General features: G+C 66.3%; 49 protein-coding genes (1 of these 49 running past the window's edge). 18 read left to right on the forward strand and 31 right to left on the reverse strand.

The features are described 5' to 3' along the window. The first annotated feature begins 198 nt into the window (after positions 1-198). From HY699_17775 to HY699_17785, 3 genes are all read left to right on the forward strand, one after another. Entirely contained in the window at positions 199-654 is a 456-nt protein-coding gene (locus HY699_17775; GenBank protein MBI4517658.1) for a nitroreductase family deazaflavin-dependent oxidoreductase, read from the forward strand. Positions 655-796: 142 nt separating this feature from the next. Continuing rightward, positions 797-2,728, forward strand: a complete 1,932-nt coding sequence (locus tag HY699_17780) for an FAD-dependent oxidoreductase (GenBank protein ID MBI4517659.1) — start codon at positions 797-799, stop codon at positions 2,726-2,728. Between the two features lie 416 nt (positions 2,729-3,144). After that, complete coding sequence (locus tag HY699_17785; GenBank protein MBI4517660.1) at positions 3,145-3,846, forward strand: OmpA family protein; 702 nt, start codon at positions 3,145-3,147, stop codon at positions 3,844-3,846. Positions 3,847-3,980: 134 nt separating this feature from the next. On the opposite strand, the gene HY699_17790 is transcribed toward HY699_17785, so the two are convergent. Further along, positions 3,981-4,412, reverse strand: coding sequence for a DUF3617 family protein (locus HY699_17790; protein ID MBI4517661.1), 432 nt, complete (start codon positions 4,410-4,412; stop codon positions 3,981-3,983). A gap of 210 nt (positions 4,413-4,622) precedes the next feature. On the opposite strand from HY699_17790, the gene HY699_17795 reads away from it, so the two are divergent. Beyond that, positions 4,623-5,900 carry an OmpA family protein gene (locus HY699_17795; protein MBI4517662.1) on the forward strand — a complete coding sequence of 426 codons (1,278 nt, stop codon included), beginning with the start codon at positions 4,623-4,625 and terminating at the stop codon, positions 5,898-5,900. A gap of 544 nt (positions 5,901-6,444) precedes the next feature. Then, positions 6,445-7,587, forward strand: a complete 1,143-nt coding sequence (locus HY699_17800; GenBank protein MBI4517663.1) for a hypothetical protein — start codon at positions 6,445-6,447, stop codon at positions 7,585-7,587. 452 nt (positions 7,588-8,039) lie between these two features. Here HY699_17800 and uvrB read toward each other — a convergent pair whose 3' ends face one another. Then, positions 8,040-10,097, reverse strand: a complete 2,058-nt coding sequence (gene uvrB / locus HY699_17805) for an excinuclease ABC subunit UvrB (GenBank protein ID MBI4517664.1) — start codon at positions 10,095-10,097, stop codon at positions 8,040-8,042. 167 nt (positions 10,098-10,264) lie between these two features. Between uvrB and HY699_17810 the strand changes: the two genes are divergently transcribed. Further along, positions 10,265-10,624 (forward strand): cupredoxin domain-containing protein, encoded by a 360-nt coding sequence (locus tag HY699_17810; protein MBI4517665.1) that lies wholly within the window; start codon positions 10,265-10,267, stop codon positions 10,622-10,624. A gap of 102 nt (positions 10,625-10,726) precedes the next feature. Here the strand turns inward: HY699_17810 and HY699_17815 are convergent, their stop codons facing one another. Beyond that, complete coding sequence (locus HY699_17815) at positions 10,727-11,776, reverse strand: hypothetical protein (GenBank protein MBI4517666.1); 1,050 nt, start codon at positions 11,774-11,776, stop codon at positions 10,727-10,729. 386 nt (positions 11,777-12,162) lie between these two features. On the opposite strand from HY699_17815, the gene HY699_17820 reads away from it, so the two are divergent. From HY699_17820 to HY699_17840, 5 genes are all read left to right on the forward strand, one after another. After that, complete coding sequence (locus HY699_17820; GenBank protein MBI4517667.1) at positions 12,163-12,525, forward strand: acyltransferase; 363 nt, start codon at positions 12,163-12,165, stop codon at positions 12,523-12,525. A gap of 94 nt (positions 12,526-12,619) precedes the next feature. Next, the gene (locus HY699_17825; protein ID MBI4517668.1) at positions 12,620-13,402 is read left to right on the forward strand and encodes a nitroreductase family protein; all 783 of its coding nucleotides are present in this window, start codon (positions 12,620-12,622) and stop codon (positions 13,400-13,402) included. Positions 13,403-13,425: 23 nt separating this feature from the next. Next, positions 13,426-13,776: a hypothetical protein gene (locus HY699_17830; protein MBI4517669.1), complete on the forward strand. Its 351-nt coding sequence runs from the start codon at positions 13,426-13,428 to the stop codon at positions 13,774-13,776. A 26-nt stretch (positions 13,777-13,802) separates the two neighbouring features. Further along, positions 13,803-14,879, forward strand: a complete 1,077-nt coding sequence (coaD, locus tag HY699_17835) for a pantetheine-phosphate adenylyltransferase (GenBank protein ID MBI4517670.1) — start codon at positions 13,803-13,805, stop codon at positions 14,877-14,879. A 65-nt stretch (positions 14,880-14,944) separates the two neighbouring features. After that, a complete protein-coding gene (locus tag HY699_17840) occupies positions 14,945-16,141 on the forward strand; it encodes a pyridoxal phosphate-dependent aminotransferase (protein MBI4517671.1) in 1,197 nt (398 codons plus the stop codon). Positions 16,142-16,208: 67 nt separating this feature from the next. Here the strand turns inward: HY699_17840 and HY699_17845 are convergent, their stop codons facing one another. Then, positions 16,209-17,747, reverse strand: a complete 1,539-nt coding sequence (locus tag HY699_17845; protein ID MBI4517672.1) for a hypothetical protein — start codon at positions 17,745-17,747, stop codon at positions 16,209-16,211. A 171-nt stretch (positions 17,748-17,918) separates the two neighbouring features. Between HY699_17845 and HY699_17850 the strand changes: the two genes are divergently transcribed. The 4 genes from HY699_17850 (at position 17,919) to HY699_17865 (ending at position 23,131) form a co-directional block, all read left to right on the forward strand. Beyond that, complete coding sequence (locus tag HY699_17850; GenBank protein ID MBI4517673.1) at positions 17,919-18,821, forward strand: hypothetical protein; 903 nt, start codon at positions 17,919-17,921, stop codon at positions 18,819-18,821. A gap of 82 nt (positions 18,822-18,903) precedes the next feature. Next, on the forward strand, positions 18,904-20,046 hold the full coding sequence (locus HY699_17855) for a DGQHR domain-containing protein (protein MBI4517674.1): 1,143 nt from the start codon (positions 18,904-18,906) through the stop codon (positions 20,044-20,046). 68 nt (positions 20,047-20,114) lie between these two features. Further along, positions 20,115-21,980, forward strand: a complete 1,866-nt coding sequence (locus HY699_17860) for a carboxylesterase family protein (GenBank protein MBI4517675.1) — start codon at positions 20,115-20,117, stop codon at positions 21,978-21,980. Positions 21,981-22,162: 182 nt separating this feature from the next. Next, a complete protein-coding gene (locus tag HY699_17865) occupies positions 22,163-23,131 on the forward strand; it encodes a hypothetical protein (GenBank protein MBI4517676.1) in 969 nt (322 codons plus the stop codon). Positions 23,132-23,162: 31 nt separating this feature from the next. Here HY699_17865 and HY699_17870 read toward each other — a convergent pair whose 3' ends face one another. Then, positions 23,163-23,864, reverse strand: a complete 702-nt coding sequence (locus HY699_17870; GenBank protein ID MBI4517677.1) for a hypothetical protein — start codon at positions 23,862-23,864, stop codon at positions 23,163-23,165. A 112-nt stretch (positions 23,865-23,976) separates the two neighbouring features. Continuing rightward, entirely contained in the window at positions 23,977-26,319 is a 2,343-nt protein-coding gene (locus HY699_17875) for a HAMP domain-containing protein (protein ID MBI4517678.1), read from the reverse strand. Between the two features lie 45 nt (positions 26,320-26,364). Between HY699_17875 and lnt the strand changes: the two genes are divergently transcribed. Further along, positions 26,365-27,774, forward strand: coding sequence for an apolipoprotein N-acyltransferase (gene lnt / locus HY699_17880; GenBank protein MBI4517679.1), 1,410 nt, complete (start codon positions 26,365-26,367; stop codon positions 27,772-27,774). Here lnt and HY699_17885 read toward each other — a convergent pair. Beyond that, positions 27,717-28,877: a hypothetical protein gene (locus HY699_17885; GenBank protein MBI4517680.1), complete on the reverse strand. Its 1,161-nt coding sequence runs from the start codon at positions 28,875-28,877 to the stop codon at positions 27,717-27,719. The two genes, lnt and HY699_17885, sit on opposite strands and share 58 nt — an antisense overlap. Positions 28,878-28,996: 119 nt before the next feature. Between HY699_17885 and HY699_17890 the strand changes: the two genes are divergently transcribed. Continuing rightward, positions 28,997-29,632 carry a response regulator transcription factor gene (locus HY699_17890; protein MBI4517681.1) on the forward strand — a complete coding sequence of 212 codons (636 nt, stop codon included), beginning with the start codon at positions 28,997-28,999 and terminating at the stop codon, positions 29,630-29,632. An 11-nt stretch (positions 29,633-29,643) separates the two neighbouring features. Here the strand turns inward: HY699_17890 and HY699_17895 are convergent, their stop codons facing one another. From HY699_17895 to HY699_17980, 18 genes are all read right to left on the reverse strand, one after another. Beyond that, positions 29,644-29,925 (reverse strand): hypothetical protein, encoded by a 282-nt coding sequence (locus HY699_17895; GenBank protein MBI4517682.1) that lies wholly within the window; start codon positions 29,923-29,925, stop codon positions 29,644-29,646. 2 nt (positions 29,926-29,927) lie between these two features. Continuing rightward, the gene (locus tag HY699_17900) at positions 29,928-31,121 is read right to left on the reverse strand and encodes a hypothetical protein (GenBank protein MBI4517683.1); all 1,194 of its coding nucleotides are present in this window, start codon (positions 31,119-31,121) and stop codon (positions 29,928-29,930) included. Positions 31,122-31,124: 3 nt separating this feature from the next. Further along, entirely contained in the window at positions 31,125-31,790 is a 666-nt protein-coding gene (locus HY699_17905) for a prepilin-type N-terminal cleavage/methylation domain-containing protein (GenBank protein MBI4517684.1), read from the reverse strand. Next, on the reverse strand, positions 31,781-32,206 hold the full coding sequence (locus tag HY699_17910; GenBank protein ID MBI4517685.1) for a prepilin-type N-terminal cleavage/methylation domain-containing protein: 426 nt from the start codon (positions 32,204-32,206) through the stop codon (positions 31,781-31,783). The genes HY699_17905 and HY699_17910 overlap by 10 nt, the downstream gene beginning before the upstream one ends. Then, complete coding sequence (locus tag HY699_17915) at positions 32,203-32,607, reverse strand: hypothetical protein (GenBank protein MBI4517686.1); 405 nt, start codon at positions 32,605-32,607, stop codon at positions 32,203-32,205. Before HY699_17915 ends, HY699_17910 begins: the two co-directional genes overlap by 4 nt. Positions 32,608-33,061: 454 nt before the next feature. Then, the gene (locus tag HY699_17920; protein ID MBI4517687.1) at positions 33,062-34,309 is read right to left on the reverse strand and encodes an ABC transporter permease; all 1,248 of its coding nucleotides are present in this window, start codon (positions 34,307-34,309) and stop codon (positions 33,062-33,064) included. 4 nt (positions 34,310-34,313) lie between these two features. Continuing rightward, positions 34,314-35,540: an ABC transporter permease gene (locus HY699_17925; GenBank protein MBI4517688.1), complete on the reverse strand. Its 1,227-nt coding sequence runs from the start codon at positions 35,538-35,540 to the stop codon at positions 34,314-34,316. An 18-nt stretch (positions 35,541-35,558) separates the two neighbouring features. Beyond that, complete coding sequence (locus HY699_17930; GenBank protein MBI4517689.1) at positions 35,559-36,254, reverse strand: ABC transporter ATP-binding protein; 696 nt, start codon at positions 36,252-36,254, stop codon at positions 35,559-35,561. Then, the gene (locus tag HY699_17935) at positions 36,251-37,300 is read right to left on the reverse strand and encodes an efflux RND transporter periplasmic adaptor subunit (GenBank protein MBI4517690.1); all 1,050 of its coding nucleotides are present in this window, start codon (positions 37,298-37,300) and stop codon (positions 36,251-36,253) included. Before HY699_17935 ends, HY699_17930 begins: the two co-directional genes overlap by 4 nt. Positions 37,301-37,499: 199 nt before the next feature. Continuing rightward, the gene (locus tag HY699_17940; protein ID MBI4517691.1) at positions 37,500-42,023 is read right to left on the reverse strand and encodes a protein kinase; all 4,524 of its coding nucleotides are present in this window, start codon (positions 42,021-42,023) and stop codon (positions 37,500-37,502) included. Between the two features lie 41 nt (positions 42,024-42,064). Continuing rightward, on the reverse strand, positions 42,065-42,304 hold the full coding sequence (locus HY699_17945) for a hypothetical protein (protein MBI4517692.1): 240 nt from the start codon (positions 42,302-42,304) through the stop codon (positions 42,065-42,067). Next, positions 42,305-43,525 carry an amidohydrolase family protein gene (locus HY699_17950; GenBank protein MBI4517693.1) on the reverse strand — a complete coding sequence of 407 codons (1,221 nt, stop codon included), beginning with the start codon at positions 43,523-43,525 and terminating at the stop codon, positions 42,305-42,307. Between the two features lie 33 nt (positions 43,526-43,558). Next, the gene (locus HY699_17955; GenBank protein MBI4517694.1) at positions 43,559-44,833 is read right to left on the reverse strand and encodes an FAD-dependent oxidoreductase; all 1,275 of its coding nucleotides are present in this window, start codon (positions 44,831-44,833) and stop codon (positions 43,559-43,561) included. Then, the gene (locus HY699_17960) at positions 44,830-45,996 is read right to left on the reverse strand and encodes an LLM class flavin-dependent oxidoreductase (GenBank protein ID MBI4517695.1); all 1,167 of its coding nucleotides are present in this window, start codon (positions 45,994-45,996) and stop codon (positions 44,830-44,832) included. The genes HY699_17955 and HY699_17960 overlap by 4 nt, the downstream gene beginning before the upstream one ends. Before the next feature lie 22 nt (positions 45,997-46,018). Beyond that, positions 46,019-46,795, reverse strand: coding sequence for an alpha/beta hydrolase (locus tag HY699_17965; GenBank protein MBI4517696.1), 777 nt, complete (start codon positions 46,793-46,795; stop codon positions 46,019-46,021). Between the two features lie 141 nt (positions 46,796-46,936). Beyond that, positions 46,937-47,491 carry an isoprenylcysteine carboxylmethyltransferase family protein gene (locus HY699_17970; GenBank protein MBI4517697.1) on the reverse strand — a complete coding sequence of 185 codons (555 nt, stop codon included), beginning with the start codon at positions 47,489-47,491 and terminating at the stop codon, positions 46,937-46,939. Beyond that, complete coding sequence (locus HY699_17975) at positions 47,491-48,528, reverse strand: flippase-like domain-containing protein (GenBank protein ID MBI4517698.1); 1,038 nt, start codon at positions 48,526-48,528, stop codon at positions 47,491-47,493. The genes HY699_17970 and HY699_17975 overlap by 1 nt, the downstream gene beginning before the upstream one ends. After that, positions 48,525-49,364 carry a polysaccharide deacetylase family protein gene (locus HY699_17980; protein MBI4517699.1) on the reverse strand — a complete coding sequence of 280 codons (840 nt, stop codon included), beginning with the start codon at positions 49,362-49,364 and terminating at the stop codon, positions 48,525-48,527. The genes HY699_17975 and HY699_17980 overlap by 4 nt, the downstream gene beginning before the upstream one ends. Before the next feature lie 135 nt (positions 49,365-49,499). Here HY699_17980 and HY699_17985 point away from each other — a divergent pair, with 135 nt between their 5' ends. After that, complete coding sequence (locus tag HY699_17985) at positions 49,500-50,654, forward strand: hypothetical protein (protein ID MBI4517700.1); 1,155 nt, start codon at positions 49,500-49,502, stop codon at positions 50,652-50,654. A gap of 12 nt (positions 50,655-50,666) precedes the next feature. On the opposite strand, the gene HY699_17990 is transcribed toward HY699_17985, so the two are convergent. The 6 genes in view from HY699_17990 to HY699_18015 are tightly spaced (at most 10 nt apart) and all read right to left on the reverse strand, a layout consistent with a single transcriptional unit that may run on beyond the window. Then, a complete protein-coding gene (locus tag HY699_17990) occupies positions 50,667-51,932 on the reverse strand; it encodes a hypothetical protein (GenBank protein ID MBI4517701.1) in 1,266 nt (421 codons plus the stop codon). Then, entirely contained in the window at positions 51,922-53,160 is a 1,239-nt protein-coding gene (locus tag HY699_17995) for a beta-ketoacyl-[acyl-carrier-protein] synthase family protein (GenBank protein ID MBI4517702.1), read from the reverse strand. The genes HY699_17990 and HY699_17995 overlap by 11 nt, the downstream gene beginning before the upstream one ends. Further along, positions 53,157-53,915: a 3-oxoacyl-ACP reductase FabG gene (locus HY699_18000; GenBank protein ID MBI4517703.1), complete on the reverse strand. Its 759-nt coding sequence runs from the start codon at positions 53,913-53,915 to the stop codon at positions 53,157-53,159. Before HY699_18000 ends, HY699_17995 begins: the two co-directional genes overlap by 4 nt. Further along, positions 53,912-55,300, reverse strand: a complete 1,389-nt coding sequence (locus HY699_18005) for a cobalamin B12-binding domain-containing protein (protein ID MBI4517704.1) — start codon at positions 55,298-55,300, stop codon at positions 53,912-53,914. The genes HY699_18000 and HY699_18005 overlap by 4 nt, the downstream gene beginning before the upstream one ends. Then, positions 55,297-56,454 (reverse strand): hypothetical protein, encoded by a 1,158-nt coding sequence (locus tag HY699_18010; GenBank protein MBI4517705.1) that lies wholly within the window; start codon positions 56,452-56,454, stop codon positions 55,297-55,299. The genes HY699_18005 and HY699_18010 overlap by 4 nt, the downstream gene beginning before the upstream one ends. 10 nt (positions 56,455-56,464) lie before the next feature. Next, positions 56,465-57,671, reverse strand: partial view of a beta-ketoacyl-[acyl-carrier-protein] synthase family protein gene (locus HY699_18015; GenBank protein ID MBI4517706.1) — the 3' portion only. Its footprint extends 17 nt past the window's final position; 1,207 of the gene's 1,224 nt are visible here — the last part of the coding sequence; its start codon lies off the right edge, out of view; it ends in the stop codon at positions 56,465-56,467.

Here is a 57,671-nt window from a genome sequence, read left to right on the forward strand (position 1 = left end):
GTCTGACAGTACTGTGTACTGTCAGGCCGAGGCCCATGGCCGAAAGGGACGAAATTTGTAATTCCAGCGAAAGCGGGAATGACGGCCATAACACCGAACAGGATCAGGGTCGGCACCACGTTACCCACAAATTTGTCGCGCACCCGGACCGGTTCGCCATCCTTGATTTCTGCCGGCCGGGGAGTAGCCTGCACGGCCATGCACCTGCCTCGCTTCATGCGGCGCGTAAACCGTATCTTCACCAACCCGCTCATGGGCAGCTTCGCCTGGCTGGTGCCGCCGCTGGCGATGGTGCACCACCTCGGGCGCAAGAGCGGGCGCGAGTACCGTACACCGGTGGTGGCTTTTCCCAGCGCTACCGGCTTCGTGATCCCCATGACTTATGGCCGTGACGTTGACTGGGCGCGCAACATCGTCAGCGCACATGGATGCGAAGTCATGCAAATGGGCCGGAGCACCAGCCTGTGCAACCCGCGCATCGTGGGTTTCAAGGCGGCCGAGCCCCACCTGCCCGCGTTCGTGCGCCCAGCCCTGCGCGCCGCCGATTTCCCTGGCTACGTGTTGCTGGATCTCGCCAACGAGCACGCGCGCCGTGCCGCCAAGCACCCGCCCGCCGCCAAGCGCCGCCCGGGCGGCAGCAGCAAGAGGCTCTAGCGCGTCGCTAACCGCACCACCTTTGCCTTGTCGATCGCACGGTGGCGGGCGATCTGGCTGAGGCTGCGGCAGCTTGCAACGGGCAAGGGCGCGTGGAAATAGGCCCCGGGGCGCGCGCCCCGGCGATCAAGGAGCCACACACATGACATTATTCGAACGAACAAGAATCGGCACCATGGAGGTCAAGAATCGCGTCGCCATGGCGCCGATGGGGACAGCCGGGCTGGCCGACAGCGATCTCGGCTATTCGCGCCGGCTGATCGAGTTCTATGCGGCGCGTGCCCAGGGCGCCACCGGCATGATCATCACCGGCGCCGCCATCGCCAACACCCGGCTCGAAGGCGGCCTCGCGCACTTCTTGCCCCGCCTCGATAGCCCCAAGTACGTCTCGCGCTTGAGCGAGCTGTGTGATGCCGTCCACCACTACGATGCCAAGCTGGTGTTGCAACTGAGCGCCGGCTTCGGCCGCGTCAATTACTTGCTCGGCAATACCATCCTGCCGCCGATCTCGGCCTCGGAGGTGCCCTGCTTCCATGACCCCAGCGTCACCACCCGTGCACTAACGGTCGAGGAGATCGGCGAGCTCATGATGTCCTTCGCCATGGCAGCAGCCATGGCCAAGATGGCCGGCGTCGATGCCATCGAGATCCAGGGCTACGGCGGCTATCTCATCGATCAGTTCCAGAGCGCACTGTGGAACCGCCGCACCGACCACTACGGCGGCGATCTCGATGGCCGGCTGCGCTTCTCGCTCGAACTCATCGGCGCTACCCGCAGCCTGGTAGGGCCGGATTTCCCGATCATCTACAAGTTCACTCCCGATCATTACATACCGGGCGGACGCCAACTCGACGAGGGCCTGGAAATCGCCCGCCGGCTCGAACGCGCCGGGGTCGACGCCCTGCACGTCGACGGCGGTTGCTACGAAGTGTGGCACCGCGTCATCCCCAGTATGTACGAGGCCCAGGCCTGCCAGATCCCGCTGGCACAAGCCGTAAAACAGGTAGTGAAGCTGCCGGTCATTGCCCACGGCAAGCTCGGCAACCCGGCGGTGGCGAAACAAGTCATCGAGGACGGCCAGGCGGATTTCGTCGCCCTGGGCCGGCCGCTGCTCGCCGATCCGGCGTGGGCCAAGAAGGTGAAGCAAGGGCGCATCGGCGACATCCGGCCGTGCATTGCCTGCAACGAAACCTGCCTGGGTAAGAAGTTCTACGTCAGCTGCACGGTCAACCCGCAGACCGGCATGGAACGCGACTACGCGCTGGTGCCGGTCGGGCGTAAGCGCAAGGTGCTGGTCATCGGCGGCGGTCCGGGCGGCCTGGAAGCGGCGCGGGCCGCCGCCGCTCGCGGTTGTGAGGTCACGCTGTGGGAGCAGACCGCTCGCCTGGGCGGCAAGATGCACGTCGCCGCGGTGCCGGAGTTCAAGCGCGACATTCGGCCGCTCATTCGCTTTCTCTCTACCGAGGTCGAGAAGGCCGGCGTCAAGGTGGAGTTGCAGAAGGCCGCCACGCCCACGCTGGTGCAGCAACACCGGCCCGACGTGGTGATTGTCGCCACCGGCTCGCAATTCAAGCTGCCGGCGGTGCCCGGGGTGGAGAGCCGGCACGTGCTCAATACCGTCGAGTTGTACCAGCGGCCCGAGTCGCTGGGAGAGCGGGTGCTGGTGGTCGGCGGCGGCCTGTGCGGCTGCGAGGCGGCCGTCTACCTGGCGCAGCAAGGCCGGCGGGTGACCATCGTCGAGATGATGCCGGAGATGGTGCCGCAAGGCAGTAAGACCATCAACACCATCCTGGCAATCAAGGCCCTGCTGGCGCAAGCTCAGGTGACCGTGATGACCAGCACCAAGCTGGTCGAGATCACCCCCCGCGGCGCGATGGTCGAGCGCAACGGCGGCCGCGAGGAACTGGCAGCGGACAGCGTCGTCATCGCCACCGGCTTCACCCCCGATCTCACACTACGTGATGCGCTGGAGCAGCTGGGGACGGAGGCGGTCGCCGTCGGCGACTGCAACCGGCCGCGCACCATCCAGGAGGCGATTTGGGAAGGCTATCACGCCGCCCGCGTGATCAGCTGACCGTGACCGCGGCCCGGGCGCAGCCAGCGGCCTGCCGCAGCGCGCGGGCCGCATACACCCGCGTTAGGTGAGCGCGCTATTCGGCCGAGGCAAACAGATCCGAGAGCACCGTGACGCCCTGTGCCACTTGCTGCGTTGCGGCTGTATAGCAACGGCGGTTCGGGCCTTTGGTTCACCAGCGCCGCCGCCGGTCTCCTACAACGGATTGAACGGATTAAAGGGATCGAGCGGAACTGGACGCCGACCTTTGCCCCAGGCTACACCAGGCGCGGGATCGCATCTTCTTGGTTCTTGGCCTAATTCGCGCACCTTCGGGCGCGCTGCGCGCTCTTGCTCTTGAGACGTCGGCTGTTGCTTTGGTGCATCAGCCAGCATAAACTTCATCCGCAAATGATGAGATGTCTATGGAGGTAACGATGCTGACGAGAAGGAACCTGGCACTTGGGGTCATAGCCGTCCTAGTGGTCTCCTCTTTGTCCGGCTGCGCGGCCTGGCAGAACACGTCGCGGACCACCAAGGGCGCAGTGCTCGGAACAGCGGGGGGCGCAGGAGCCGGAGCCGCAATCGGCGCGATCGTCGGCGGTGGCAAGGGTGCCGGCAAGGGCGCTGCCATCGGCGCGGTGGTCGGCGGCCTCGCCGGTACGGGCATCGGCTACTACATGGAACAGCAGGCAAAGGAGATGGAGGCGGTTCTCGCCGAACAGGACCGCCTGCGCCGCCGCCAAGATCAACTCGACATCGAGCTTTCGAGCGACGTGCTCTTCGAGTCCGGCAAAGCGTACCTTCAACCCGGCGCGCGCGACAAGCTCGCCCGCTTCGCCGGCGTGCTCAATCGCTACCCGGAGAGCCGCGTCGCGGTTGTCGGGCACACCGACAACCGCGGCAGCGACGAGCTGAACTACAGCCTATCCAAACAGCGCGCCGACGCGGTGGCGTCCGTTTTCTCGGCGAGCGGCGTATCGCCAAGCCGCATGACTACACTCGGCGAGGGGAAGTCGCGCCCCGTGGCCACCAACGAGACTCCGGAGGGTCGCGCGCAGAACCGGCGCGTCGATGTGCACGTGATGCCCGCCGATCAGGCCGGCTCGCCAGCGGGTGCTGGGTCGGAGCCTTACTGATACGTTCGGGAAGACTCCGATCCGCCAATCGCCGAGGTGGCGGCCGGTACAGCGGTGCACGCTGCCGTACCGGGATCTAGACGTATGGTCGCCCGGATCGCGTCCATCCTTTGATGCCAGCGAAACCCGGCGACTCAGTCACAGTTGCCCAGGCGTTTGCCCTTCCACTTCGTCTCCATCGTCATCGCCTGCGGGCCCATCTGCATGTTCACCGTCATGCCCCCTTCGACGCTATCGCCGTGCCCGGTCAGCGTCGCGCGCCCCTTCATCTCGGGACCCTTCGCACCTTTGCAGGTGACCTCGAAGGTGTGCGTATTCCCGGAGACCTCGCGTCCGCTCAGCGTGCAGTGGCCATCCTTGGTCAATCCCTTCATCGCGTTGTCGGGATCGGTATCCTTCTCCGTGAGGCACTTCGTCTGAGTCTTGGTCTGCGGCTGCGGCATTACCGACATGACCGAAGTGGTCTCGAACTGCCACTTCCCGGCCCTCATCTCGAAGGCGGCGAAGACCGCAGCGGGCGCGAGAGTAACGGCAGCGGTGACAAGCGTAACACGAATGCCAAACATGGATCCCTCCCCGATCGGTTCCGGGCACCTTACCAGTTGAGCGGCCTAGTGCAACCGATTACTTTTGGACCGGAAGGTCGGCGGGCCGTCCCTTGACAGCGGGTTCAAGCGCGTTCTAAGGGGTGGTGTGTCCAAGCGCACTAAGGTAGACGCCTCATTTGTCATCGTGCAATCGGCGGAGTCGTCCATGAATGAGAGGAACGACAAGGCGTGAGACCAGCCTGGTTCGCGGCCAGCATCTATTCGATCGCGTTGTTCGTCGCGGTCGACCTCGCCGCATCCTCTGACGGCAGGGCCGAGCCGCCCGCGGGTTCAGAGAAACTCGTGCTGGCGGCGGAGGTGGCGGAACGTATTGACTACCTGACGTTCGCACAGGGGGCGGTACCGATCCGGGTTGGCGGCGCGGGGGCAAAGCAGGGCGCCAACTTCGAGCATGCCGTCCGTGTCATCGACGGCGACGCCACGAGCTTCTCGATCGTCAGCAAGGCAACGGCCGGGACCGACACCGAATTTGTCTATATGTTGCCGGCGCCCACGACGTTCGATCGGTTTGCGGTACCGGGCATCCTGGAGACGCCAAGCCCATCCACGACGTTCACTCGCCTGGTCGAGGTGCACGGATCCGCGACGGGTCCTGACGAGGGATTTACGCTTCTTTCGTCCGCGACGCTGCATACGCATCGAAAACGCGGCCAGGTAACGGAGCTCACAGTCGCATGGAAGCGTCCGGTGCGCTGGGTCAAAGTACGATTGGTGGGCGGCATCGAGATGCTACGGCCCGAGATGTCGTTGGAATTCAGCGAGATCATCGGTAACGGCACACAGGAATCGCCGCCGCTAGCCGAGTATTTCACCGGCGCCTGGCGCGGTGCGGGGGTGAAGCTCGAGATGAAACAAGCGGGCCCTCTCGTGTCCGGTTGTTACGACAACAGCGGAGACCTCAAGGGGACCGTGAGCGGCAACATCCTGCAGGCCACTGGAGTCGACCGCTCCGACGGTGTACAGAGCACTTTCATACTGTCCGTGGTTGACGATGGAACGATCCGCGGAGTCCGCTCGACGAACAAGGGACCCTTCCGACTCTACACCGGGCCGACCGCAGCTTCCGGTGCGGCTTCCATCTGCAAAGATCCCCCGGCGCCGAGACTCGGTTGCGGTTCCATCATTCACGGGATTCGTTTCGCGTTCGATTCCGCCGAGATCCAACCAGCCTCCGAGCCGGTCCTCGCCGAGCTGTTCAAGGGACTCAAGTCCGACCCCAGCGGCGCAATCATCATCGAAGGTCACACCTCGAGCGAGGGCTCGGACAGCTACAACCAGGAGCTCTCGGAGCGGCGAGCCCGCGCGGTCGTGGAGGATCTTGTGCGGCGCGGAGTGGCCGCGAATAGAATTAGTGCCGCCGGGCTAGGGGAACGCCGTCCAATTGCCGGCAACAACGACGAGAGCGGCCGCTCGCTGAATCGCCGAGTCGAGGTCCGTTGCCGATGAAGACAATCCGGCGCAGCTCTTTGAATTCATTACGATCGACGGTCTGAGAACGCTCTCAACTCGACCGGAGGTGGACGGAGGTGGATACTGCCTCTCGATTTTCGAGACGACGACGCCGTATCTGGAGAACGCGCATCGCCAGCGTTTTGATCTTGGCCTCATCGGTCTTCTCCGGGTGCGGGTACGGCAAGGCCGGTGAGCCCTGCCAACGCACGGGCGACGGTTTCCTGGCGCATCACAACTGCGAGACGTTTTGTTTGTCTTTCCCCATTTCTTGTCCCGACGGGTCCAGTGGCACACCGAACCTCTGCGCCGGGAAAGAGAGCTGCGTGGAGGGGGAATGCCCCGTGGGCCAGGTGTGTATCCGGGTAAACGTCGACCGCTCGTTCTGTGTTCCCGACACGATCTGCCCAACGTGGCGCCAGATCGGCGTTCCGAATCCCGTGCTTACGCCCGATGCAGAGATCAAGCGTCAGATGAGCGCACCTCGCCGCAACCTCAAACCCGTCGATACGCCGTGAGCGCAGAACTCGAACGGAGATGCATGGCAGCGGAAAGGCTCGCGGCCCGCACGCACACGCCCCTGCGCTTTCTGGTCGCAAGCTTACTCGCGCTTCTGCTCGCGCGTCCGACTCTGGCGTGTCGATGCGTACCTCAAACACTCGATCACTACTTCGAACGCGCCGATCTGGTCATGGTGGCGCGCACTGTATCGACCCGCATCGTCAAGGGATCGCCGGACTTTCGAACGGCTGAGTTCGCGCCAGTCCAGGAACCTTACAAGGGCGACCCGAAGTCGATCGTTGCCTTTGCCACGCATCTTTCGTCGGCCAGTTGCGGAGTACCGGTCGAGGCGGGACAAATGTTTCTGATCTTCGCCGCGCGCGACGAACCCGGCGGGACCACAGCCTGGTTCGACTCCTGCAATGGAACCCGTCCCTTCGGCCCCGATGTGAAGGTCGTCGACTTCGTCGACACGCCGGCGGAGAAGATCCTTCTCCGCCTCGAGGGGTTGCGCACCGCCAATGCGGTTCGCGATCCGAGCGCGAATCCCGGCGGACCACGCCTCCCGAAGCCCGGCCATCCGCACGCCGAGTTGATCGGATTGCTCGAGCTTGTGACGGTGTTGAATCTCGACGAACCTGGCGCCTCATCACCACCACCGCGCCTGCCCTCTGCGGTGATCGAGGTGATGGCTTCGCCGGAGTCCGGGGCCGCAGTGGTCGCCCAGATTCGTCTTCCGACCGATATCATCACGCGAGAATTGGACTACGAGAGGAAGGCGGCCGTCGTGCTAGAGCAGCGAGCCGCTTGGTATCGGATCGCGCTGCCCCACGATCGTAGCGGATGGCTGAGCGCGCGCCTCGCTGGTCCTTTCCACCCGTTCGCGGAGCTCATCGTAAATCGCCTGTCCTACTTGACGGCCCATTGGGATGGCTGGATATGGCCCGATCCAGGCGCCGGCAACCCAGTGAATGCGAACGTGAAGCAGAGCGAGGGACGTCACGAGTACCCGGTAAACGTGCGCGGCACTCAGGACCTCGCTGGCACGCTCTGGCTCCAAGTCGAAATATTGAGTGCGAGCCCGTGCGAAGGTGGATCGCCGAAGACAGTAATAAGCGGTTGGGTGCCTGCCTATTCACCTGAAGGAAAGCTTACCGCCTGGTTCTATTCGCGTGGATGCTGATCCAGGTGGTTGTCGGGACACCGACTGGCCGGTGTCCCCTTCACCGATCCGGACGTGATCCAGGTCTCCGAGGCGGACAGCCCGCATAAAGGCCTAATTTGACTCATCCGCGAGCGCCGCACTGAACCCGTCCGACGCCCGCGACGGCGCGCCCAGATCGTGCGACACCGGTAACTGCAGGCTTCCAATTCGAGCTCACGAGCGGGTCTGAAGTGCGATAGAGGTGGATTCGACGGAACCTGGATCTCCTTGGGTTCACGTTTCGCTACGATCGCGACCTCCACGGAGGCATCGATATCTGAACGTGCAGCCCTCGAAGAAATCGGTGGCACGAAGGCGAGAGGCGCTGCGGGGCATCGCTCTCCTGCGGCCACGGGCATTCGCGCCATATGCCGCGGCCCTGCAAAGGTCAATCGCCGGCGCCCGCCGCACTCGACTGCGGCGGCGCGGCTTCACTTACGCTTACGTCGCGGAGGTGGAGAATTCGGCGGCGGGACATCGCCGGCGTCGCGAAGCGCGAGCTCCCGCTGTTGCAGGTGTTGGATCTCGTCCCGCAGTTCGGCGGCGCGCTCGAACTCCAAGTCCGCCGCCGCCTGACGCATCTGTCTTTCGAGCGCGGCGATGCGTTTGGGAATGTCCACCAGCGCCACATACTCCTCGCCCTCCTCCGCCACGATCGGCACCTCGACGTAATCGGCTTCGGCGACTTCGACCAGCCGGGCATCTATGGCCTTATGAATCGTTTGCGGCGTGATGCCGTGTTCGCGATTGAACGCCTCCTGCTTGGAACGGCGGCGGTTGGTCTCGTCGATGGCGCGGCGCATCGACTCGGTGACCCGGTCGGCGTACATCAGCACCGTCCCGTTGACGTTGCGGGCGGCGCGGCCGATGGTTTGAATCAACGAGCGCGTCGAGCGCAGGTAGCCTTCCTTGTCGGCATCCAAGATCGCCACCAGCGACACTTCGGGCAGATCGAGGCCTTCACGCAGCAGGTTGATACCCACCAAGACATCGAAGACGCCCTTGCGCAGATCGCGAATGATATCGACGCGCTCGATGGTCTCGATGTCGGAGTGCAGATAGCGCACGCGCACGCCCAGCCCCTGGTAATAGTCGGTGAGATCCTCGGCCATTTTCTTGGTCAGCGTCGTCACCAGCACACGCTCTCCGCGTCCTACCCGTTCATTGATATTCTCCAGCAAGTCGTCCACCTGCCGGCGCGCCGGCCGCACGATGATCGCCGGATCGGTCAGACCGGTGGGGCGAATCAGCTGTTCCACTACCACCCCGCCGGTTTGCGTCAGCTCGTAATCACCCGGGGTCGCCGACACGTACACCACCTGGCGCACGAGCTGCTCGAACTCCTGGAAGTTGAGCGGCCGGTTATCGAGCGCCGACGGCAGGCGGAAGCCGTATTCCACCAGCGTCTCCTTACGCGAGCGGTCACCGCGATACATGCCGCCGACCTGCGGCACAGTGACGTGGCTCTCGTCGATGAACAGCAGCCAGTCGTCGGGAAAGTAGTTCAGCAGCGTCGGCGGCGGCTCGCCGGTTTGCCGGCCGGTGAGGTGACGCGAGTAGTTCTCGATGCCGGGGCAGAAGCCCATCTCGGCCAGCAACTCCAAATCGTAAAGCGTGCGCTGCTCGATGCGCTGGGCTTCGAGCAGCTTGTTGTCCGCCCGCAGCTCGGCAATGCGCGTCTTCAATTCCGTGCGGATAGCGGCGACCGCTTTCTCCATGCGATCAGGCGAGGTGACGTAGTGGCTGGCGGGATAAATCGCGACCTTGTCGAGCCGCCGCAACACCTGCCCGCGCAGGGGATCGATCTCGGCTATGACCTCGACGGTGTCGCCGAACAGTTCGATGCGGAGGGCGCGCGCTTCTTCGTAGGCGGGAAACACCTCGACGACGTCGCCCCGCACGCGGAACGTGCCGCGATGGAAGTCATAATCGTTGCGCTGGTACTGGATATCGACCAGCTTGCGCAGCAGCCAGTCGCGATCCACCTGGCTGTCGCGCTCGAGGAAGATGAGCATCTCGAAGTACGCCTCGGGCGAGCCCAGGCCGTAGATGCACGAAACGCTGGCGACGATCAGCACGTCGTTGCGCTCGAGCAGGGCTTTGGTCGCCGAGTGGCGCATCTTGTCGATCTCGTCGTTGATCGCGGAGTCCTTCTCGATGTAGGTGTCCGTGCTCGGCACGTAGGCTTCCGGCTGGTAGTAGTCGTAGTAGCTGACGAAGTACCGCACGGCGTTCTCAGGAAACAGGGTCTTGAACTCGTTATAGAGCTGCGCCGCCAGCGTTTTGTTCGGCGCGATCACCAGCGCCGGTTTGTTCACCCGCGCCACCACGTTGGCCATGGTGAAGGTCTTGCCGGAACCGGTGACACCGAGCAGCACCTGCGCCCGGCGGCCTTGCTCGATGCCGTCGCGGAGCTGCGCGATGGCCTCGGGCTGGTCCCCCTGCGGCACGAAGTCGGCGACCAGGCGGAAGGCGCCCTCGCCTCTCATGCGACATAACCTCCAGCCACCGCCGGCGTGCCGCCGCACTCCAGTCGCCGGCGCCGCTGCCATATGTGCACGCTCATGGCGCTGGCTTATAGCAGAGCACGGCCTGGATTGAATTGAGGTTGTTCTTGTGGCCAGATGCGGTCACATTTGGATGCGGGAGGTCCTTCATGCGAACACTGAGTGGGGTTGTCGCGATCGCGGCGTTGTTGCTGGCAGCGGTGGTAGCCCGAGCCGAGTCGCTAATGCAGTTCACCGTGGTGAACATCGAGTACGAGGGCAGCAAGATCTGGACGCCGGCGACGCTGGTGGTCGAAAAAGGGGACAAGGTGAAGCTGACGCTGATCAACAACGTGAAGTCCGAGCCGAGTCAGCACGGCTTCGCCATTGCGGCTTACAACATCGCTGAGCTCGTCGCCCGGGGCGAGCCTAAGACGGTGGAGTTCACCGCCGACAAGGCCGGCATCTTCCCGATCAACTGCCAGTTACATCCGACTCACGTAGGCGGCCAGCTCGTCGTGCTGCGGTAACCCGAGCCTGCTCACCGGCGAGCCGGCTCCTCAACCTGACGGATGCCGGCTTGCCGCCCGCGGGCATGGCCGAGGCCGCCCGGTTGCTCACTTGGCCGGCTTTCATTCTCTGAATTCCGCGCAGCCGTTGGGCACTACCTCGAGCGGCGGATCGCGAACTTGTGGCGCGAGTCGCAGCACGCGAAATTCGGGTACCGGAATGCGATCGAGCATGACGTAGGCCTTGCCAAAACGGTCCCCGCGTACGACCACGTCACCGGAGAAGAGCCCGGCATAGGGATCGACGCTGACGCTCTTGGGGTGGACCGCGTAGAGCGTGATGCCGCCGCCGTCATCGGAGAGGAACATGCCGTACTCCTGGAGCGCCCGGGCGATGATTCGCTCGGTTGGCGTGAGGCCGAGCCTGTCGAGATCCAACGCCGGATTGAGTTGAATGCGTGCGCCTTCCGGAATCGCGCCGGCACGCACCGAATCACCGTCGCTTTCAGTCGCAGGCGGGACTGGTCCTCCGGCTTTCGTGTTCGAGTAGCTGAAGCTCAAGGCGTGCGAAATCCTGCCTGCCCGCAGTTCGTCCGGCCAGATCATGCCCGCCAGCAAGCCGAAACCCGACCCACGCGCTGAAACACCCTTCGGAAACACGCCATCACTATCGGTGTTGAGAGCGTTACCCCACGCTGCCGTCCATCGTCCGAGCGCCTTGCGGGCGCGCCAGAAATCATACTCGCAGCCCGAGGTGAGATCGATAATAGCCATGTGCCGATCGCTCATCGCGTCGGGCGTGGCAAATGACGGAATCGGCACACCCTTCATCGTTCGATACGGTGCCCACGACGCCGTCAGGCGGACGTCGTAGCGCTTTGTGTTTGCGCTCGCGTAGTAGACCGGAACCGTCCACTCTTTGACCGTCATCAGGAATCCCTGCTTCCTGGCTTCCTCGATCAGGCTGCCCACCATCGCGGCCGAGCCCGGATCGACGGCGGGATTGGGAGGGATCATACGGTTGAATGGGCTTTCAGGGCTGTAAAGGGGAGGATGGAGGAGTGCCGCTGGTTTGCTCTCGGCAGCAGCCAACTGCGGTTGCGCCGGCGCGTACAAGGCCGCAGCAACCAGCACAGCCGCGGATACCACTACGAGACGTTTGCGGTTGAACATAGGTGCCTCCCCTGTTCGCGATTGCCGCAGTGGCGGCGGCGTCACCCCAGCCAAGTTGCCATTGCCGCGCCTACGGTGGACATACGCGGCACGCCTGTCAAACCCCCGGCCAGGCCCTTCTCCTCCAGGGTTCCGGGCGCGCGTGGCGTTGACCGACCCGAGCGAGACGGCGTAGTAAAGCACACTATGCCGGGAACGCTCGCAGGCAGCGCTGGAGATGATCCGCACGGAACTAGTGTGAGCGGCCGAGGCTGGGAGCAGTTGAACCACTCACCCCGATCCTCTCCCCGCGGCAAGGACAGCGGAGACGAGCGGTGCGTGTGGTCTTGAAGAAGTTGCTGAAGTGGGCGGCGCGCTGGTTGCCCGGCTTCCGGCTGCGGGTAGGGTTGCTGCGGGCCTGCGGCCATCGCATTGGCCGCGACGTCTACGTCGGCGAAGAGCTGCTCGTGATCGAAGAGCTATCGGACTTTTCCGAGAAGCTGGTCGTCGGCGACCGCGTTGCGATCGCCCCACGGGTTACGCTGGTGACCTCATCCGACGCCAATTTCTCGCGGCTGATGGAACGGATTCAGCCCATTCGCGGCCGCATCGTGATCGAGGACGATGCCTGGATCGGCACCGGCGTGATCATCTTGCCCAACGTCACCATCGGCCGCCGCGCCATTGTTGCGGCCGGCGCAGTGGTGACGCGCGACGTGCCTGATGACGCGGTGGTGATGGGGGTGCCGGCACGTGTGCGCGGCACGTGAGCGGATCGCCGTTGCCAGGGGGCAGCCGTTTCATTATTGTCCGCGCCACGCAGAGGGGCGGCGAGCCCCAGCCCCGTGACGGAAAGGAGCCACCATGGAGTTCAAAGAGGTCCTCGGCCGGCGGCGCTCCATTCGCTACTTCCAAGCCTGGCGGCCGGTCGAGCGCGAGAAAGTGCAGGTCATCCTCGAAGCCGCCCGCATCGCCTCGTGCGCCGTCAATGCCAGCTACCTGCGCGGCATCGTGGTCGAGCGCGATAAGCTCGATCCGGCGCTGTTCGAGTCGATCAAGACGCCGGTGTCCGGCCTGGTTATGGAGATGGCCCCGCTGCACATCTATTTCTACGGCGATCTCGACGCCTACAAACGCGGGCGCACTTCGCTCAAGGAGCTGGTGGACGCCGGTGCGCTCAACGCCAGCCACGGCTGGAGCCACAAGTTCGTCGACGACTTCGTCTGGCCGATGATCCTCGAACCCATCGGCAAGGACCGCGAGAACCTGATCCGCGCGGTGTCGGTGGACAGCGGCACGGCAATTTGCCAGGCACTGCTGGCGGCCTTCGATGAGGGGCTCGGCGCCTGTCTCACCGCCTTCGTCGATCCGCCCATTCGCCAGGCCCTCAAGGTGCCCGATCACTGGTTGCCGATGTGGGTGATGCTGGTCGGCTATCCGGCCGAGTCGTGGGAGGCCGGCGGGCAGCGGCCGCGCTTGCCGCTGGAGCAGTTGTTCTTCGAAAGCCAGTACGGCAACGGCTTCAAGCGCGACCCCAAAGTGGTTGAGCGCCTCAAAGCCGAGAAGATGCTGCAAGACCCTGCGCCGCTGCCGTGGCGCAAGGACGAGGTGCGCGCCCTGGCGCGCATGTTCGGCTTGCCGGAGTAGCCGGCGATAGCGCCGCACGCAGGATGGAGAACGACTTTCACGCCTACCGCACGGTACAAACCTGGTACGCCGGGCTACGCCGGCAATCGAACGTTGACCCTGATGCCGACCCCAAACGGTTGGCGACGCTGCGAGCGTTTTGCGAGTTTGTCGGCAAGGAGCCCGACGACATCATCCAGGAATGCCTGCGCGAGAGCGGCGAGCAGCTGAAGATCAGCCTCAAAGGGCGGCGGCTCTACGGCGCGAAGATCCAGGAGTTCGAGCAGCAGGCCAGCGGTGGGAGCCCCGGCGAGCGCGCACGCATCGGCAGCACGCTGCGCGGCTTTCTCATCCACAACGGCATCTTCATCCAAGCGCCGTCGCTGTTGCGCTGAGCGTTCGCCATCCCCCTGAGGCAGCCATGAGGGTGATCGCCGGGAGTGCCAAAGGCCGGCGCTTGAAAACTACCGCCGGGCGCGCCACTCGCCCGACTGCCGATCGGGTGAAGGAGGCGATGTTCAGCATCGTTTGCAGCCGCTTCGAGCTGGCGGAGACGGCGGTGCTGGATCTCTTCGCCGGCAGCGGAGCTTTGGGAATCGAGGCCCTCAGCCGCGGCGCCCGCCGCGCCGTCTTCGTCGAGGCGGGGCATGCGGCGGCGCGGGCGCTGCGCGCCAACCTCGAGGCCTGCGGATTCGGTGATCGCTCGCGCTTGCTGCCGCTTTCCGCCCCCGCCGCCCTGCGGCGCCTGGCGCGTGAAGGAGCCCGCTTCGAGGGCGCCCTGCTCGATCCGCCTTACTCCAAGGGGCTGGTGGCGGCGACATTGGCTCAGCTCGCCTCCGCCGCCATCGTCCGGCCCGGTGGTTGGGTGCTGGTCGAGCACCACTGTGATGAGCCGCCCCCGGCCGAGCCCTGGCCGTATTTGACGCCAACCCATCGCTATGGGAAGACGGGCGTGAGCATACTGCGCGTGCCCGAGGAGCCGAGCGATCACATCATGCCGCGAATAGCCGTATACCCTGGTTCATTTGATCCCATTACCAATGGCCACCTCGACATTGTGCGCCGCACGCTGCAGGTGTTCGACAAGGTCGTAGTCGCGGTGGCCTACAACCCTCACAAGGATGTCGCCTTGTTCTCTGCCGCCGAGCGCGTGGATATGATCCGCGAGGCGCTCACCGACCTCGCCGAGCGCGTGATTGCCGATAGCTTCCATGGGCTGCTGGTGGATTACTGCGACCGCGTCGGCGCCACCGTTGTGATCCGCGGCTTGCGGGCGGTCTCTGACTTCGAGACCGAATTCCAGATGGCGCTGATGAATCGCCACCTCAACGGCCGCGTCGAAACGTTTTTCATGACCGCCAGCGAAGCCTACTTTTACACCGCCTCGCGCCTGGTTAAGGAAGTGGCGGCGCTCGGCGGCGATGTCCGTGCGCTGGTGCCGCCGGTGGTGTTCCGGCGGTTGCAGGCCAGGAACCAGGAACAGCAGCCGAAGCGGTAGCCGCCGCACGCTCGTCGAAACGCGGCACTGGTGGTGCGGCGGCGATATGATCTAGGAGTGCTCTGATGAATCTGAGCGAGCGCGTGCGCGCGATCAAGCCCTCGGCAACGCTGGCGGTGACTGAACAGGCCACCGCCCTGCGGGCGAAGGGGATCGAAGTGATCGACTTCGGCGCCGGGGAGCCCGACTTCGATACCCCGGAAAACATCAAGCAGGCGGCGGTGCGAGCGGTGCAGGCCGGCCAGACCAAGTACACCGCCGTCGGCGGCACCGCGGCACTCAAGCAGGCGATCGTCACCAAGCTCAAGCGCGACAACGCCCTCACTTACGACGTCAGCGAAGTCATCGCCAGCTGCGGCGGCAAGCACGCGCTCTACGTCGCCTTCCAGGCGCTCTTCGGACCCGGCGACGAAGTCATCGTGCCGGCGCCGTACTGGGTGAGCTACCCCGACATGCTGGCGCTGGCGGGCGCGCGCGCGCGCATCGTGGCGACGAAGATGGCCGCTGGATTCAAGCTGACTGCCGCCGAACTCGAGGCCGCCGTCACTCCGGCCACTCGCGCGGTGATTCTCAATAGCCCGAGCAACCCGGCCGGGGTGGCTTATGGCGACGCCGAATTGCAAGACCTGACTGATGTGATCGCGCAGCACAACCTGTTCGTCATCAGCGACGACGTCTACGAGATGATGGTCTACGGCGGCTTCCGCTGCGGTCAGGTCCTGCGCGTGCGGCCGGCGCTGCGCGAGCGCACGTTGATCGTCAACTCGGTGTCCAAGACCTACGCCATGACCGGCTGGCGCGTCGGCTACAGCGCCGGGCCGAGCGCGTTGATCAAAGCCATGGCCACCTTGCAGGGGCAGATGACCTCGAACCCGTCGTCGATTGCCCAGGCCGCTGCCGCCGAGGCTCTGGCCGGGCCGCAGGAATCGGTGCCGCTAATGATGCGCGAGTTCGAGCAACGGCGCCAGTTCGTGGTCAGCGGCCTCAATGTCATCCCGGGCGTGCACTGCCCGCTACCGCAAGGCGCCTTTTACGTCTTTCCCAACGTCGCGGCGTATCTTGCGCCCGCCGGCGACGGGCCGAAAAGCGGCGACGACTTGGCCGCCTACCTGCTCAAGGCCGCCCGCGTCGCGGTCGTCGGCGGCACCGACTTCGGTTACCCGGAACACATCCGGATCTCTTACGCCACCTCGTTGGAGAACCTGCGCACCGGCCTCGAGCGCATGACCGAGGCGCTGGCGAAACTGAAGGCGCGAATCTGAGGCGCAAGCGCCCCTGACCTGAAGCTCGCCGGAGCTGACCCCCGGTGAAACGCTGCGGTGGTGCGGCTCAGAACGAGTACCGTAGGCGCACGAAGCCTTCGTCGTTGCGGCGGTACTGGCCGCCGACCGAACTGCGGCGGCCGGCGATGAAAAGGTAGCCGAGGCGAACATCGAGCGCGTCGGTGAGTCTATAAGTCAGCCGCGGCAGTACCACGCTGTAGTCGCTGCTGGCTCCGTACACGGCTATCAGCTGCGCCTGCAAGTCGTCGTTGAAGAAGTTCTTGCGCACATTGGCCAACAGCCGGGTCTCGACGTCCTTGATCAGCAGCGCCGCGTCGTTGTGCAGCACATCGGTCTGGTTCAGCTGCAACAGCAAGAGGTAGCCGTTGGACGAGTAGTCGGCGCCCATACCCCATTCGACGGCATCACGAGTGACGAACGATGCCCCGAGATCGATCGGAACGCGGGTGGCGCCGTTGAGGAAGGCGGCCAAGCCTTGCTCAATCTGTGGCCCGAGCACGCGGGGATCAGTGATGAGAAGGCGCAGGTCACGATTGAACGGACGGCCGCTGATGTAAGCGCCTTCGGCGCGGATAGTGAAGGGACCGATCGGGTAGGCGGCATCGGCGCCCCAGGAATCAATCTGGCGAAACGCCGGCGTCAAAGTTGTGGTGGCGGTGATATCGAACCCGAGCGGATTGCGGGGGTCGGCCGGAGGATGAGCGAACGCCTCCGCACTCAAGCCGAAGCAGGGCTGCACGTCGAAACCGTGGTAGTAGTAAAGGGCGACATCGGCCTCGCCGGCAATACCCGCCAGCCGTACGCCCCAGTCGCCGTTGTCGAAACGCAACGCCGGAGTGCGGCTGTTGGCGGCGCGAAAACTCACCGGCACCCGGATCGGTACCGGTAGCGGCTGTCCGCCCGGCAACGTCACTAGCCCAGCGGGAATGAAGAACTCTTGCGTGGTGGTCAGAGTCGGCGGAAACCAACGTTCGCCGACTTCGGGAAAGCGGAACGGCACATAGAACGGAGCCCACACCGCGGTGAAGCGCATCTCCTGCGGCAGCCAGTCGGCCGCCGGCAGGTAGTACGACGCCTGCACCGCCGGCACACCGATCTTGCGTTCGTCCTCCTCCTGTAAGAACGGGTCGGCGAAACGCTCGGGGTTGATCAAATCGTTCGGCTGCGTGCGATCGAGCTTGCCCCAAGCCACCTTCTGCTTGCCCAAGCGCAGGTCAAAGCGATCGAGGCGGGCATCGAGATAGGCCTCCTCGAACTCGACGGCGGGCGAGACGTCCTGAAAGACATCGTCGAGGTTGAAGGTGCCCGCCTTGGTCGCCTTGAAAGTCGGGCCCCCGTTGCTTCCCACCGTGGTGGCGTCGAGGCGCAGCCAGCTGGTGACTTCGGCGGCGGCGCGCAGTCGCAACGTTTGCTGCGTGCGGTCGTGGGAGGTGGCGCGGTTTTCCTCGAACACCTCGCGCCCCTCGACATAACCATCGAGTTCGAGAGCACGCCCTGCCAGCGTGGTCTTGAGTCCCCAGGCCTGTGCTGGGAGCCACAGCGCCCCGATCACCGTGGTCACCCGCAGTAGCTGCCACCTGCCCATGTCCCCTCCCGCGCGCAACGTCGCGGCTACTTAGCGCGGCGCTGTTGCCGGATGCAAGCGAATCAGCCGGCGGCTGCTGCTGGTATTCGCATTCGACTTCCAGGCTGCGAGCGTGTAGGACTCGGCAGCACAGACTTGCGTTCTTGGGGGTTCGAGATGGGTGCGTTACGAATGGACAAGCAGAGGGTCTTGCAGGCGGTGGTGGCGGCGTTGGTGGTGTTGCTGGCACGACGGCCGGTGCTCGGCGTAACCATCGAGGTCGGTTCGGCGTCGTTGGAGCCCGGATCGAGCGTCGAGATCATGGTCAGCATGGGGCTCGGCGCCGGCGAGCACGTTGCCGGCTTTCAAGCCGATATCCAATTTGATCCGGCGCTGGTGATGGTCAGCGGCTGCCGCATCAATCCGGATATCGGTCCGGGATCGCTGGCTGACAAGACGCTCAGCACCTCGCCGGCGCGGGGCCAGCCGTTTGTGCGCAACATCATCTTCTCCGCCAACAACGTCGCCGCAATTCCCGCCGGTGTGCTCTACGCCTGCACCTTCAGCATCTCGCCAGATGCCGCGGGCTCGATAGTCCTGCAACCGACACGGATCATTGCCTCCGATCCCAAGGGCGGGCGGCTGCCGGTATCGGGGACCGCCGGCACCATCTTCGTTAGCGGCGCTACGGGTGAGGCGGGCGGCCGCGGCCCGCGTCCGCTCGCGCCGGTACAGCCGCGTGCAGTTGCGCCCGCACCGGGTGCCGCGCCTGCTCCCGGGCTTGGCGCGGCGCCAATGCCACCAGCCGAATCCGCGCCGCCGGCAGCCGGCCGCGAGTTGGCCGAGCCGGTAGAGGAAACCACCCCGGAGCCCGAGCCGACCATTGCTGCAACTGCGCTGGCGAGCAAGACCGGGGCGAAGGGCTCGGCAACCCCCGGCACCCCGACGCTCAAAGCAACCGCGGCCACCACCACGACCCCGATGGCTAGCGGGACGCCGGGCACGGCAACAGCGGCACCGGGCACGCCCGCGCCAACCATGGCCACGCCAAAGGCATCGCCGAAGGCTGCTAAGAAGACGCCCGCGCAGCGATGAGATACGCGGGCGAGTCGAGGGCTGTTGACCGGCGCCGCAGGCTTCCACTAGAGGGTCCCCCGGATTTGCGACGGAGGCAGAGATGATCACCGTACCCGCTATGCGGCTGCACCAGTTCGGCGTCGAGTTCTACCAGGCGATCTTGGGCGTGAGCGACGTGCAAAAGCTGGTGCGCTTCGAGGTGCTCAGCTACAGCGGCGACGGCCGCACGGCCGGTAAGCGGCCGGTCAAGACCGGCCGAGCCGGAAAGATCAACTGGGATGTGCTGGAGCAGAAGATCGCCCACAGCGAAGAGGCCTACCAGCGGCCGCTGATCCAGAAGAAGATCGCCGAGCTGATGGATTACTTCGTCCAGTGCTCGGAGACCGGGAACTTGCCGGCGGTGCCGGGAGCGGTGCTGCTCACCTCCGATCGCCGGCTCGACTTCGTGCCGGTCAGCTCGCATCGCATCCTCGGCGTCCTGCAGCTGCCGCCGGTGGAAGGTGCGTTGCGTGCCCTCGACGGGCAACACCGCTTGCTCGCCATTCACCAGCTCGCCGAGCAACGGCCGTTGGAGAACGTGCAGGTGCCGGCGGTGATTTTCGATCGACTCGCCCCCGACCAGGTTGTCGAGTTGTTCGTGACCATCAACGCCAAGCACACCAAGCTCAACCCATCGCACCTGATCAGTCTTTCAGGCCGCCGCCTCTATCCCGATAAAGCGCTGGCCGCCAGCCACGACATCATTCGTGCCCTGGCCGAGAGCAAGGAGTCGCCACTGCACGGCGAGATCAAGCTCTTCGGTGTGGGCGCCGGCCGGGTGGCGCAGGCGCCGCTGGCGGACGAGCTGAAGGGCGTCTTCGCCGCACTCGACGCCTTCGGGGGCCGCCCGGCGGAGCAATTCCGCGATAACGCTCCCAAGTTCTTCCTCAGCTACTTCAAGCAGATCGCCCGAGTGTTCGAGAAGGCGTGGCACAGCAAGCGTTACAGCATCAAGACCGCCACTGCGTTGCGGGCCTTCTTGCGCGTGGTGCCCGACGTTCTCGGCGCCGTGCGCCAGGCCGGCGCTGATCCTTTCGAGGCGGCCGCGATTCATGCGGCGATAGCCCCGTGGGCCGATTACCTCGGCGATGCGCGCTTCGAGACCGAAGGCGAGTGGCGTATCAAGTTGGCCGGCGGCACCCGCGGCAGCGTCGATGTACTCGCACGCGAACTACGTTCCGCGCTGCGCACGGTGTCGGGCTGAGACGCCCTGCGAACCGCCCACGTGCGAGGCGAACGCTCTGGCAGCACGTCGCAACAAGTGGAGGAGTTATGCCGGCAAAGCGCCCCGTGGCTGTAAGTTTGTTGCTTAGCTGTGCGCTCGCCCTGGGCGCGTGCAAGCGCGGCGATACCGAAACCCGGCCGCCCGACCCGGCGACGCGCCGGCTCACACGCTCGGGCGAAGTGATCGGGTTCCAAGGACAGTACGGCAGCCACGTCTGGCTGGGGTTGCCGTTTGCGCAGCCGCCGGTGGGCGAGCGGCGCTGGCGGGCGCCGGCACCGCCGCAGTCGTGGACCGGTAGCCGCGAGGCCGTGCAGTACGGCTCGTCGTGCCCGCAATTTGCCAGCACCTTCGGCGGCGTCAGCGGTGCCCGCCCGGGCACACCGGTGGGCAGCGAGGACTGTCTCTACCTCAACGTCTACGCCCCCCGCTTCAGTGCCAGCGCGCTGCCCGCCGGGGCGCAGCGGTTGCCGGTGATGGTTTGGATCCACGGCGGCGGCAATACCATCGGCGAGGGCGCCTTCTACAACGGCGGCAACCTCGCCGTAACTCACAATGTCATCGTCATCACTGTTAATTATCGCCTGGGCCCATTTGGCTGGTTTCGCCACCCCGCCCTTCGCGGCCAAGGCACGAGCGACGATGAACGCTCCGGCAACTTCGGTACACTCGATCTGATTCGCGCGCTCGAATGGGTGCGGGAAAATGCCGAAGCCTTCGGCGGTGATCCCGGCAACGTCACCATCTTCGGCGAATCGGCCGGCGGTGTGAACGTGTACAGCCTGCTCTTGTCCCCCAGGGCACGCGGATTGTTCCACCGTGCCGTGGTTCAAAGCGGCGGGCTGCATCTGCGCCAGGTCGCCGAGGCCGAGCACTTCAGTGACGACGCCGCGCCGGGGGACCCGAACAGCTCCAACGAGATGCTCTTGCGTCTGCTGCTTGCAGAAAAGCGGGCGCCGGATCGTGCTGCCGCGAAGTCACAGCTGGCGGCGATGAGCAAAGCTGAGGTCGAGGCTTATCTGCGGGGCAAAACCCAGCGGGCAATCCTCACGGCCTACACACCCATGCCGGGCGTCGGCATGATCAGCATGCCGCTGGTGTTCCGTGACGGGGCGGTCTTGCCGCAGGAAGAGCCTTTACCGCAGCTCGGGCGCAGCGGCGGCTACAACCCGGTGCCGGTAATGATCGGCACCAACCGCGACGAGAACAAGCTGTTTCTGTTTCCCGATCGCACCCGGGTGCGACGCTGGTTGTGGCTCTTCTACCGCTTGCGCGACGAGCGCTGGTACAACCTCAGCGCCGAGTACCTGTCGAAGATGTGGAAGGCCACCGGCGCCGACGAGCCGGCAGCGGCGTTGGCGGCGTTGCCGGGGCAAAGCGTGTTCGTCTACCGCTTCGACTGGGACGAAGAGCCGGCGCTCTTCGGGGCTGATCTCTCCACCATGCTGGGCGCGGCCCACGGCTTCGAGATCCCGTTCGTGTTTGGTCACTTCGACCTCGGCCGGGCGGCCAACATGATTTTCTCCGAAGACAACGAACCCGGCCGCCGTGCCCTCAGCTCGCAGATGATGTCGTACTGGGCGCAGTTCGCTTACACTGGCGCACCCGGTAGGGGCCGTGACGGCGAGTTGCCGGAATGGCCGGCGTGGGGGGCATCGAACCCCACTACTCCCAAGTTCATCGTCTTCGACACGCCTGCCGGCGGCGGCTTGCGCATGTCCTCCGATACCGTGACGCGCGCCAGCGTGCTGGCAGCGGTGGACGGCGATTCCCGCTTGTCGACCCCGCGCCAGCGCTGCATGATCTTCCGCGAGCTGGCCAACTGGTCTCGCGGCTTGTCCAAGAACGATTACCCCAACGCCGGCCGCAGCGGCTGCGCCGAGTATCCCTTCGACACTTATCCGTGGCCCGAGTGATGGCTCCCTCTGAGAAGCCCCAGCGGCGAATGCGCCGGCTGGGCGCGGCCATGAACCCCGCCTGGTTCGAGGAGGCCGTACGGCGGACCTCTCGATGCCGGCTTCACGGGTAGCTGATCGACTCGGGCTGAAATGCTGTTCCCGCGCGGACCACTGCCTGTCTACACCTGAGGCCTGGCCGGATGGCGAAGCGGCGCGCGCTTGAAGACACGCTCGCAGAGCTGCACGCCCTGCGTCAGGCCCCGCTCACGACCGCGGCATTGTCCGCGCTTCGCCAAGGGCTGAACAGCAAGATCTCGTACGTTGTAGCCAAGGCAGCTGAGATCACCGGGGAAGCCGAAATCGGCCAACTCACCCCCGAATTGGTGGCGGCTTTCGGGCGTCTCATGCTCGAGCCGGCAAAGAGTGATCCGGGCTGTCAGGCCAAGGCGCAGATTGCCGATGCGCTCTACCGCATCGGTTACGAGGAGGCTGACTTGTTCCTGCGCGGCATTCACCACGTGCAGCTGGAGCCGGTATACGGCGGCCGAGTGGATACCGCGGCCGGCTTGCGGAGCGCCTGCGCTTTGGGGCTGGTGAGAATGAACTACCCCGATGTCCTCAGTGAGTTGGCCGATCTGTTAGCCGATCCGGAAGCCCCCGCGCGGCTGGCTGCGGTACGCGCGCTGGCGTACAGCGAAAACCAGAACGCGGCGCCATTGCTGCGACTGAAGGCCCATGTGGGCGACGAGGACCCGCAAGTAATCGCGGAATGCCTTGGCGCGCTGTTGAAAGTGGCTGCGGCGGCGGCGCTACCGTTCGTGGCCCGTCAGCTCGATGCCGGCGCCGTGACCACGAGGGAGTCCGCCGCTTTGGCACTGGGGAGTTCGCGTTTACGTGCCGCCTTCCCGATCCTGCGCGAGTGGTGGCAGCGCATTCGCGAGCGCGAGCTGCGGCGCACCGCGCTGCTGGCAATCGCTATGCTCCGGCAAGACGAAGCGCTGGCATTCCTGCTGTCATTGGTGGCGGAAGCTCCGGGGCACACCGCGCGTGAAGCCCTCGCGGCGTTGGGCTTGTACCGCCATGACGACGCCCTGCGCAAACGCGTACTTTGCGCTGCCACTCAACGCACAGACGTGGACCTGAGCGCGACTATCGCCGAGGTGTTCTGAAGCCGCGGCGGCAGAGCGGCACGGGCAATCGTCAGCTCCCCATGCGGTGGCGAAAGGCGCGGCCACGGCGTGTGCTGCCATGTAACTCGATGAACAGCAGCCCGCGCATCACCATCGCGAAGTAGACCAGCAAGGCTCCGAGACCGGTCTGCACCCACGTCAGGACGCCGTCGAGCGGCAGCGCGTTGACCGCGTACACCAGCACCGCGGCGGCGATGTTGGCCGGAAACCACTCGATCCAGTTTTCCAGCACGAAGTGGTAGCTCTCGACGATCAACGCCAGCGAGCCGGAGTGGCCGAGGTAGATCAGTTCCGGTACCGCATTGCAGAATACGAATAGCGCCAGGTTGATGCACAACAAGATCACCATGCCGTTGGGCAACGCCGCCAGCACCGGCGTGGCAAACGTGAAGAACAACCAGAAGACGAAACCGACGCCCATGACCTCCCAGAGATAGACGCCAAAACTGCGCTTGAAGTCGTCGAGCGATACGCGCGAAGTGCGCACCATCATTTCGACCAGGTAGAGGAACGAGCCCACGCACGCCGCCCACACCAGCCCCATGATGAAGCCCCCGATCACCCCGAGCAGAGCGACCAGCAGGCCCGCCGCCGCCATCACCATCGAATAGACGAAGACGGTGCCCAGCACCGGCCAGTTCTTGAGCGTCAGCTCCGCGGCACGGCTGAAGGCTTTTCGATACATAGCGAGCGTAACGGTCATCCACTCCACACAATCTCCTTGTCGGCGGCGGCGACTGTACCGGTCAGTGCCGGGTAGGGTCAAACCGTTCAGAATGCACGCGTCCTCTCGGTAGGCACGCACACGTGACGCTCGGGGAACCCTACTCTTCGGCGTAGCGCCACGGCTCAGACCGCACTGGCGGTAACACCAGGCGTACGGTGGTGCCTTGGCCGGGGGCGGTGATGATCTTCAGCTCTGCCCCGAGGGCGGCGGCACGCTCGCGCATTCCGAGAATGCCGCTGCCCATCATCGCCTTGGATAGCTCGAAACCGGCGCCGTCGTCCGATACTTCGAGGACGGTTTCGCCGCCGTTGCGATAGAGCCGGATGGCAATGAGTTTTGGCGCCCCGTGGCGTACGGCATTGGCGAGCGACTCCTGTGCGATGCGGTAGACATCACGGGTAGCCCAGTCCGGCACGCTGATGTGCGGCGGGATGTCGACACGCAAGGCCACGTTATGGCCGCGCGCGAGCACTTGTGCGTGGGCTGTCACCGCCTCGGCCAAAGAAGCTTCGCCTAGATCAGGCGGACGCAGCTCGTCCACCACCCGGCGCAGATCACCGATCAGGCGCATCAGCTGCTCGACCATGGGCTGGAGCGAGCTGCCCTGTTTGCCGGCGATCTCCAGCCCTAATTTCACCGCGATGAGATCCTGCAGCACGGTGTCGTGCAGCGCCCGCGCCAGGCGGTGCCGCTCGCTGGCGCGCGCGGCACCGGCGGCGCGGCGGTGTTGCTCCTGCGCCACGTCCACCTGTTGCTGAATCTCACCGAGCGAATGCGCCATGGCGTTGACCGACTCGGCCAGACGGGCGAACTCGTCGGCGCTGCCGAGCTCGACGCGGTGGCGCAGATCACCGGTTGCCAACACGCCGGTGGCAACCGTGAGCTGGTTGATGGGTTGGATGAGCCAGCGGCCGACCGCGACCATGAAGGTGAGCGACTGTGCCAGCCCGGTCACAATCAAGCCGATCACCAGGGCGGCGGCACCGCGATCGATCCACTTGCGGCGCGCGTGGAGCTGGGCCTCGCGCCGGTGGTAGCGCTGGCGCAACTGCTCGATGGCGCCCCGAGCCGCAGGCCAGTTAGCCTGGCGCACGGCCGCGCTCGCTGCTTCCACTTGGCTCTGCTCGTCGACGGTCTCCAGCAGCGCCGCGACCGCACCGAGGTGGTGAAGCGCGGCTCCCGGCGTGCCCTCGAGGAAACGCTCGACCCGCGCCTGTTGCTGGTGGTTGAGGGTGAAGTCGTCAAGCAGTCGATCACGGCTGGTGTTAAGCCAAAACAGCGCGACCCCGATCAGGAACGCGGTCTCGACCGCACCGAGGAACAGCAAAGACAAGCGCAGCCGCAGCGACTGGCCTTGGGCCTGGCCGGACCGCACCTGCACCAGCGCACCGGCCGTGAACACCGGAAAGATCACCAGCGGCCAGACCAGCAGCAGCGGTGATACCGGCCCGCGCAGAGCCGGATAGGTCACGAAGATCACGCCGGCGACCAAGCCCGACAACAGCACCGCCAGCAGCGCGCGGTTGATGGCGGAGCGCTGCCGGCCGTCGCCGATGGTCGAGCGGCTCAGCAACAGGCGCGCCAAATAGAGAAAGAGGGCATTTGCGAGCAGCAGATACACTGTGTACAGCAGCGGCAGGAAGAGCGAGGGGTCATGGCGCATGAGGTGGAAGACGAGCGCAAGCGCGAGCGCGCCGGCATAGAGCAGCCCCAGAGCGACACGACGCCAGCGCGACTGAATGCCGATCGGCTCGGGGAAGCTGCCGGCCAGGTGCAACAGCGCCGCCGGGCTGAAGCTGAAGGCAGTGAAGTAGAGCGGCGTGAACCAATACGGGCCGTAAAGATCGCCGCCGGTCAGCAGCACCAGCGCGCAGGCTTGGCAGAAGACGAAGAAGGCGATGACCGCCGGCGCCAGCGCATCGACGCGCAGCACCACCCACAGCCCCGCCAGCGCAAAGCAGACGCCGGCGGCGAAATACGAGCCGTACACCGACAAGTAATCGGCAACGGTGAAGACCCTGGCGGCAACCACCTCGGCGAAAACCTCGGCCTGCTTGCGGAAGCGGTACGATACCGCAGTGTCGTTGGGCAGCTTGGCGGCGTGGACTTGCAGTTCGGCCGCCTCCGCCAGCGGGTGATTCTCGATTCCGACGACTTCGGCAAACAAGATCCGCGCGGTCTTCTCCAGTGACCACTGCGGGCGGCCGATCGAGACCACGATGCGATTGTGCAAGACCAGGAAGCCCGGGAAGGTCTCCCCGATCCGGCGGGCGCCGTTGCCGGCGCAGAGCGCACCGATGGCCAAGACGCCGCCGGTAACCAGCACCGCCAGCGAGCGAAGGCGATTGCTGCCGATTTGCAGGCGCGCTGGTGCCTGATGCGCGCGAGCAGCTACAACCTCGGGGCGGCGCTGTTGTTGGTTGGGGCGATCTGGTTGCACGGTGCTCTCGCTTGGCTTGTCTGCGCCCCTTTAGTGCTTACTGCCATGCGCGCGCAAGGCTGGCGTGAGGCCTGCGCCGGCGGTGCAGTCTTCGGCGCCGCTGTGGCGCTCGCGGCGCATGCGCCATGGGTCGCTGCTGCGGGGCGCTTGTACTTCGGTCTGGGGCCGTGGCTAGCAGCGGTCGCCGCCACAGCTCTTGCCGTGGGTTGCGGCGCCGTCTACGGCTCGGTACTCGGCGCGATGCTGCGCTGCGCGCTCTGCAGCCGGCCGGCGGGGCTGGCAGCGATCGCAGTGGGCGCGGCGTGGGCGGCGTGGGAATCGCTCACCACCGCACTGTTCCCCTACTATCCCTGGGCCGGGCTGGCGGCGACCCAAACTGATCTGCCGACACTGCAACTGGTGAGCGTGGCGGGCCAAGGCGCCCTGAGCGCAGTGATCGCCGGCGCCGGCGCATGCTTCGGGCTCGCCGGGCGCGCCGGCGAGCGCGGCCCAGCGTTACGCCGAGCAGCCGCGGGCGCCGCCATCGTCGTCGCGGTCGCCGGCTTCGGGCATCTGCGGCTCGAATGCGCTGCGCCCGCGGCCGCGCCGGCTTGTACGGTCGCAGCCGTTGACGCCAGCATCTCCTCAGGCGAGCTGCGACTGCCGGAGGTGCTTGATCGCTACGAGGCAGCCAGTCGGGCGGCACTCGCCCCAATGCCGGCGGCGGTGGTTTGGCCGGAGTCGGCAGTACCGGGGTATCCTGAAGTCGACGTAGTTCTCCAGGAGCGCCTGCGAAAGCTGGCCGGAGGCTGGGCCGTGGTGCTCATAGCGGGCGGTGCGCGGGTAAGCTGGACTTCGACGTGGCAGCCAACCGTGTTCAATTCGGTGTATCGGATCGCCAACTCAGAGCCGATCGAGACGTACGACAAGCGAATGCTGGTACCGTTTGCCGAGTCCTGGCCGTTGCCATTGGTGCCCCGACCGCAGTGGTTGTTGGCCCAAGAGGTGGCGCCCGGCACGCAGCCGCGCCTGTTTCGCGCCGCTCAGTGTCGTCTGGGCGTGCTGGTTTGCTTCGAGGTCGAGCAGGCGGTGCTGGCGCGCGAGTCCGTCGAGCTGGGTGCTGATGCGTTGCTGGTGCTCAGCAACGACGCTCAGCTTCCGCCGCAAGCCGTGGCCTTGGAGCTGGCGCAGGCGCGGCTGCGTGCGGTGGAAACCGGGGTGCCGGTGCTGCGAGCGGCCAACCGCGGAATCAGCGCGGCGATCGACCGCTATGGGCGCGTAACCGAGCAAGCTCGGGGAGCGGTGCTAACCACGACAGTGCCGCCGGCGACGCGCGCACCGGCCTCGTGGCTCGGGCCTTGGTGGCTAGCAGCCTGCTGGGTCACCAGCGCGCTGGCAGTAGCCTCGATGTTGTTTGCTCAACGACGGCGCCCGGCGGGACGCTCCGGACAAACGTTGCCGAAGCTATCGAGTTGACTCTGCTCGCCGGTGGACCTGTTGTTCGGCCGCCCCCGGCTGCTTGCTGGGTTGAGCCGGGCCGCAGTCAGACGCAACGAGATTGGGCTGGAATCGCGCGCCAGCGCCGCAAACGGCGAGCGCCGGCCGCGAGCCCACGAAATGTTTCCGCGCATGCGCAGGACCAGGTCGATCGCATCGTTCAGGCGGCACAGCGATACGCCCAGGGTATCCGCCACATGGAGCAGCTGGATGCGTTCGGAAAGCCGCATGCCGTAGAAATTCTGGTCTTGGATGACAACGTCACCGAGATACGAGCTGAGGTTGCGGACGCGCGCGAGCGGGTTGCGCCGAGAGCTGTCGACTCCGACGATCTCGGCGGCGGCGATCTGAATCGGCGCCGGCTCGATGAAATTGCCGGGACAGCCCGGCATGTCCATCGGCTCACCGTGAAATGCCGCGGGTACCCACAGGGCCCCGTCCGCGGCCAACGCGGCTTGCACCACCTGCTCCGGATTCTGGCCGAGGATGAATGCCGAGACCTCGCTAGCGGCGGGCAACGCCACCAAATCCCACCAGGCGATGTGCGCCACCGTTCGGCCATCGGCGACCACCTGGACGTCAACGGGCCCGGCGAGCCCGCGGCCCAACTCCGCGCTGGTGTCGGGGAACTCGAAAGTCAGCACCGCCGAGTTCGACGTGGTTGCAGCACGAGGCGCAAGCACTACCGCACTGCCGAAGAGCGAGTGAAACACGATGGCGACATGGTTGCCGTCGGGGGCGAGACTGAAGCCGGCGCTAGCGGCCTCTGCCGCGTTGAGGACGATGGTAAAGGCGTGCCCCGGGTGAATGAAGGGGGCGACGGTGGCACCGCGCACCGAGGGATACACCGGCAGCGGCGGCGACGGGCAGGAACTCCACTTGGCGGCGTGTGCTATGCTGCTTAGCAGCACCAGCCCGCAGGCCATGGCCAGCAAAGCCTGTTGCGGCCGCCGCGGTCGAGGCAGTTGGTAGAAACCGGCGGCGAACGAGCGGTAGGTGAACAGCATGATCGTCCACATGGTGCAGGTATATTCCCGCGCATAATCAGGTGTCGCGGTGAGCATTGGCGATAGGAATTTCATTGGTCAAATGATAAGTGCACGATCGCGGCCGAGTCAAGCCGCAGGCGGCCCGCTGGCGGGGATTCGCACGGGACGCTAGAGAACACGGGTGAGAACTCAGTTTGCGAGCGGGGAGCGAAATGGCGATCACGGTATTTGTAGTCGATGACCATGTGCTGGTGCGCAACGCCGTCGCACAGGTCATCAAGCTCGAGGCCGACCTCGAGGTGATCGGTGAGGGCTCGGGCACGGCTGACACGGTTGAAGCCGTGCGGCGCTTGCAGCCGAGCGTGGTGGTGTTGGATCTCGAGATGCCCGTGATTCGGGGTGCGGACTTCATCGGCATGATCACCGACGGTTCGGCAAAGATTCGCACCCTGGTGTGTTCGATGCACGCTTCGTACGGCTACGTCGCCGAAGCCCTGCGCCGCGGTGCCGACGGCTACGTGCTCAAGAGCAGCCCCAGCACCTTGCTGCTCGAAGGCATTCGCGCAGTGGCGATGGGCAAGGCGTTCATCGATCCGGCGCTACAGTCGGAGGTGCTGCGCATGGTGCAAAGCGGTGGCCCGCGCTCGGCGCCGAAAGACCTGTCGGCGCGCGAGATCGAGGTACTGCGCTTGGTGGCGGAGGGCCTCAGCAACGAAGAAATCGCCCAGCGCACACAGCAATCGTTGGAGACGGTGAAGCTGCGGATGCGGCGCGCGTTCCAAAAGCTGGGCGCCACCGACCGCACCCATGCGGTGGCGCTGGCGTTGCGGCAAAACTTGATTCAGTGAGCTGCCGCCGTTTAGCGGGGCGGCAACTGTCCAGTGGCGCGCAGCAGTTGCTGCTCTTCGAGTTGCAACTTCCTGAACTCTTTTGACACCCGCTTGATCTCGGCGGCATCGTGGCTCATCCGCGCGCGGAAGAGCTCACGCTGCAAATCGTTCATCTGCGGCTGCAGCGCGTTGAGACGGGCTTCCTGCTCAGTGCGCGTACTCGGCAATTCCGCCGCGCCCGCAGTGCTTCCGGACGACGCGGCGGTGGCAAGGGCAAGCAGAAGGCTCAGTATCACGGTCTGCCAGCGCATGATTACAGCTCCTGCCAGGAGGCCGACAGTATCGTCATTGGCCGCGCCAGATTTCCGGCTCCGCCGCCGATACTGTCGACGAGATTCATGCAGCTCTGGCAGTAATCGATGTTGGCGTGGCCGCCGACGGTGACGCGCATATCACCAGTCCACAGCGCGCCCACGATCGTTGCGGTGCCTTGGACGGTCGTTTCGTCGTTATTGTCGATACCGTAGGCGTAGCCGTTGGCGTCGATCACGGTGTCGCCGCGAACGATGATCCAGCCGATGAAATCGATGGTTCCACTCACGGTTAGGGAACCGTCAACGATGAGGATGCCGGCACCGGTGATGTTGCCGTTGATGGTCACGTCGGCGGCGGTCAGATGGGTGATCTGCGGCGCCGCCTCGCTGCCCCACGATCCGTTGTAGCTGTTGTTGAAGTTGCTGGCGCTGATGTTCACGACCCCCGCTTTCGACAAGATGCGGCTGGTCATCGTATCCAAGTCGGCGACGCTGGGACCGCCCGTGGTCATGACGCTGGGCGTTAGCGGGTTGCTGCTAAAGCCGAGCCCCAGGACGTTGTTCTTCTGCTGGTTGTTGAGCGAGCCGCTGAGCTGGCTGGTAACACTGTCGTTGCGCGTGGAGATGCCGGGCATCAAGGGCCCGCTCGGATTGAGTGAGTCGTTGGTGTTATGGTCGTTGCCGTCAACGTTGAAGCTGTTGCCGTTGAACGTCGAGGCGCTGAGGGTGTCGGAGGCCAGATAGAGCGCGCCGGGCGAGCCCCCGATGCCGGATCGGACCAGCGCGACGCGAAGCCGCCGCTGCGCTTGCAGCGGGGCGGTTCCAGTGGCCGTAATCGTGCCGCGGTCATCAGGGTTCGCGGCATCGGCCGCCACGACCACCGTGTAGGTGTAGTCGCTATAGCTCGGCATGGTCTTCGCCGAGGCGCCCCAGAGAGTGCTCCATTGTTGCACGACATCGAGGTTGAATGATTGGACGCCGCGAGTGTTCATGGCGCTCAGTCCGTGGATCAGGCCGGACTCGGCAGACACCAGCGCCTGGTTGCCGGTGCGGTAGTGGCTGGTCGACCGCAGGTCAAGGCTGCTCAGCGTTAGCCCGGTTACCGCCAGCGAGGCGATGAGCACCAGCAAGAGGAAGGTTGGAAAGAGCGCGAAGCCGCGCCGATCGCGAAGTCGTGTGAGCAACCAGGTCATGGTTCAACTCCCCGGGCACTTGGTGGAGGCAATAAAGAAGCGATTGCGCAGGTCAACGTCGGTGGCGACTTGCGCGGACGGGGCTGCGCCGTTTAGCGGATCGGCGGCCTGGCTCCGCAAACTCAGCTGTAAGCGAACGCGGCGGATGGCGGAGCGGTCGGTGGCGCTGAGCGAGCCCGAGGTCGGGACCAACTCGGTTCCGCTGCCGTCGAAGTAGCGGATGCTTGAGCCGCTCAGATCCACGTCCGAGAGCAGCGTGTCCGTGTTCGACCAATTGTTGTTGTCGATGCGCTGCACCGTTTTCGCGGAGTAGTTGTAAGTGTAGGTCAGGTCCTCGTTCGGACCGAGGTGTTGGCCGCTATTGTTGAGGTCGGCCTGGACGCGGATCGAGTAGCTGCGGGCGTCGGCGATGCCGCTGAAATTGGCGATGTCGCAGTTGGGATTCATCCCGGCACGGCGGACTTCACGCGCAAAGAGGTCGACCACGTTGCGCGCCGTAGTCTGGACATCGATCTGATTGGCCTGATTGCGTAGGGTCAGCAGCTGGTAGCGGTTAAACGAGAGGAATCCGCTCATGGCAACCAGCGTCAGTGTCGTGGCAACGAGCACCTCGGTGAGCGTGAAACCGGCGTGGCCGCGGCTGCTGTTGAATGTTGCTGTCAGGCGCATAGGGCAGTCCGACAAACGTAAGTGACCCCGACCACCGACCGGGATTCGGGGTTGCTCCAGGACACCGTGACCACCACCTGCGAGAGCCCATACTTCGGCGTGTTCGCGATCACGGTCCAACTGCGGGTGAACTTGCCGCCCGCTTGTCCCAGCGGAGTGATCGGATTGAGCGCGTCAGTGTGTGCCCCAGCTGTCAGATCGCCGGGGTTGGTCGTGGGGTCGAGGGCGCGTAACTGCTCGACTTTGTCCTGTACCAGCGAGGTGGCAGCGGCAACCCGCCTACTCGTGCCGTTGGCCTTCAATGTGCCTGCGGTTGTGGTCGACAGCCCTGTGGCGACGATCGCAAAGATCGAGATCGCCGCGAGGACCTCGATGACTGTGTATCCACGTTCTGGATGCCGATCTGGTGAGGTCATGATATCGTCACTCGCCCTAGCAGACCGGTCCGTACTGTCTTGGTGATCTTGCCGTTGGTCAACGCCGTGGCGACGACCGCTGTGGCCACGCCGTTCTTGTTGAAAGAAGTTGTCGTCGCGGCGCCGGCGCTAATTCCGGGGGGCAAGGTGATGGCAGCACCGTCCTGCGCGTAGGTGGCGCCCCCGTCGGTGCTGCGCTCCCTGGCGTAGCTGGTGGTGTTCAAGAAACGGACTCGAGTGAAGACGTTCTGCCCCACAGCCTGCATACGTGCTCGCGAAATCTCGAAGGCGAGCTCGCTGCTAGCGCCGACAATTCGATATTGACTCATGTAGGCGCTCGCTGACGGCAGCGCGATCGCGGAGATAACTCCGGCCAGGGAAATCGCGACCAGTGCTTCCATCAGCGAGAAGCCAGCCTGTCGCTCGATCGTTCGTCCCAGTCGATTCTTCATGGGCCTTGCCGGTTATCGCCCTTCTTGCGAGCCGCGTGCCGAGCATGCGGCACTAGCCTCCAACGCGGACCGTGTTGCCGGCTATCGTAAGCCCTGCGGCCGTTGGCGCTTGGGCCAAGTGCGATAGCCAGCTGAATTCTTGATGCTTTTGAGCACCACCGATCCCGCCCTCAGCCCACATCTGGTTGCGCAGCGACAGAATGGCTTGCGGCGCCATGGAATTTAACCTGATAGGCAACGTGACTTTAGCCGACGGGTGATGGCTAGCAGCCGCCCCTCGCCAGCAGCAGCGTGCCGCAAGTGGCGAGTAGTTGTCGCGCTCAGCGTAATAGTGACACAAACTCGGCACGCTCCGCTGCCTTGACCTTGCGCGCTCGGGCGGCTCGCATGCGCTTTGCCGGCGCTACTCTTCGCGCAAAGCCACGGCCGGATCGAGGCGCGCTGCCCGTAACGCCGGCACGATCCCGGCAAGAATGCCGACCCCCACCAGCACAGCGAACGACAGCAGCGCCAGCGCCGGCGAAAAGCTCACCTCGGGCATGAGCAATTGCGCGCGCTCGGCCGAGTTGCGCAGCACTTGCAAGATGAGAATGATGCCGCTGCCCAAAGCGAGTCCGGCCAGCCCGGCACCGACGGTGATGATGACGGTCTCGGCGATTACCTGCATGAAGAGATCGCGCCGGCTGGCGCCGACCGCTTTGCACACCGCCAAGTCGCGCGTTCGTTCGGCCACCGCCACCAGCATTATGTTCATCACCCCGACACCGCCGACCACCAGCGTGAGCACGCCGCAGGCGACGAGAAACACTTGCAGCGCGACGCCGATCAGCTCGACCCTCCGCATGGCTTCGACGATGTTGAAGAAGCTCACCGCCTCTTCATCCTGCGGCTTGAAGTGGTGGTGGCGACTGAGCAGCGCCCGCGCCCGCCCGATCGAGGCGGCGCCCTCTTCACGCGTGCGCGGCTCGTAAATGATGTGGCTGATGGCGTCACTGCCGCTGAACAGCGCCTGCGCGGTGGTGACCGGCAGCAGGGCTTGTTCGTCGTCGCGCGGCCCCATGTTCACAAACTGTTCGCCCTTGGCGACGGAGACGCCGACGATGCGAAAGGGATGCCCTTCGAGGCGCACCTGTCGCCCGAGTGCCGACTGCCGGCCGAACAACCGCTCGGCGACCTTGGCGCCGATCACCAGGACACGGCGGCGCTCGGCAACGTCGGCGGCGTTGATGAAACGGCCGCGGCCGACTTGGAAATTGCGGATACGGCCGGTCTCCGGCCCGACCCCATACGTCCAGACGACCTTGATGTGGCCGCCGCCCTTCATCACCCGCGCGCCGTTCCACAGCTCCGGCGCTGCCCGTTCGACTAGCGGCGATGCCGTCAGCCGCGGCGGATCATCGACTTCGAGCGTGATCCGGCGCGCGTTGCGGTTAGCGCTGCCCTGGCGGGCTACCGCACCGGGAAAGGTGAAGATCACCTTGCGGCCGATCGCTTCCATCTTGGCGCGATAGTGCGCCCGCATCGCCGTGCCGGAGGCGCTGAGGGTGACGAACAGCGCAATGCCCCAGACGATGCCTGAGCCGGTGAGCAACACCCGCAGCCAGTTGGCCCGCACGTCGCGTAGCGCATCGGCAAGGAGGTCTCGCAGCATGCTGCTACTCCGCCCGCAGCGACTCGGCCGGATCGATGCGCGCCGCGCGCCACGCCGGCCCACTGCCGGAAATGATCCCCACCACCGTGGTGATCGCCAGCGCCAGCACCACCACCTGTGGGACAATGACCGGGACCGGAATCACGTCCCTCGGCAGCTGACCGAGGATGGCGCAGGCGAGCACTCCGAGGGCAAGCCCGGCGAAGCCGCCGACCAGCGTAATGACCAGCGTCTCGACTAGGAACTGCCCGACCACGTGCCGGCGTGCGGCCCCCACCGCCAGCCGCACCCCGATTTCGCGCCGGCGCTCGTTGACCGAAACCAGCATCATGTTCATCACCCCGATACCGCCGATCAGTAGCGTGCCCGCAGCCAGCACGATCATAAACACGTTGAGCGCGGCAAATACCGAGTCGAACCCGGCCAGCATGTCGACCAGGCTGATGATGAACACGGCTTCCTCATCGCTGGGCGAGACGTGTAGCCGGCGCGCCAAGATGGTGCGAATCTCCCGCTTCAGTTCTTGATTGAAGCGCCGCTCGGTAGGCCGGGTGAGAATCACATCGAGGTGCTCGCGCCCGGTCATGGTCAGTGCCGTACTTATCGGAATCCAGATCTGCTCGTCGGTTTCCGTGCGATCGCGGCTGAGCTGGGTGCCGACGCGATCGAGTAGCCCGATAACCTCGAAGGTCTGTCCGTCCAAGTTGATGCGCGCGCCCAGCGCCGGGCGTGGGCCCAACAGCCGCGCCCGGGCGGTGTGCCCGATCACCGCGACGCGGTGCTGGAAGCGCACGTCGTCGGCGGTGATGAAGCGACCGGCCGCCAGCGTCGCGCCGCGCAGCTGCTGCATCAGTGGCTCGACGCCGCGCATGTCCAGGTTCCGCCCCTGGGCCCCGGCGCGGGCGTACGTCCAATGCCGCAGCTCCCCGGTAACCACATCCGCCCGCCGCGCGGCTTGGCGCAGCGCGGCGACGTCATCGAGGTCGAGCGTGATGGTGCGCCGCTCGTCCGCCGCCGACAGATCCTCACCCACGCGCCCGGGCAGCACCAGCACCAGGTTCTTACCGATCTTCTGCATGCCGGCGTCCACCATGCCGTGCACGCCGATGCCCCAGCCGACGAGCAGCACCACCGAGGCCGTGCCCCAAACGATGCCAAACATGGTCAGCGCGGCCCAGCGGCGGTGCAGCCGCATCGTCCCGAGCGCCTGGCGAATGATGGCTAAGAACATCCGACCGCCGGCCAAGCCTTACCCAGCCCGGCGCATGTCACTCTCGACCGCCCCGTCGCGCAACCGCAGTTGCCGGCCGACGCGCTCGCCGATGCGCGGGTCGTGGGTGACGACGATGACGGTTTGGCCGTCACGGTTGAGGGCCTCGATCAGTTCCATGATGCCGTTGCCGGTAGCGGTGTCGAGCGCACCGGTAGGTTCGTCGGCCAGGATTACCGAGGGGTGATTGATCAAGGCGCGGGCGATAGCGACGCGCTGGCGCTCGCCGCCCGACAACTCGCTCGGGCGATGCTGTGCGCGGTGGGCGAGGCCGACACGTTCGAGTAACGCCTGCGCCCGCTCGCGCCGGCGCCGGCGGGGTACGCGCCGGTACAGCAGCGGCAGCTCGACGTTCTCCAGCGCGCTCAGCCGGGGCAAAAGGTTGAAGGTCTGGAATACGAAACCGATGCGCTCGCCGCGCAATGTCGCCAGCCCCGAGTCGTCGATCTGGTCGACCCGCCGGCCGTCAAACTCGTAGCTTCCAAGACTCGGCCGCGCCAGGCAGCCGATGATGTCCATGAGCGTGGTCTTGCCCGAGCCCGACGGCCCCATGACGCCGACGTACTCGCCCGCGGCGATCTCCAGGTCGATGCCCTTGAGCGCCTGCACCGCCGCCTCGCCCATGTCGTACACCTTGGTCACCCCGCGCAGGCGAATGACGGCCGGTGCGCTCATTGCAACTTCACCGTATCACCTTCGGTGACGCCGTCGAGTACTTCGACGCGATCGGCGTTGGCAATACCGAGCCGTACGGCCCGCCGGGTCAAACGCGGCGGTGAGTCATGCTCGACGACCTCGACCATCACTTCGTTGCCTTCGTACAGCAGCGCGGTTTCCGGCAGCAACAGCGCCTGGTCGTGGACCTCGGCAATGATGTCGGCGTCGCCTGACATCCGGGGCCAGAGCGAATCCACGCCTTCGAGCACGGTAACCTCGACCTTGAACGAGGTCACGTTGTCCTTGCGGTCCCCAATCGAGGCGATCTTGCGCACCCGCCCGGGAAAGATCCGTTCGGGATAGGTTTCCGTCCGGATGCGCGCGGTCATACCGACCCGCACCTGTGCGATCTCATTCTCGTCGACGATGCCGAGCAGGTGCATCTGCGAGGTGTCGGCGATCGTCATCAGCACGGTGCCGCCGGTGACGGAAGCAACCGAGGCCACCGCGGCCCCGGGATTCAACTCCCGCCGCAGCACGACGCCATCGATGGGGGCGCTGATGGTGGCATAAGCCAGCTCCTGTTCGAGCCGCTCGAGCGTGGCGCGGGCGCGCTCGAGGCGGGCGCCGGCGCGCGCGTGTTCGGCGCGAGTGCGATCGAGCACATCCTTCGATTCTACGCCGCGGCCGAAGAGATCGCTCTTGCGCTGCAACTCTACTGCGCCATGGTCGTGCTCGACTTCCGCTTCGTGCACCACCGCTCGAGCCTCGCGCACCGCCGCCTCCAGGGTCTGGCGATCGAGTTCGGCGATCACCTGGCCGGCGCGCACGCGCTCGCCGGCATCGACGTGAAAGCGCTCGACGATGCCGCTAACTTTGGCACGGACCTCGACCAGATGCTCCGGCTCGATGGTACCCGAGGCCACCACGATCCGCTCGATCGCGGCGCGCGTCACTAGGGCGGTCTTGCCCAGCTCGGGGCCGCGCCCGCCCAGGCGCAGCAGCGCCACGCCGCCCAGTCCGGCAAGCACCAGAGCAAATGCAATGACCAGCCTTCGACCCATAGGGGAATTCCCGTGTATCAAAGGCTTGCGCCGACTGCTACGCAGAGCGCTGCCCATCGCACGGGCGTGGAGAGCAGATCGAATGCCAGCGCGGGGGCGTCGAGCCGGCAAGGCGCGGCCCCTGCCCTGCGCATAGCGCCCGCTGCGCCGCCGCAGCACCGAGGCTGCGCTGCCGGCGTCTCCCGACGGCAGCGCGCCTTCAAGCGGCTGCGGGCGTCCGCCAGTTGACGCGATGCAAGGTGTAGCTGCCGCTCAGGCCCTTGAGCTGTACCTCGCGTTGCCCATCGAAGGCGATCTCGCAGCGGCCGCTGATAAGCTCCTTGAGTGCGGCCGACACCAGGATCTCGTCGCCGGCCGCTTGCGCGGCGATACGGGCGGCCAGGATCACGGTCTTGCCGAAGAAGCGGTCGGCCTCGGCGATGGCCTCACCGGTATGGAGGCCGATGCGCACGCGAATCGGCCGTTGCGCGTAACGCTCGTTGTAGCCCGCGAAGGCGCGCTGGATGGCGATGGCGCAGCGCAGACCGCGCTCTGGGTCGGCAAAGGCGAGCAGGAAGCCGTCGCCCTGCAACTCCAGCTCGGCCCCGTCATGAGCGGCCAGTTGCCGGCGCACGATGGCGTTGTGCGCGCGGATGACGCGGTGGGCTTCGCGGTCGCCCAAGCGCTCGGTCATCTGCGTGAAGCCCTCCATGTCGCTGAACATCAGGGTGACGGTGCCATCGCGCGCCACGTGCCGGCGCAAGTCGGGCCGGCGCCGCTGCACGCTCGAGGCAACACTGTCGATCGAGGTGGTGAAGTCTGTCGCGCTGATGCCCTGGGCGCGCAGCTTGAGCGTGGTCACGGCGGTCACGAGGGCGCGCATTCCTAGTGCCTGCGCGGTTTCCAGCGCCTCACCGGCCAGCTCCAGCGCTCGTTCACGATCGCCCGGCTGGCTGCGGGCGAGCAAGAGCAGGGCATAATCGTGCTGGCTTTGCGCCAACAGCGGGCGCGACTTCAGCCGGGCATGCATCGCCAGCGCGTCGTCCATGTGCTCGAAGGCCAGCGCCAGCTGGCCGCGGGTGAAGGCCAACAGGCTGAGCGAATGAGAGGCGCAGCCGACGCACACTAGGCAGCCGCCGATGATGACGTTGCGGCCGGCATAAGGCAGCAACAAGCGATAGAGGGTTTCAGCGCGGTCAGCATCCCCGAGCAGGGCACAGACCTCGGCCAGCAAACTGACTGAGATCACCCACAACAAGTCGGGCCGTAATGCAGCGAAGTCATTGGCCGCCAGCCGCTCGAACTCAGCCCGCGCCTCGGCTTCACGGCCGAGCTCGGCGTAGAGATACGCCAGTGCGCAGCGCCAAGCGGGCAAGTGCGGATACTGCGTCACCATCCGCTGCACGGTCTCCTCCAGCTCCTGGATGCGGCCCTGCTCGCGCCGCAGTATGAGCATCTGGACCGCGTACGACTGATAGGTGTCCTCCGGGCGCAGGCGCTGCCCCAGCGCCAGGGCCTCGGTGATGCAGCCTTCCGCCTCGACGAAGCGGCCATCAAGTAGAGCGCGCATGGCCGCCCACTCGGTGGCCAGCCACAGATGAATGGGCAGCCGCAGCTCCTTGGCCAGCCGGCGGTGGGTTTCGATTTCACGATCCGCCGCGGTGATGTCACCGAGCTGAAGCAGGGCCAGCAGCCGCCATTCATGCCCGATCGGGCGCAAATTCTGATCGCCGCCGACCTCGGCCAAGTGCATGATCTGGTTGGCGGCCGCCAGGAGCTCTTCAACATTGAGCGGGTTCCAGAGCACCATCTGGCGCATGCTGAGGGTGCGCGCCAGCGCGGCCGGATCACCGACCCGCTGCGCCATTTCCACCGCCGCCTGACTGACTGCCACAATGCGATCGCGGGCCTCGGTCCAGTAAAGGTGAGCGGCCAGCCGGGCCATGGCCTGGGCACGCAGGGCGCTGTCGGCGTCCGGCAAGGTGGCCAGGGCCTCTTCCAGCAGCTCGATCGCGGTTTGGTCGAGGGCGCCGGCCTGCACCCACTCTTCGGAAAAGCCGATCGCGGCACGGGCGAAGGACTCGTTCGAACCGAGTGTACGCGCCACGCTGGCGGCGGCGCGAAAAGCCTCGCGCGCCTTGGCGAAGTCGCCGGCGTAGCGCTGCGCGTCGCCCAGGGCCAGCAGCAGCTCGCAGCGGCGTCTGCCGCCGATCGGCGGTTGCAGCTCCAGAGCTTGCAGCGCGCGCTCGTAGTGAACGACCGCTTCTTCATGCGCCAACAGCGCGGTGGCGCGCTCGGCGGCGCGCGTGGCGTAGGCGATCGCCCGCTCGACGTCGCCGCCGGGGGCGGCTTCGTAGAAGTGATAGGCCAGCTCCGCCATGTGCGATTCGGGGTTGGCCGCGTAGAACTCCTCCAACACCGCGGCAATCTGCCGGTGTAAACGCACGCGCCGCGTCGTGGTCAGCTCACCGTAGAGGGTCTCGCGCACCAGCGCGTGGGCGAAGCTGTAACGGCCGACGGCACGGGGCAGCTCGGTGATGATGCGGGCGGCCATCGCCTCCTCGAGGTTCTCGATCAGCTGCTCCGCCGGCAGCTCGCTCACCCGTTCGAGCGCGCTGAGGCTGAATTCCCGTCCCATCACCGAGGCGATTGTCAGTAGCTGGTTGCAGCGCTCAGAGAGCCGGTCGAGCCGGCGGCCGACGACTTCGCGCACGCTTTGAGGAATGGTGATGCCCCACTCGGCGTCGCGGCCCTCGGCGTCGAGCCGGCCCTCGGCAATGAGCAGCCGGGCGATCTCGGTGACAAAGAAGGGGTTGCCGTCGGTTTCGCGATAGACCGCGTTCACCAGCGCCGCCGGGGCGACCTTACCGGCGGTCAGTTCGAGATAGCGGGCAACGTCACCTGCGGTGATGCCGCGCAGCAGGATGCGCCGGCTGAGCTGCTCGCGCGCCAGCTCGCCGAGGCTGTGCGACAACGGATGCTGGCGGCGCAACTCGACGTCGCGATAAGTGCCCAGCACGAGCAGGCGGCTGCTGCTCAGCTCGCGGGCCAGGAACTGCAGCAGCAGCAGCGAAGGCTTGTCGGCCCAGTGCAGGTCGTCGATAATCACCACCAGCGGTTGGCGGTTGGCGGCGTTCTTGAGAAAGGCCGTGATGCTGTCGAACAGGCGGAAGCGCGCCTGCTCGGGCTCGAGCGCCGCCGGCGGCGGCAAGTCGGGCAAGCGCTCGCGCACCTCGGAGACGATCTGGGCGATGTCGGCCGCGCCCGAACCCAGCTCGGAGCGCAGGATGGCGGGGTCGCGCTCTTGGACGTAGGAGCGCAGCACCTGCACCCAGGGCCAGTACGCCGGGGCGCCTTCGCCCTCGTAGCAGCGGCCGATCAGCACCTGCGCGCCGCGCACCCGTGCGTAGGTGGCCAGCTCCTCGGCGGTGCGGGTCTTGCCGATGCCGGGCTCGCCGACCAGCAACAGGAGCTGGCCGCGCCCCGAGAGCGCGGCCTCGAGACCTGCGCGCAGCTCGTGCATGGCGGCCTCGCGTCCGACAAACGCACCCGCCGCCATGCGGTCGAGGGGATTGGCGTTAACGGCGAGTCCCGGCGCCGTGCTGCCGGCCAGCGTCGTGCTGGCGCGCTCGATCGCCGCCAGCGCCTCGAACACTAGACTCGCCGTTGCCGGACGATCCTCTGGCGCCTTGGCCAACAGCTGCATAATCAGCGCTTCCAGGTCGAGCGGCACTGCCGGGTTGTGCCACGAGGGCGCCACCGGCGCGGTGTTGAGGTGCTGGGAGATGACGGCTACGGCATCGTCGCCGAGAAAGGGCGGGCGCCCGGTGACCATTTCATAGAGCACGGCGCCCAAGCCGTAAAGATCGGCACGGGCGTCGATGCTGCGGCCCAGGGCCTGCTCCGGCGGCATATAGGTGGCCGTGCCCACCATCATTCCTTCTTGAGTCAGGCGCGAGCGATCGAGGGCCAGCGCCAGGCCGAAGTCGCCGAGCTTGGCCGAGCCATCGGCAGTGAGCCAGACATTGCCCGGTTTGAGATCGCGGTGCAGCACCTCGCGGGCGTGTGCGTGCTCCAGCGCTTGCGCAATCTGTCCGGCGATGCGCAGGGCGTGCTCGATCGGCAGGTGGCGCGGCAGCGCTGCCGTGCCGGCTGCGGCGGCTGCCGGATCAGCGCTGTCATCCGCCGGGGCGCGGCGCAGCAAACCCTCCAGCGATCCGCCGGCCATGTACTGGCTGACGATGAATGGTTGGCCGGCTTCTTCGCCGATGTCGAACACCGTGACGATGTGCGGGTGGTCGCCGAGCCGGGCCATCGCCTGAGCTTCGCGCTGCACGCGCGTGCGGCCGCTGCCGTCCAAGCCTGCGGTCTTGATCAGCGCGATGGCAACATCACGATCCAGCCGCTCGTCATGGGCGCGGTACACGCGCTTGCGGCTGCCCTCGCCGAGAAAACACAGCACCCGGTAACGACCCGCGGCGAACGAGGCCGGCAAGGCCGCCGGTGGGGCCGGCCCGTCATCGGCCGCTGCCGTCGGGCCAAGATCACGGCGGCGCGCCAGTTCACCGGCAAGCGGAACGCCGCAGGCGTGGCAGAACGTGTTGGCAACGGGATTCGAAGTGCCGCAGGTTGCACAGGCAACATCGGTTGCCAGCGCCCAACCGCAGCGGCCACAAAAACGCGCAACCGGCGGATTGGATTGCGCACAGCTCTGACAGCTGACGCTCTGCGATGCAGGACTCATGGCGGCAGACCCGATACCTTTATGACCCGCTGTGGCAGGAATCAAGCAAGTGCGCTAGCCCCGGCTGCGCCGCCCCGCCGCTGGCCGGCTAGAGCTGCAAACGCCAGCCGCAGCGCCAGTGTCACTCGCGGTTCGATCAGCACGCGCCAACGGCCGAGCAGAGCGACTCGTAGGCCGGGCACGGCAACGCCGCGTAGGCCGATCTCCGCGACTGCGATGCCCGAGAGCGAGACCAGGAGTGCCAAGCTCCCACCTTTGCGCTGCAGCGTGGCGCTGCTCATTCACGAGTCGTGTCGGACGTTGGCAGCGGCCGCGGCAAATACCCGCTCGGCGTTGCCCCGCAGAATCGCCGCTCGTGCCTCTGGTTGTCCCTCGGTTACCAGCAGCACCTTCGCCAGCGTCGCCGCCAGCGGGTAGAAGGGCCAGTCGCTGCCGAACAGCACGCGCTCAGCGCCAACCGCGCCGATGATGTCATGCAGCTGGGTGACGCCTTGGCTGGCGATCTCCAGCCAGACGTTGGCGTGGCGCTGGGCCAAGGCCACCCCCTCGGCCACGTCGCGGGCGCCGGCATGCCCGAGCACGAACTGGACCCGTGGAAAGGCCTCGATGCCTTTAACCAGATGGCGGATCAAGGCGTAAGGCCGCATGAAGTTCGGCTCGATGCCGGAGCGGCCGGCGTGAAAGATCACCGGCAGTCCTAAACGCTCACATTCATCGTAGACCTCCAAGGCCGCCGGGTCGTCGGGAAAGAAGCGCTGCATCTCGGGGTGCAACTTGAGGCCGCGCGCGCCCCGGCCGGCGAACTGACGCAGCTGCTGCCGCCAGGTGCGGCTGTGCGGATGCACCGAAGCGAACAGCAGCAGGCGCCGGTCGGCACCGGCTTGCTCGATGGCCTGCAACCAGGTGTCAGTGAGGTTGTCGCCGAAAGGCAGCCCGGTGGCGATGGCGAGTACGTTGGCTTGCGCGACGCCCATGGCGTCCATCTCGGCAAGCAAATTCGGAACGGTGTGGGTTTGGGCGGCGCGGCTGCCGAAGAGTAGCTGGTTGCGGATTTCGCGCTCCAACTCGTCGTGGGCCGCCCGGCTGAAGTTGGTATTGATGTACACATCGAGGTCGAAGTCGCAGCCGGGCTGGTCGCGGTCGCAATCGAGGAAGTACTGCGTCCGTTCGGTGCGGCGTTGCAAATCGAGCGCCGGGGCGAACAGCAAGGCCACGCCCAGGTGGGTGTGGAAGTCGAGCGCCGGCGGCATGCCTTCAAGACGCAACCGCAGTTGCCCACTTTGGTCCAGTGCGAAGTAGGGCAGCTGCGCCAAGCCGCGGTAGCCGCGATAGCGCAACGCACCATACGGGCCCCGCCCGGAGCGCTCCGCCTCCTCGCGCATCTGCCGCTGCAACTGCGCGGCGTCGGCACCGGTGTCGCCACCCCAACAGCCGGCCACCAACCCGGCCGCGCTCAGCATCATTAGCTTGCCGAAGTCCCGGCGATTGATTGAGTCGTGCATAGATAGCAGAAGGCGCAGTCAGGCTGAGTGTGACTAGCGCTTAGGCACATCGAGGATAGCGCCGCGCGTGCGCAAGCGCTGTTGCAGCCCGGGTACGTCGAGCTGCTTGAGCGGCAGGCGCGCAGCGGCCGCCAACGCCGCTGCCGTGCCGGCGGCCTCGCCGGTGGCCATGCACGCGGGGATCTCCTTGGTCGCGTGGTGGGTGCGGTGATCCACCGAGATGCAGCGTCCGGCCGCCAACAAGTTGCGGTACTGCTTGGCGAGCAACGAACGAAATGGAATCCAATAGAGCGCTCCGTACTTGGTCCAATGCCCGGTGATGGCGATCGCGTCGGCCATCGGCCGGTCCATGTCGTCGCGCGTCAACACATACTCGCCGAGCATACGGCGGCTCTCGGTGATGCCGAGGTCGCGGGCGATCTCGCAGATGTGGGCATCCTTAAATTGCGGCGACTCGGCGCGCAGGCGGTCGACGGCTGCCATCACTTTGCTGCGGCACTCCAACTCGGCCAGCGTCAAGTCGCGCGGGTCGGTGGCGTCGATCTTGCGAATGATGCGATCAGTAGCGCCCCAGGGAAACAGCACTTGGCCTTTGCCAAGCGTTTGCAGGCAGGCCGCGCCGCTACCGAATGCGGCCTCGACCTCGGCCACCCCACCCATGCGGAACCACAACCACGGCAGCACCTTCTCCAACTCGAAGGGCACACCGAGCGAGGCGAAGACGTCGCCGTCACCGCTGGCGTCGATGACAACGTCGGCGAGAATCGCAAACCGGCCCGACTTGCTCTGGAAGGTGACACCGCGAACACGCTCGCCGTCGCGCAAGCCCTCACAGGCCCAACTGTGCAGCAGCAGGCCGACGCCACTGTCGGCACACATCCGGCTGAGCGCCAAACGGAATTCCTCCGGGTCGTAAGCCACCGAGTAGCGCACTTTGTGCGGCCCCGCGCCCCAGACTAACCCCCAGCGCAGATACTGCACCACCAGCGCCTCGTCCGTCGAGCCCCATTCTGCCGGCGGCGGGAAGTAAGCCGCGCCCCGCGCTGACAACCGCTCGACCACTTCCTGGCACAGCCCGCCGATGACTTGGTGCCCGTCGCCGTCATCGAGCGTGAGCAGCAAGATGATCAAGCCGTTGGTCGCCAGCCCGCCGAGCGAGCCGCTGCGCTCGACCAGCATGACCTCCGCGCCGTTGCGCGCCGCAGCGATGGCGGCAGCACTGCCGGCCACACCGCCGCCGACCACCAGCACCTGCGTTTCGGCCAACACCGGCGTCCGCCGTGCCGGTTCTTCCACGAACGACTTCATGGCGGAGTCCCGGCGGGCAAAGCCGGCTCAGTGCCTGGGCGCAGCGCCGGGATCACTTCGCGTGCGAACAGCTCCTGGCTCTTGAAGGCGAGTTCTCGCGGCATGTCACCGATGCGACCGCCGTGGATGAAAAGACCGAACCCGAGTTCCTCGCGGTATTGTTGGAGGCGCGCGACAATCGTAGCCGGGCTGCCGGCCAAGACGTAGCCGTTGCGCTGCAACTCCTCGAACGACAGCTCCGACGGTGGCCGCAGGCCGGCGCTGAGAAACTTGCGTAACGACTGCTCACTGACGTAGCCCGGCGGCAGCAGGAGGTGCGGCGGAATCCGCAACCCGCGCCGGAACAGCCATAGTACGTGCGGCTCGGCCTCGGCGCGCGCGCCGGCATCGCTCTCGGCTACGTATACCGGCAGGGCCAGGCCGAGCTGCTGCGGCGGCGCGTTGTAACCGGCGCGCTCGGCTTCGGCCTTGTATTCCTCCAGCAGGCGTTTGGTTTGCGCGTACGAGGTGAACAGGGTCACGAAGGGATAGCGGCGCTGCACTGCGAAGCGGATGGTCTCGGTGCTGCCTTGCGATGGCAGCCAGATCGGCGGATGCGGTTGCTGCAGCGGGCGGGGCCAGATGTTGGCGTAACGCACGCGGAAGTGCTTGCCCTCGAAGGCGAAGGGGCCGTCCTCGGTCCATGCCCGCACGATCAAATCGTGGGCTTCGTAGAAACGCTCGCGGGAGTATGTCGGGTTTACGCCCAGCGACAAATACTCACAACCGATGCCGCGGACGAAGCCGGAGATGATCCGGCCGCCCGAAAGCACATCCAACAGGGCTACTTCCTCAGCCACGCGCAAGGGATGGTCGCGCAGTGCGATGCTGTTGCCCAGGATGGCGATGCGAGCGCGGGTAGTGCGCCGCACCAGCGCGGCCGCGATCAAGTTGGGCGCCGGGCCGGTGCCATAGGCGGTCTGATGATGCTCGTTGACCCCGAGGCCGTCGAAGCCGAGTGCTTCGGCGCGCTCGAGCTCGTCGAGGTACTCGTTGTAAAGCGCCTGGCCGCGCGCGGGGTCGTAGGCGCGGTTGGGGAAGGTGATCCAGAGCGAGCGATGGCGGCGCTCGGAGTTGGCCGGCAGGTGCGGCCAGGGCATGAGATGAAAGTAGAAGAACTGCATCGGCGCGCCGGTCGCTGACGGCCTACGGCTGGGCGAGGAAGTCGGTTGCCAGCCGGACGAAGGCGGCGGTTTGCTCGAAGGGGACGAAATGGCCGCAGTCGGCCACCGTGCGCAGTACCGCCCCGGGAATGGCGCGGGCGTAAGCCTCGCCGTAAGCCAGCGGCAGGAAGGTGTCCTGCTTACCCCACACCACCAGCGTGGGCGCGCTAATGCGAGCCAGACGCCGCTCCAACTTGGGGTCGTAGAAGTACGGATTCCACGCCAGACGCGCCAGCGTGGTGGCATCGTGGTAGCCGCGCACGATCAGCTCCGGGCCATACTCGGCCGGCAACAGTTGCGTTGCCCGGACGGGGTCGTGGAAGAGGTGAGGCAAGGTGTCCTCGAAGGAATTGAGAAACAAATCGTAGCGCGCGACGCCGTCAACTTTCAGCCCGGCGGCGCCAATCAAGATCAAGGCGCTGACCCGCTCGGGGTAGGTGGCGGCAAAGGCCGCGGCAATCCAGCCGCCGAAAGAAGTGCCGACAACGGCGGCGCGCGGCAGGTCGAGAGCCGTGAGGAGATCGGCGTAGTGCAGCACCAGATCGTCCATCGCGTCGAGCCAGTCGGGCCGCTCGCTGTTGCCGAAGCCGAGGTGGTCGGGCGCCAACACGCGGCCGTGCGCCGCCAAGCCGTCGAGATAGGGATGCCACATGTTGCCGCAGTATTCCGGGTGCAAGACCAACACCGGCGCGCCGCCGCCGCCGTGCTGCAGGTGCGTGCGCACACCGCCGATGGTGAGGAACTCGGAGCGATGCGACATCGGCACGCTGATACACCCGGCGCCCAGCGGCGGCAAGGGCGCTGGCGGGGCTCCTGCTGCGGGTAGCCCGGTCCAGGTTCGAGTCCTCGGGCACTGCGGATTCGCCTTTGCTCCGGATTCGCCCTGGCCGTTGTTCATCTTCTACCACACGAATGGAATCAACCGCTTCACCTCCCGGCAATAGGCCTCGTACGGCGTGCCGAGTTGCGCGCGCAGGCGATGTTCTTCCTGCGCGGCGCGCATCGCCAACGCCGTGCAGCACAGGGCGAAGGTGAGCAGGAAGGGCGCCCGGGGAACAATCGCGAGTGGCGCGGCGGCAGCGAGCAGATAACTGAAATACAGCGGGTGGCGCACGATGCCGAACGCGCCGTCGCGGCGCAGCCGGTGCGGGGGCTCGTCGGGTAAGCGCGTCCGGCGCAGCGGCCCGATCTGCACCCGCCCCCAAAACCAGAAGGCAATCGCGGCGCCAAACACTGTCAAACCGAGCACTGCCCGCCCCAGCGGCACGACCGGCAGCCAGCTCAGCGTCACGCAGGCCGCGCTGACGTGCAGCGAGATGATCGTGACGCTGAAGCGCACCCACCATCGTTCGCGCCGGTCGTAGAACGGCAGGGCCTCTGCCACGGCCTCGGCGCGAAAGAAGTGTAGCGGCAGCCAACCCAATGCGAACACCATGGCCACGACCACGCCCACCATCACGCCGCCGCCTTCTGCGCTGCGGCCAACCGCAAACGCGAGAGCGTTAATCCCTGCGCCGACAGCACCAGCAACCCCGCCGCCATCCACGCGCTCTCGTGCAAGCGAATCACCACACCGACCACGAAGCCCAACTCGGGACGCCCACCGGCAAACGCGAGGACGCCCACTTGGCCGGCTTCCAGCGCCCCCAGCCCGGCGGGGCTCGGCGCCGCCCGCGCCACCCCGGTGCCGAGCAGCACCATCAGCAAGGTCGGCAAATCGAGCACGACACCAAACCCCGCCAGCAAGCAGTAGTACTCGCCAATCACCAGCACCTCGATCAGCAGCGAGCCGGCCAGCCCCGACACAAACGTTGCCGGATGATCGCGAAAGAAGCCGACCATGTGCTCTTCCGTGCGCCGCAGCGCGGGCATCCAAGACGCCGACCGCGGCAGCATCCGCCGCGCCCGCTCACTGTAACACCAGGCCAGCGGCCGCCGCCCGCGCCGCAGCTGCGCCAGCGGCAGCGCCAACAACCCCAGCAACGCCAGTATCGTCAGCACCAAGATGAGCGCCGCGCGCTGCGACGAGCCTAGCACCTGGGCCACCGAGAACACCGCAACATACGCCAGCACGCAGAGCATGTTGCTGATCAGCTCGAGCGCCCGGTCGATCGTCACCGCCGCACCCGCCTGTGTACCGCCAACCCCGCCGGCATACATCAGCGCAATCCGAACCGGCTCGCCCGCAAGCTTGGCCGACGGCACCAGCGCGCCGACCGCGTCGCCGGCTAGCCGCGCTGCCACCAGCCGCGCCAAGGGCAACCGCGCCCCCAGCGCGCGCGCCGCCGCCCCCCAGCGCAGGCTGTAGCCAACGAGCACCACCGCGGCTAGGACCATGTAAGCCGACAGGTACGCCGGCGACACGCGGCCGAAAGCCGCCGCCAACTCACCCAGCCCGAACTGCCAACACAGCCCGACCAGCACCGCCACGCCGACAACCAGCGGCGCGGCGCTCAAACATCGCCGCCCGACACCCTCGCCCCAGCGCATCATCGAGTAGCTCCCGCAACCTCGGACGATCGCTCTGCCGAACTCAACTGGGCGGCGAATACATCGGCAATCGGGGCGAAGGCATACTCGCGTAACAGCGCTCGCAGGCGCGCCATCAGACGATGGCGACCGATACGGAGCAGCCAGCGACCGGCACCCGGCCCGGTGGGCGATGCGGGATCAATCTCCCAGGGGTGGAGATAGAACACCGCCGTCCCCACCTCGCGTTCGAAGCGCTGCACGCAGCGCCGCAACAGCCGCGGCGGCACCAGGCGTAGGCCGGCGCCGCTGGCCAGCGGCAAATACCAGAAGCAGAGCATTTGCAAGATTCCGACCGGGATTTCCCACAGCCCGCTCGGGTGGCGAAACGGCGCCCGCGGACAGACCAGCTCGAGGCCCGGCGGGCGGTCGATGGCGAGAATGCTCGAATCATACGTCACGCCCAGCTCCGCCAGGGTCTCGATCGGCCAGCGCACGTCGGCTTTGATCGAGAAGTATGGAGCGCGGTAGCCGCGCACGTGCCGCCCCGTGATATCTTCCAGCAGCCGCAACGAACGCGCGACATCGGCGCGGAACTCGCGCCGGACCAGCTCGGCCACCGGGCGATGGCCGTAACCGTGGCTGGCAATCTCGTGGCCGGCAGCGGCCGCGCGCCGCACCAGGGCGGGGAAGCGGGCTGCCACCTCGCCGAGAAAGAAGAACGTCGCCCGCGCCTCATACGCGGCGAACAAGTCGAGCAGCTGCAAAGTATTCGTCTCCACCCGCTGCGCGGGGTGCCCCGCTAGCGCCGCGTCGTGATACCAGTCCTCCACGTCGACGCTGAGTGCGTGCCGCATCATTCGAGTCGCTAGCGCAGCTTGCCCCCCACGGTCAACACCAAGCCGACCGGACAGCTCACGCTGGCGCTCCTCAGCGCACGCGCGCCGGTTGACCGCTGCGCGTCACAGCACTACAACAGGTGCCAAATGCCGGGGATGGACGACTTTGATCTTGACGAGAGCGGTTTGCGAAGTGCCACCGAACGGGCCCGCGACGGCAAGCTCGATACCGCCGCCGCCGTCAGCCGCGCCCGCGAGGGCCGCGGCCTGCCGGCGCAGGACATGGCGGCGCTGTGGTATGCGCCCGGGCTTACTACAGCAGCGATTTATGACCTGGCGCTCGAGCTGCGGCGGGCGCATCCGGTGCGGCTCGAGACTTTCGCCCCGCTTTACTTGACCAACACCTGCGACGGCACCTGCCGCATGTGCGGCATGCGCAGCGGCAACAAAGCTCTCGAGCGCGACACCGCCGACTTGGCCCGCATCGAAGAGCAATTGGGCACTCTGCGGCGGCGCGGCATGCGCGCCGTGGCGCTGGTAACCGGCGAGTATCGCGCGCCCCGGCGGCGCTGGGCCATGGAGTATGTCAACCAGGCGCTGCACACCGCGCTGGGGCTGCAGTTCTCCCACGTCCTGTTGAACATCGGCGGCATCGACGATGGCGAGTTCAGCCGCTTACTCGACGGCATCGAACGCGACGATCGGGGCGGGGTGAAACCTCACATCACCATCTCCAATTTCCAGGAGACCTACTGCCGGGCGCACTACGCCAAGTTCATGGGCGTCGATCCGGACAACCCGCGCGCCGGGTTCGACCGCCGGCTCAACGGCTTCGATCGCGCGCGCCGCGGCGGTCTGCGCTCGGCCAACCCCGGGATCTTGCTCGGCCTCAATCGCGATCTGGGTTGGGAGCTGGCGGGATTTGCCAGCCACGCGCGCCACCTCCGCGCTCACGGCATGCAAGTCTATCTTTCCGTGCCGCGCCTGCGCCAGATCGCCGGCAAGCAGCATCAGCGCGGCGCCAGCGACGAGGAGTTCGTGCGCTTGGTCGCGATCCTTTCGCTCGGTCTGCCCGACTGCAAGATCGTTATCACCACTCGTGAGTCAGTAGCGATGCAACGCCAGCTGGTACCGATTGTCACCGTACTGTCGGCCGGCTCCTCCGCCGTCGCACCGTATACCGACACCACCGCCCGCTACCGCATCGAAACCAGCCAATTCCGCGTCCTCGATCAGCGGCCATTCGAGGAGATCTTGCGCGAGCACCTGAGCTCGGGCCAATCGATTGTGAACTTTCAGCCGCCGGCCTGAACGCCGGTATCGTCACCCCGCGCGCCTGAACAGCAGCGCGGCGCCGGTTCCGCCTCGGCCCAGCCCGCACAACAGAGCGCGCCCGAGCGGCTGCGCCTGCCCCCGGCCGCCAGCGAAGAGAAACGGCGCACCCGGCTCGGCCTGGCGCAAGTTGCACAGTGGCGGTACGGCTTGGTGGTGAAGCGCAAGACAGGCGGCCGCAGCGCTCAGTGCGCCGGCCGCACCGAACTCTCCGATCGCACCTTTGATCGAAGTGAGGTAGACGCCGCCGGCGAGCCCGCCGAACACACCCGCGAAGAGGTCGAGCTCGCAGGCATCGAGCTGGCGCGAGGAGTTAGCCGAGCCGCAAATCAGCCCGACCGGTAGGTCGCCGAGCAGACGGCGCAACGGCACCCGTGCCGCCGGGGCGCGCGCGGGCCACTGGTAGGGCGGAGCGCCCACGCTGAAGTTGGCATCGCCCTCGATTTCGGCGTACACCCGCGCCCCGCGCACCCGCGCCCGCTCCGCCGACTCGAGCGCCAGCATGGCGGCGCCCTCGCCCAGCACCACCCCGTTGCGCCCGGCATCGTACGGGCTGCACCACTCATCCCCGCCGTGTTGCCCCGACAGCGCCCCGGCCCGGCGATAGATGTCGCACACGATCCCCGCCAATTCATCCCCGCCGCCGGCCAGCACCACGTCGGCCCGACCCGCACGCACCGCCGCGCAACCGAGGATAATCGCCTGTTCGCCCGTGGTCTCCGCCTGCGTGACCGTGAAGTTGACGCCGGTAACACCCAGTTCCATCGCGGTGTAGCTGGCGGCGGCGTTGAGCACCAAGTTGGGGAAAATCATCGGGCTAGCGGCCGCCGGCCCCTTGCTGAACACCCTTTCCAGCTGCACCGCCGATTCCGAGATATCTCCCAGCGCCGACCCGACTATTACGCCGACACGCGCAGGCGGCAGTGTCGCGGCAGCAATGCCGGCGTCATCCAGCGCCATGCGGCTAGCCGCGACTACCATGCGCGAGCAATTGTCCATGCGCCGCAGCTGCGCGGAAGTAATGAACTCGCGCGCGGCGAAGTCGCGCACCTTCGCCGCTACGGATGGAACCTCGGCCGCCACCAGGCGGCCTTCGCTCCGGGCGATCCCCGACTGCCCATCCGCCAACGCCGCCCAGAAGCGCTCGCGGCCGATGCCGATCGGACTCACCACCCCGATGCCGGTAACGGCAACCGCGGGGGGCCGCCGCCCATCTCCGCGTCGTGGTGTCTCGCTGGTCAGGCTTTCACCCTTCATAGCCGCGGATGATCACGCTGGTGTTGTTGCCGCCGAAGCCGTACGAGTTCGAAAGCACGGTGGTGAGCTGCGCCGGGCGGCTCAGCTTCGGGACATAGTCGAGATCGCACTCGGGATCGGGGCTTTCTAGCGTCGCCGTCGGGGGCACGAAGCCGCCGCGAATCGCCAGCAAGCTCGCCAGCGCCTCGATCGCGCCGGCGGCGCCGAGGCAGTGCCCGATCATCGACTTGGTCGAGCTCACCGGCACCTGCAAGGCGCGGGCACCGAGCACGGCTTTGATGGCGCGAGTCTCGACCACATCGTTGAGCGGCGTCCCCGTCCCGTGGGCATTGACGTAGTCGATCTCCTCCGCCGCCACGCCGCCTTCGTGCAGTGCGCGGCGCATGGCGAGCGCGGCGCACTCGCCGTCGGGTCGCGGTTGTGTGAGATGATGCGCGTCGGCACTGACGCCATAGGCGACAAACTCGCCGACAATGCGTGCCCCGCGCTGCCTCGCGTGCTGCCAGTGCTCGAATACGAACATGGCCGCGCCTTCGCCGAGGGTGAGGCCGGCGCGGTTCTTGTCGAACGGACGGCAGGGCTCGCGAGCAAGCGCCTGCAAAGCGTTGAAACCCGAATACGTCATTTGGCAGAGCGAATCCGTCCCGCCACAGAGGACGGTGGCGGCGCGGCCGCTTCTGATCCAGTCGGCAGCCAGGCCAAGCGCATTGGCGCCGGAGGAACACGCGGTCGACACGGTCAAGCGCGGTCCGTAACAGGCAAAGGCGTGGGCTACAGCGTCTGCCGGCGTCGACACCGGCGTTTCGAGCCAGTCCGACAGGCGCCGGTGTCCGGGCTCGCCTACCACCATTCGCCTAAAGCACTCCTCCCCTGCCGCCATGCCGCCGGTGGTGGTGCCGATGACCACGCCGGCATCTCCCGGTTCGGTTAAGCCCGCCATGCGCCACGCCTCCGCCGCCGCCATCAGCGCCAGCAGCGTCGTACGCGAGGCCCGCCGCACGGTTGCACGCGGCAGCCAAGCCGGCGGGTGCAACTCCTTAACCTCGGCCGCCGTCGAGCTGCGAAATCCCGCGCTGGAAAACAGCGACAGCTCACCGATGCCGCAGCTTCCCGCACGCAGGCCTTCGGCAAAGGCCGCCACACCGACGCCGAGCGCGTTGATACTACCGAGTCCGGTGATGGCTATGCGATCCAAGGTGAGGTCCAACGTCGAAGGTCGTAGTCTCACGCCATCATTAGGCCGCCGTCGACGACGAGGGTGGCGCCGGTGATGTAATTCGCGGCCGGGCTGGCGAGGAAGCGGATGGCGTGAGCCACCTCAGCCGGCTCGCCGAATCGGCCCAACACAATCTGTTGGTTGAAGCGCGCACGCTCCGCCTCGGGGAGGCCGGCGATCATGCGCGTCTCGATCAGCCCTGGGCAAACGGCATTGACCGTGATGTTGTAGCGGCCGACCTCACGCGCCAGCGACTTGGTCAGGCTGAGTAGCCCGCCCTTGGCCGCGGCGTAATTGGCGGCGCCATCCTTACCCAGCAGTGCGGCCGGCGAGATCACGTTGATGATCCGCCCCCAACGGCGGCGGATCATCGGCCGCAGCGCGTGCCGAGTGCACAAGAAGGCTCCGCGCAGGTTTACCGCCATTACCTCGTCCCACGCCTGCGGCGCCATCATCATCACGAAGCCGTCGCGCGTGACGGCGGCATTGTTGACCAAGATGTCCACCCCGCCGCGCTCACCGAGTTGTGCGAACATGGCGTCGATCGCCGCCGCATCGCCGACGTCGGCACGCACCACGCTCGCCTCCGCCCCGAGCGCCCGCACGGCGGCGGCCACATCTTCGGCTTCGGCGGCCGAGCGCGCGTAGTTGACGGTCACCGCCGCGCCCGCTGCTGCCAACGCCTCGGCCGCAGCCCGGCCAATGCCGCGCGAGGCGCCGGTAATCAGCGCGCGCTTGCCGTCAAGGCGAAAGGGATCTCCGTTCATCGCAGCAGCCGCCACAGTTGCCCCTTGATCTTGCGCGCGCGCAGTGTCTGTAGCACTTGGATATTGGTCTTGATGCCTTTCCCGGGCACGATCCAGTTGGCGTGTGCGCGCGCGTAGGTCTCGATCCGTTCGATTAGATCACCCTCGAGTGTCGGCGCAATGTAGAACTTCGGGTAGAGCAGGTTGTCGTCGGCGTCGATCTGACCGTCGCGCAGCGCGGTTTCCACCATGGCGGTGCCGGGCAGGATGCGGATGCCGGTCATGGCGATCACCGCGGTCGGTTTGAGTTCGTCCATCAGCGCGATCGTCTCGCTCACCGTCTGGCGGGTCTCGCCGGGGCCGCCGAAGATCAGACTGTGGCAGAACTTGAGCCGGTGCTGGTGACACAGCTGCGAGGCCCGCCGCAGGTCATCGATGTCGAACTCCTTCTTCAGGTTGGCGATCATCGCCGGCGAGCCGGCATCGGTGCCGAACTCGATCGCCTTGCAACCCGAGGCCGCCATCAAGCGGCACAGCTCGTCGTCGACAAACTTCGGGTTGAGGTAGCCGGACCATTCGACGTCGAGCCGGCGGGCGGCGATCTCCGCGCAGATGTCCTTGGCGTGCCGCATGGGCAGGTTGAAGATGTTATCGACGAAGAACCAGTGGCGAATCTGGAACTGTTCCCGCGTCGCCTGGATCTCGTCAACGACCGCCTTCGCGCTCCGCATCCGCACCATCGACCCTTCGATGAGCGGGTAGCTGCAGAAGACACAGTCGAAGTGGCAGCCGCGCTTGGTCTGGATGTTGAGCGCCCCGCCGCGTTCGTAGTACCGATCCAGGTCGAAGCGCTGGCGCATCGGCACACCGGTGATATCGAGGTGCTTGATGCGCGCAACTGCGTTCACGCAGACGCCGCCGTTCACCGGCTGGCAGTTGAACTCCGCGGTCGAGGCGAACGGCGCGCCGCTAGCGAGGCGGTCGAGAACCCACGGAAACGCCGACTCGCCCTCTCCGATCACACCGGCGTCGGCACCGAGGTAGTCCATGATCGTTGCCGGCATGATGGTGAAGCCGGCGCCGCCGAGCACGATCGGCGCGCTGGTCAGCTCGCGGATGGCATCGACCAGCCGTTTGTAGTCGTCGATGTACGAAGTGTTCTGCGGAAAAGCCGATGAGTCGAGGTTACGCAGCGAAATACCGATGACCTGCGGGTTGAAGGCGCTGATCTTCTCGTCGAGCGCCGGGCGCAGGGCGTCGAGAAAACACAGGTCGAGCGTATCGACGGCGTGCCCCTGCGCGGCCGCCACCGCCGCCATGTACGCCGCGCCGATCGGGAACACCGGGTCCGGCAGCTGCTCGGTGTTGGCAGAGATCAACAGCACACGCAGCGAGCGGTTGGTCATGAGGTTTCTTCGCGGCTGAGAACCAGACTGACGATGTTGCCCGAATAGCACAGGGCATTGACCATCACCACCGGCGGTTCCAGCAGACCTTCTTCAGCCATCGACAAAGAAGAACCGCAGAAAGCCTCCGGGCGCATCACCCCCGCCGCCAACGCCAATGCCAGGACCCCGCTGGCGGCGAAGCTCTCGCCCAGCACCGCTTTCGGTGCCAGCACAAGCGGCGGCGACGGACCGAACAGCTGCGCTAGTGCCGCTTGCTCGCTAGCGTCGAGCGGAGTTCCGTGAGCACCGGCAAGCACCAAGGCGATGTCATCGGGCACATGACCGCTCAGATCGAGTGCGCGCCGCATCGTCGCAGAAATGCCCGTACACTCTCGAGCCCGGCGCGTCAGGCTCGGCTCGAAGCCGGCACCGTAGCCGTCAATTCGCCCCAAGGCGCGCGCGCCCCGCTGCCCGGCATGATCCTGGCGTTCAAGCACGACAACCACAGCCCCTTCAGAAGGCCAAATACCTGCCACGGCGTCGGCAAACGGGCGCGACTGTTCCGGCGCCTTCAACAGCCCCATGTCGTCGAGTCCCTCCAGCAGCGCGGAACCAAGCACATCCGCACCACCGGCCAGCACTACATCCGCCTTGCCCATCTGGATCAAGTCGAAGCCGTAGCCCACCGCACCCAAGCCGGCGGCAAGGCCCATGTGCGCGGTAACGTTGGGGCCCCTGATCCCGAGCGCAATCGACACTTCACCTGCGGCCGCGCTCGAAACCGTGTAGGCGAACAACCGCGGGCTAGCCGCCGCCGGGCCCTGTTCGATGATCTTCTGGTTGTACTCGGCGTTGGTAAGTAAGCAGCCGAGCCCAGTACCAAATGAAAGCCCGACGCGATCGGCTTGCGCCGGTGCAATCGTGAGTGCGGCGCTATCGACGGCGAGGTACGACGCCGACAAGAACATCCGGCACAAGCGGTCGAGTCGTCCGATGCGCGAGCGCTTGTCCGGCGGGATCGCCTCCAGCGGGATTTCAGCCACTGTCAGTGCGCGCTCGCGATCGTGCGCGTATGGCGGGCCGCTGGCTGCGACTCCTTGCAGCAGCGCCTCGACCGAGTGACCGAGGGGCGAGACCACTCCCAGGCCCGTGATCACCACCGGCGGCATCACCGATGCAGCCTCATGACGCCCGCTGCAGTACGATCGCGGCGTTGTTGCCGGCAAAGGCCGACGAAGTCGACAGAGCGGCGCGCACGGCATGGCGCCGCGGCGTGCCGCGCACGACGTCCAGCGAGCACGCCGGATCGATCTGCTCGCAATTGGCGGTAGGCGGGATCACGCCGTCGTCCAGAATGCGCGCGCACATGATGGCCTCGAAAGCGCCGGCGGCGCCGAGGGTATGACCGATCGCGCCCTTGATCGAGTTCACCGGGATGTGCGGGGTGGCGTCGCCGAAGACGGCACTGATCGCGGCGACCTCCATCGCATCGTTGTAAACGGTGCCGGTACCGTGGGCGCTGATGAAGTCGATGGCGCCGGCCTCCATGCCCGCGTCCGCCAACGCCGCGCGCATCGCGCGGGCGGCCCCGGCACCGTCGCGCGCCGGCGCCGTCATGTGCACCGCGTCGCCCGCCAAGGCGGTTCCCGCCACCTCGACCGTAGGTTCGAGGCCGCGTGCCCGTGCATGCGCCGCCGACTCGACCACCAGAACCGCCGCGCCCTCTCCCAGCAGCAGTCCATCGCGCCGAGCATCGAACGGCCGCACCGTGTCAGCCGTCGTCGCCCGCAAGCAGTTGAAACCGCTCACCACAAATTCACAGATGGTTTCGGCGCCGCCGACGATGAACACCTCGCCCTGCCCGCGCCGGATGAATTCTAGCGCCAGCCCGACGGCATGCGTGCCCGAGGCGCACGCGATCGATGGGCTGACTACGGGACCGCGCACGTCGAGTTCACGGGCGAGACGGGCAGCGACCGCGTAGTAGGGATAATGCAGGAGCTGGCGGACCGCGAAGGCCGCCCCGCTGCGGCGGCGGCGCTGATACAGCTCGCCGATCAGCATCCCGCCCAAGGTCGTGGCTAGAATCACCCCGACGCGCGTCCGGTCGGCGGCAGCCAGATCAAGGGCGGCGGCGCTCAGCGCCTCGCGCGCCGCCACCAGGGCGTACTGGCTGATGCGATCGAGCCGCAGTCCTTCGCCGGCAGACAGATCACGCGGCGGCAGAAAGTCCGCCACCTCGCCCGCCGCGGCGTGGGCGTACGCGCTGGTATCGAACGAGCGAATCGGGCCAAGGCCGCTGCGTCCGGCGAGCAAGCCGCTCCAGAAGGCCGGCACCCCTCGGCCCAGGGGCGAAAGCGCACCGCAGCCGGTGATGAAGGCACGCTGG

The organism is Deltaproteobacteria bacterium, assembly GCA_016210005.1.
In the GTDB taxonomy this organism is placed as follows: domain Bacteria; phylum Desulfobacterota; class Binatia; order HRBIN30; family JACQVA1; genus JACQVA1.

Bases quoted from the DNA above. Each gene is read 5' to 3' on its own strand.
- HY699_17800 (MBI4517663.1), top strand. From the start codon at position 6,445: ATGGCAGCGGAAAGGCTCGCGGCCCGCACGCACACGCCCCTGCGCTTT.
- HY699_17970 (MBI4517697.1), bottom strand. From the start codon at position 47,491: ATGGTGGGCGTGGTCGTGGCCATGGTGTTCGCATTGGGTTGGCTGCCG.
- HY699_17790 (MBI4517661.1), bottom strand. From the start codon at position 4,412: ATGTTTGGCATTCGTGTTACGCTTGTCACCGCTGCCGTTACTCTCGCG.
- HY699_17945 (MBI4517692.1), bottom strand. From the start codon at position 42,304: ATGAGCAGCGCCACGCTGCAGCGCAAAGGTGGGAGCTTGGCACTCCTG.
- HY699_17780 (MBI4517659.1), top strand. From the start codon at position 797: ATGACATTATTCGAACGAACAAGAATCGGCACCATGGAGGTCAAGAAT.
- HY699_17775 (MBI4517658.1), top strand. From the start codon at position 199: ATGCACCTGCCTCGCTTCATGCGGCGCGTAAACCGTATCTTCACCAAC.
- HY699_17910 (MBI4517685.1), bottom strand. From the start codon at position 32,206: ATGACCTCACCAGATCGGCATCCAGAACGTGGATACACAGTCATCGAG.
- HY699_17985 (MBI4517700.1), top strand. From the start codon at position 49,500: ATGGACGACTTTGATCTTGACGAGAGCGGTTTGCGAAGTGCCACCGAA.
- HY699_17900 (MBI4517683.1), bottom strand. From the start codon at position 31,121: ATGACCTGGTTGCTCACACGACTTCGCGATCGGCGCGGCTTCGCGCTC.
- HY699_17905 (MBI4517684.1), bottom strand. From the start codon at position 31,790: ATGCGCCTGACAGCAACATTCAACAGCAGCCGCGGCCACGCCGGTTTC.
- HY699_17825 (MBI4517668.1), top strand. From the start codon at position 12,620: ATGGAGTTCAAAGAGGTCCTCGGCCGGCGGCGCTCCATTCGCTACTTC.
- HY699_17990 (MBI4517701.1), bottom strand. From the start codon at position 51,932: ATGAAGGGTGAAAGCCTGACCAGCGAGACACCACGACGCGGAGATGGG.
- HY699_17940 (MBI4517691.1), bottom strand. From the start codon at position 42,023: ATGAGTCCTGCATCGCAGAGCGTCAGCTGTCAGAGCTGTGCGCAATCC.
- HY699_17980 (MBI4517699.1), bottom strand. From the start codon at position 49,364: ATGATGCGGCACGCACTCAGCGTCGACGTGGAGGACTGGTATCACGAC.
- HY699_17860 (MBI4517675.1), top strand. From the start codon at position 20,115: ATGCCGGCAAAGCGCCCCGTGGCTGTAAGTTTGTTGCTTAGCTGTGCG.
- HY699_17890 (MBI4517681.1), top strand. From the start codon at position 28,997: ATGGCGATCACGGTATTTGTAGTCGATGACCATGTGCTGGTGCGCAAC.
- HY699_18005 (MBI4517704.1), bottom strand. From the start codon at position 55,300: ATGACCAACCGCTCGCTGCGTGTGCTGTTGATCTCTGCCAACACCGAG.
- HY699_17930 (MBI4517689.1), bottom strand. From the start codon at position 36,254: ATGAGCGCACCGGCCGTCATTCGCCTGCGCGGGGTGACCAAGGTGTAC.
- HY699_17935 (MBI4517690.1), bottom strand. From the start codon at position 37,300: ATGGGTCGAAGGCTGGTCATTGCATTTGCTCTGGTGCTTGCCGGACTG.
- HY699_17925 (MBI4517688.1), bottom strand. From the start codon at position 35,540: ATGTTCTTAGCCATCATTCGCCAGGCGCTCGGGACGATGCGGCTGCAC.
- HY699_17815 (MBI4517666.1), bottom strand. From the start codon at position 11,776: ATGTTCAACCGCAAACGTCTCGTAGTGGTATCCGCGGCTGTGCTGGTT.
- HY699_17950 (MBI4517693.1), bottom strand. From the start codon at position 43,525: ATGCACGACTCAATCAATCGCCGGGACTTCGGCAAGCTAATGATGCTG.
- HY699_17955 (MBI4517694.1), bottom strand. From the start codon at position 44,833: ATGAAGTCGTTCGTGGAAGAACCGGCACGGCGGACGCCGGTGTTGGCC.
- HY699_17885 (MBI4517680.1), bottom strand. From the start codon at position 28,877: ATGAAATTCCTATCGCCAATGCTCACCGCGACACCTGATTATGCGCGG.
- HY699_17975 (MBI4517698.1), bottom strand. From the start codon at position 48,528: ATGATGCGCTGGGGCGAGGGTGTCGGGCGGCGATGTTTGAGCGCCGCG.
- HY699_17850 (MBI4517673.1), top strand. From the start codon at position 17,919: ATGGACAAGCAGAGGGTCTTGCAGGCGGTGGTGGCGGCGTTGGTGGTG.
- HY699_17915 (MBI4517686.1), bottom strand. From the start codon at position 32,607: ATGGAAGCACTGGTCGCGATTTCCCTGGCCGGAGTTATCTCCGCGATC.
- HY699_17895 (MBI4517682.1), bottom strand. From the start codon at position 29,925: ATGCGCTGGCAGACCGTGATACTGAGCCTTCTGCTTGCCCTTGCCACC.
- uvrB (MBI4517664.1), bottom strand. From the start codon at position 10,097: ATGAGAGGCGAGGGCGCCTTCCGCCTGGTCGCCGACTTCGTGCCGCAG.
- HY699_17855 (MBI4517674.1), top strand. From the start codon at position 18,904: ATGATCACCGTACCCGCTATGCGGCTGCACCAGTTCGGCGTCGAGTTC.
- HY699_17865 (MBI4517676.1), top strand. From the start codon at position 22,163: ATGGCGAAGCGGCGCGCGCTTGAAGACACGCTCGCAGAGCTGCACGCC.
- HY699_17810 (MBI4517665.1), top strand. From the start codon at position 10,265: ATGCGAACACTGAGTGGGGTTGTCGCGATCGCGGCGTTGTTGCTGGCA.
- coaD (MBI4517670.1), top strand. From the start codon at position 13,803: ATGAGGGTGATCGCCGGGAGTGCCAAAGGCCGGCGCTTGAAAACTACC.
- lnt (MBI4517679.1), top strand. From the start codon at position 26,365: ATGCGCGCGCAAGGCTGGCGTGAGGCCTGCGCCGGCGGTGCAGTCTTC.
- HY699_18000 (MBI4517703.1), bottom strand. From the start codon at position 53,915: ATGAACGGAGATCCCTTTCGCCTTGACGGCAAGCGCGCGCTGATTACC.
- HY699_17785 (MBI4517660.1), top strand. From the start codon at position 3,145: ATGCTGACGAGAAGGAACCTGGCACTTGGGGTCATAGCCGTCCTAGTG.
- HY699_17920 (MBI4517687.1), bottom strand. From the start codon at position 34,309: ATGCTGCGAGACCTCCTTGCCGATGCGCTACGCGACGTGCGGGCCAAC.
- HY699_17960 (MBI4517695.1), bottom strand. From the start codon at position 45,996: ATGCAGTTCTTCTACTTTCATCTCATGCCCTGGCCGCACCTGCCGGCC.
- HY699_17845 (MBI4517672.1), bottom strand. From the start codon at position 17,747: ATGGGCAGGTGGCAGCTACTGCGGGTGACCACGGTGATCGGGGCGCTG.
- HY699_17840 (MBI4517671.1), top strand. From the start codon at position 14,945: ATGAATCTGAGCGAGCGCGTGCGCGCGATCAAGCCCTCGGCAACGCTG.
- HY699_17830 (MBI4517669.1), top strand. From the start codon at position 13,426: ATGGAGAACGACTTTCACGCCTACCGCACGGTACAAACCTGGTACGCC.
- HY699_17965 (MBI4517696.1), bottom strand. From the start codon at position 46,795: ATGTCGCATCGCTCCGAGTTCCTCACCATCGGCGGTGTGCGCACGCAC.